This window comes from Accumulibacter sp. (assembly GCF_036625275.1).
Taxonomy (GTDB): domain Bacteria; phylum Pseudomonadota; class Gammaproteobacteria; order Burkholderiales; family Rhodocyclaceae; genus Accumulibacter.
The window spans coordinates 1-45,201 of the sequence record NZ_JAZKUD010000030.1; the positions used below are offsets into that span (position 1 = coordinate 1).

Annotated in this window: 40 protein-coding genes and 1 tRNA gene; 15 read left to right on the top strand and 26 right to left on the bottom strand. The window is 60.4% G+C overall.

All coding sequences use genetic code 11. The features are described 5' to 3' along the window. Together V5B39_RS11285 and V5B39_RS11290 are read left to right on the top strand one after the other, a co-directional pair. Positions 1-1,210, top strand: a 1,210-nt coding sequence (locus tag V5B39_RS11285; RefSeq protein ID WP_332342992.1) for a TAXI family TRAP transporter solute-binding subunit, incomplete at its 5' end; no start/stop codon positions are given. A gap of 270 nt (positions 1,211-1,480) precedes the next feature. Then, the gene (locus tag V5B39_RS11290) at positions 1,481-2,338 is read left to right on the top strand and encodes a DUF3313 domain-containing protein (RefSeq protein ID WP_332342993.1); all 858 of its coding nucleotides are present in this window, start codon (positions 1,481-1,483) and stop codon (positions 2,336-2,338) included. An 11-nt stretch (positions 2,339-2,349) separates the two neighbouring features. On the opposite strand, the gene chrA is transcribed toward V5B39_RS11290, so the two are convergent. The 7 genes from chrA to queA form a co-directional block, all read right to left on the bottom strand. After that, positions 2,350-3,714: a chromate efflux transporter gene (gene chrA / locus V5B39_RS11295; protein ID WP_332342994.1), complete on the bottom strand. Its 1,365-nt coding sequence runs from the start codon at positions 3,712-3,714 to the stop codon at positions 2,350-2,352. A 53-nt stretch (positions 3,715-3,767) separates the two neighbouring features. Beyond that, positions 3,768-5,360: a methyl-accepting chemotaxis protein gene (locus V5B39_RS11300; protein WP_332342995.1), complete on the bottom strand. Its 1,593-nt coding sequence runs from the start codon at positions 5,358-5,360 to the stop codon at positions 3,768-3,770. A gap of 59 nt (positions 5,361-5,419) precedes the next feature. Then, positions 5,420-5,869 (bottom strand): rhodanese-like domain-containing protein, encoded by a 450-nt coding sequence (locus tag V5B39_RS11305; RefSeq protein WP_332342996.1) that lies wholly within the window; start codon positions 5,867-5,869, stop codon positions 5,420-5,422. Beyond that, positions 5,866-6,120, bottom strand: a complete 255-nt coding sequence (locus tag V5B39_RS11310) for a hypothetical protein (protein ID WP_332342997.1) — start codon at positions 6,118-6,120, stop codon at positions 5,866-5,868. The genes V5B39_RS11305 and V5B39_RS11310 overlap by 4 nt, the downstream gene beginning before the upstream one ends. A 14-nt stretch (positions 6,121-6,134) precedes the next feature. Continuing rightward, positions 6,135-7,085 (bottom strand): DNA-methyltransferase, encoded by a 951-nt coding sequence (locus tag V5B39_RS11315; RefSeq protein ID WP_332342998.1) that lies wholly within the window; start codon positions 7,083-7,085, stop codon positions 6,135-6,137. Between the two features lie 202 nt (positions 7,086-7,287). Beyond that, a complete protein-coding gene (locus V5B39_RS11320) occupies positions 7,288-11,493 on the bottom strand; it encodes a DEAD/DEAH box helicase (protein ID WP_332342999.1) in 4,206 nt (1,401 codons plus the stop codon). A gap of 41 nt (positions 11,494-11,534) precedes the next feature. After that, positions 11,535-12,575, bottom strand: coding sequence for a tRNA preQ1(34) S-adenosylmethionine ribosyltransferase-isomerase QueA (gene queA, locus V5B39_RS11325; protein WP_332343000.1), 1,041 nt, complete (start codon positions 12,573-12,575; stop codon positions 11,535-11,537). Positions 12,576-12,702: 127 nt separating this feature from the next. On the opposite strand from queA, the gene V5B39_RS11330 reads away from it, so the two are divergent. From V5B39_RS11330 to V5B39_RS11340, 3 genes are all read left to right on the top strand, one after another. Continuing rightward, positions 12,703-12,789: transfer RNA gene (locus V5B39_RS11330), tRNA-Leu, on the top strand. Positions 12,790-13,038: 249 nt separating this feature from the next. Next, complete coding sequence (hemC, locus tag V5B39_RS11335) at positions 13,039-13,986, top strand: hydroxymethylbilane synthase (RefSeq protein ID WP_332343001.1); 948 nt, start codon at positions 13,039-13,041, stop codon at positions 13,984-13,986. After that, the gene (locus tag V5B39_RS11340) at positions 13,983-14,759 is read left to right on the top strand and encodes a uroporphyrinogen-III synthase (protein WP_332343002.1); all 777 of its coding nucleotides are present in this window, start codon (positions 13,983-13,985) and stop codon (positions 14,757-14,759) included. The genes hemC and V5B39_RS11340 overlap by 4 nt, the downstream gene beginning before the upstream one ends. Here the strand turns inward: V5B39_RS11340 and hemF are convergent. The 5 genes from hemF to dusB all read right to left on the bottom strand — a co-directional run bounded on the left by hemF (position 14,754) and on the right by dusB (position 20,066). Further along, on the bottom strand, positions 14,754-15,704 hold the full coding sequence (hemF, locus tag V5B39_RS11345; protein WP_332343030.1) for an oxygen-dependent coproporphyrinogen oxidase: 951 nt from the start codon (positions 15,702-15,704) through the stop codon (positions 14,754-14,756). The two genes, V5B39_RS11340 and hemF, sit on opposite strands and share 6 nt — an antisense overlap. 52 nt (positions 15,705-15,756) lie before the next feature. Then, positions 15,757-17,037 carry a phosphoribosylamine--glycine ligase gene (gene purD, locus V5B39_RS11350; protein WP_332343003.1) on the bottom strand — a complete coding sequence of 427 codons (1,281 nt, stop codon included), beginning with the start codon at positions 17,035-17,037 and terminating at the stop codon, positions 15,757-15,759. 138 nt (positions 17,038-17,175) lie between these two features. Then, complete coding sequence (purH, locus tag V5B39_RS11355) at positions 17,176-18,741, bottom strand: bifunctional phosphoribosylaminoimidazolecarboxamide formyltransferase/IMP cyclohydrolase (RefSeq protein WP_332343004.1); 1,566 nt, start codon at positions 18,739-18,741, stop codon at positions 17,176-17,178. 42 nt (positions 18,742-18,783) lie between these two features. Continuing rightward, a complete protein-coding gene (locus V5B39_RS11360; RefSeq protein WP_332343005.1) occupies positions 18,784-19,029 on the bottom strand; it encodes a helix-turn-helix domain-containing protein in 246 nt (81 codons plus the stop codon). Continuing rightward, the gene (gene dusB / locus V5B39_RS11365) at positions 19,026-20,066 is read right to left on the bottom strand and encodes a tRNA dihydrouridine synthase DusB (RefSeq protein ID WP_332343006.1); all 1,041 of its coding nucleotides are present in this window, start codon (positions 20,064-20,066) and stop codon (positions 19,026-19,028) included. Before dusB ends, V5B39_RS11360 begins: the two co-directional genes overlap by 4 nt. Positions 20,067-20,354: 288 nt before the next feature. Between dusB and V5B39_RS11370 the strand changes: the two genes are divergently transcribed. Continuing rightward, positions 20,355-20,579: a hypothetical protein gene (locus tag V5B39_RS11370; RefSeq protein ID WP_332343007.1), complete on the top strand. Its 225-nt coding sequence runs from the start codon at positions 20,355-20,357 to the stop codon at positions 20,577-20,579. Positions 20,580-21,165: 586 nt separating this feature from the next. On the opposite strand, the gene dnaQ is transcribed toward V5B39_RS11370, so the two are convergent. Genes dnaQ through V5B39_RS11385 form a run of 3 tightly spaced genes read right to left on the bottom strand, consistent with a single transcriptional unit; the run spans position 21,166 to position 23,075 of the window. Further along, a complete protein-coding gene (gene dnaQ / locus V5B39_RS11375; protein ID WP_332343008.1) occupies positions 21,166-21,885 on the bottom strand; it encodes a DNA polymerase III subunit epsilon in 720 nt (239 codons plus the stop codon). A gap of 18 nt (positions 21,886-21,903) precedes the next feature. After that, complete coding sequence (gene rnhA / locus V5B39_RS11380) at positions 21,904-22,365, bottom strand: ribonuclease HI (protein WP_332343009.1); 462 nt, start codon at positions 22,363-22,365, stop codon at positions 21,904-21,906. Further along, positions 22,362-23,075 (bottom strand): class I SAM-dependent methyltransferase, encoded by a 714-nt coding sequence (locus tag V5B39_RS11385; RefSeq protein WP_332343010.1) that lies wholly within the window; start codon positions 23,073-23,075, stop codon positions 22,362-22,364. The genes rnhA and V5B39_RS11385 overlap by 4 nt, the downstream gene beginning before the upstream one ends. A gap of 27 nt (positions 23,076-23,102) precedes the next feature. On the opposite strand from V5B39_RS11385, the gene gloB reads away from it, so the two are divergent. Next, the gene (gloB, locus tag V5B39_RS11390) at positions 23,103-23,864 is read left to right on the top strand and encodes a hydroxyacylglutathione hydrolase (RefSeq protein ID WP_332343011.1); all 762 of its coding nucleotides are present in this window, start codon (positions 23,103-23,105) and stop codon (positions 23,862-23,864) included. Positions 23,865-23,872: 8 nt separating this feature from the next. Here gloB and V5B39_RS11395 read toward each other — a convergent pair whose 3' ends face one another. Next, positions 23,873-24,280, bottom strand: a complete 408-nt coding sequence (locus V5B39_RS11395; RefSeq protein ID WP_332343012.1) for a response regulator — start codon at positions 24,278-24,280, stop codon at positions 23,873-23,875. A gap of 198 nt (positions 24,281-24,478) precedes the next feature. Between V5B39_RS11395 and V5B39_RS11400 the strand changes: the two genes are divergently transcribed. The 3 genes from V5B39_RS11400 (at position 24,479) to V5B39_RS11410 (ending at position 31,009) form a co-directional block, all read left to right on the top strand. Further along, entirely contained in the window at positions 24,479-27,802 is a 3,324-nt protein-coding gene (locus V5B39_RS11400) for a DUF748 domain-containing protein (protein ID WP_332343013.1), read from the top strand. Positions 27,803-28,079: 277 nt separating this feature from the next. After that, positions 28,080-28,532: a DUF3293 domain-containing protein gene (locus tag V5B39_RS11405; RefSeq protein WP_332343014.1), complete on the top strand. Its 453-nt coding sequence runs from the start codon at positions 28,080-28,082 to the stop codon at positions 28,530-28,532. Positions 28,533-28,597: 65 nt separating this feature from the next. Continuing rightward, on the top strand, positions 28,598-31,009 hold the full coding sequence (locus V5B39_RS11410; RefSeq protein ID WP_332343015.1) for a protein kinase domain-containing protein: 2,412 nt from the start codon (positions 28,598-28,600) through the stop codon (positions 31,007-31,009). Positions 31,010-31,090: 81 nt separating this feature from the next. Here the strand turns inward: V5B39_RS11410 and V5B39_RS11415 are convergent, their stop codons facing one another. Continuing rightward, on the bottom strand, positions 31,091-31,885 hold the full coding sequence (locus V5B39_RS11415; RefSeq protein WP_332343016.1) for an outer membrane protein assembly factor BamD: 795 nt from the start codon (positions 31,883-31,885) through the stop codon (positions 31,091-31,093). Between the two features lies 1 nt (position 31,886). Between V5B39_RS11415 and rluD the strand changes: the two genes are divergently transcribed. Both rluD and pgeF read left to right on the top strand, forming a co-directional pair. After that, positions 31,887-33,002, top strand: a complete 1,116-nt coding sequence (gene rluD, locus V5B39_RS11420; RefSeq protein WP_332343031.1) for a 23S rRNA pseudouridine(1911/1915/1917) synthase RluD — start codon at positions 31,887-31,889, stop codon at positions 33,000-33,002. A gap of 46 nt (positions 33,003-33,048) precedes the next feature. Beyond that, on the top strand, positions 33,049-33,798 hold the full coding sequence (gene pgeF / locus V5B39_RS11425; RefSeq protein WP_332343017.1) for a peptidoglycan editing factor PgeF: 750 nt from the start codon (positions 33,049-33,051) through the stop codon (positions 33,796-33,798). Here the strand turns inward: pgeF and V5B39_RS11430 are convergent, their stop codons facing one another. Further along, positions 33,799-34,101, bottom strand: a complete 303-nt coding sequence (locus tag V5B39_RS11430) for a hypothetical protein (protein ID WP_332343018.1) — start codon at positions 34,099-34,101, stop codon at positions 33,799-33,801. Between the two features lie 107 nt (positions 34,102-34,208). On the opposite strand from V5B39_RS11430, the gene phbB reads away from it, so the two are divergent. Together phbB and phaR are read left to right on the top strand one after the other, a co-directional pair. Beyond that, a complete protein-coding gene (gene phbB / locus V5B39_RS11435; RefSeq protein WP_332343019.1) occupies positions 34,209-34,952 on the top strand; it encodes an acetoacetyl-CoA reductase in 744 nt (247 codons plus the stop codon). Positions 34,953-35,097: 145 nt separating this feature from the next. Continuing rightward, positions 35,098-35,673, top strand: a complete 576-nt coding sequence (phaR, locus tag V5B39_RS11440; RefSeq protein WP_332343020.1) for a polyhydroxyalkanoate synthesis repressor PhaR — start codon at positions 35,098-35,100, stop codon at positions 35,671-35,673. A 155-nt stretch (positions 35,674-35,828) separates the two neighbouring features. On the opposite strand, the gene V5B39_RS11445 is transcribed toward phaR, so the two are convergent. The 7 genes from V5B39_RS11445 to V5B39_RS11475 all read right to left on the bottom strand — a co-directional run bounded on the left by V5B39_RS11445 (position 35,829) and on the right by V5B39_RS11475 (position 43,777). Continuing rightward, positions 35,829-37,034 (bottom strand): sodium ion-translocating decarboxylase subunit beta, encoded by a 1,206-nt coding sequence (locus V5B39_RS11445; protein WP_332343021.1) that lies wholly within the window; start codon positions 37,032-37,034, stop codon positions 35,829-35,831. A gap of 91 nt (positions 37,035-37,125) precedes the next feature. Further along, on the bottom strand, positions 37,126-37,521 hold the full coding sequence (locus tag V5B39_RS11450) for a biotin/lipoyl-containing protein (RefSeq protein ID WP_332343022.1): 396 nt from the start codon (positions 37,519-37,521) through the stop codon (positions 37,126-37,128). A gap of 13 nt (positions 37,522-37,534) precedes the next feature. Next, on the bottom strand, positions 37,535-37,864 hold the full coding sequence (locus V5B39_RS11455; protein WP_332343023.1) for a hypothetical protein: 330 nt from the start codon (positions 37,862-37,864) through the stop codon (positions 37,535-37,537). Positions 37,865-37,888: 24 nt separating this feature from the next. Further along, positions 37,889-39,442 carry an acyl-CoA carboxylase subunit beta gene (locus V5B39_RS11460; RefSeq protein ID WP_332343024.1) on the bottom strand — a complete coding sequence of 518 codons (1,554 nt, stop codon included), beginning with the start codon at positions 39,440-39,442 and terminating at the stop codon, positions 37,889-37,891. Positions 39,443-39,961: 519 nt separating this feature from the next. Next, positions 39,962-40,906, bottom strand: coding sequence for an alpha/beta fold hydrolase (locus V5B39_RS11465; RefSeq protein ID WP_332343025.1), 945 nt, complete (start codon positions 40,904-40,906; stop codon positions 39,962-39,964). Between the two features lie 101 nt (positions 40,907-41,007). After that, positions 41,008-41,943 (bottom strand): NADP-dependent oxidoreductase, encoded by a 936-nt coding sequence (locus V5B39_RS11470; RefSeq protein WP_332343026.1) that lies wholly within the window; start codon positions 41,941-41,943, stop codon positions 41,008-41,010. A 391-nt stretch (positions 41,944-42,334) separates the two neighbouring features. Continuing rightward, positions 42,335-43,777: a sensor domain-containing protein gene (locus tag V5B39_RS11475; RefSeq protein ID WP_332343027.1), complete on the bottom strand. Its 1,443-nt coding sequence runs from the start codon at positions 43,775-43,777 to the stop codon at positions 42,335-42,337. Positions 43,778-44,167: 390 nt separating this feature from the next. Here V5B39_RS11475 and V5B39_RS11480 point away from each other — a divergent pair, with 390 nt between their 5' ends. Further along, a complete protein-coding gene (locus V5B39_RS11480) occupies positions 44,168-44,302 on the top strand; it encodes a hypothetical protein (RefSeq protein WP_332343028.1) in 135 nt (44 codons plus the stop codon). Positions 44,303-44,390: 88 nt separating this feature from the next. Here V5B39_RS11480 and V5B39_RS11485 read toward each other — a convergent pair whose 3' ends face one another. Then, on the bottom strand, positions 44,391-44,741 hold the full coding sequence (locus tag V5B39_RS11485) for a toxin-antitoxin system HicB family antitoxin (RefSeq protein WP_332343029.1): 351 nt from the start codon (positions 44,739-44,741) through the stop codon (positions 44,391-44,393). Positions 44,742-45,201: the final 460 nt, after the last annotated feature.

Genomic DNA, 45,201 nt, shown 5'->3' on the forward strand with positions numbered 1-45,201 from the left:
GCCCATGGCCATTGCTCTGCCGCCGACGAACGCGCCGGCCTGTGCCGCACAAACCCTTGACCCTGTTTTCCATTTCCCGGCATTCGACATGAAAAAATCACCTGACTCACGGCTCGCTGGCATCAGGACCCTGCTCGTCGGAATTTCGGCGGCCGTGCTGTCGATGGCCGCCTCTGCCGAAAGCATCGTCACCGGTGGCAGGACAGGCACCTATTACGCCATCGGCAGCAATTTGCGGGATTTTGTCAATCCGACCCTGGAAGTGAAGGATTCCAAAGGTTCCTGGGCCAATGTGGAAGACATGAGCCAGACCCGCGGCGTCACCCTGGCGATCGTCCAGTCGGATGTGTACTCCGCCTTCGTGCGGATGCGTGACGCCAGCGATGTCCCGCAGGCGACGCGCCGTGAATACGCACAATTGCTGGCCAACTTGCGGGTGTTCATGCCCTTGTACCAGGAAGAAATCCATTTCCTGGTCCGCAAGGACGAGCCCATCGAATTCATCCATCAGATCAGGGGGAAACCCATCTGGATGGACATGGAGAAAAGCGGTACCTACCTCACCGCCCTGAACGTGTACAGCAAACTGTTCCAGGAGCGGCCCAATGTCGTGCAGCCCTTCATCAACACCACTGCCACGGGCGATGACGAAGGTACCAAACGACGCCGCTCAGCCCTGATGGCCTTGAGCGATCCGGTTTATTACCAGGCCTATCCGAAGATTGACGTGATGGTGCTGGTGGGCGGGCAGCCACTCGGCCTGCTGGAGAAAAATGTTCCGGCCAACCTCAAGCTGCTGAAATTCGACCCGACACAGGCCAATTCGGACAAAATCCTGCAGGAATACCGGAAAGCGGATATCAGGAAATCCAGCTACCCCCTGCTGAACATGGCCGGCAACGATTCCCCCTCGCTGGCGGTCGATTCCTATCTGATCACGGCCAATTTCGCAGACCCCCAGAGGAATCAGTTCATCCAGGATTTCGCTGGCCAGTTCTGCGAGAAATTCGCGGTTTTACGGGACCGCGGACACGCCAAGTGGCGGTCACTGACCTGGCAACCCGGCTCCGCACTGCCGCCCCTGGCCGCAGGCTGGCAATACTCCGACAAAGTCAAGGAGCGCCTGGCCCATTGCCAGTCCGGCTCCGCCGCCAAACCCGGCCCCAGCGCTTGTAGTCCGCAGGACCGGTTTTCCGGCCTTTGCAAGTAAGGCGATTCCTGCGCAAGCGGGAATCCACCGTGGCAGGGAATCGCGAGGAAAGAAGGGATTCCCGCTGGCGCAGGAATGACGAAAACGGTGCTGGCCGGAGTGCCCGTCTGGCCCGAATCGTATCGTGGAACCCCCGTATCCGCATAGCCGGTGCCGCTTTGCGCGATTGCTGCTTGCCCGCGCGGGCCCACACTCGATCGAGGCGCCATCGACAACCGGTGCAGCGGCATCACCGGGGTACAATCACCACTTTGAACCATGAGAGAAGCGATGATGAATGCGACAAAGGGATTTTCCGGTCCGACCACCGGCCAATCGGCAGTATCCACCAGAGCCCGTCGGTTGACCTACCCGGTTGCGCTCATTGGCGGCCTTGCCGGCACCCTGCTGCTCGGCGGCTGTGCCGAATTGGCGGGCCAATTGACGGGCCCATCGGGCGACGTGACGGTCAGCGATCCGGTTCGGATCACGCGCAGCGGCTTCCTCAGTGACTACCAACGTCTGACGAAAGCGCCCGGTGGCGACGGCGCGTTGTGCTGGCGGAACCCTGAAGTCGACCTCAAACGCTACGACAAGGTACTGATCACCCGCATTCTGGTCAGCCTCAAGGCGGATCAGCAGGAGGCGGTCGATCCGACCGACCTCAAGGCATTGGTCGATTATTTCCACAATGCCCTGAGCAAATCCCTGAAGCCGCAGATGCAGATCGTCACGCAACCCGGACCGGGGGTCCTGGTGTTGCGGATCGAGCTCACCAACCTGGTGCCGACGCAAGTCAGCCGGAGTCTGGCAGGTACCGCGATCCCCTACGGTTTCGTCGCCGAGGCGGCTTCCGGTCCGGCATCGGGGAGACCCGCGGGTTCGACGCCTTATCTCGGCGAGACCGGCATCGAAATGCAGTTTCTCGACGGCGCCAGCAACGTCGTTCTTGGCGAGTGCGCCGATACGCAGATCGGCCGCAAGTACGCCGCCGACATCGATGCCGGCGCGGCCGCGGCCACCAACACCTGGATCAAGGGTTACATGAGCTCGTTCCAGAGCTGGTCGTACGCGCGCGACGCTTTCGACAAATGGTCGCTGCAGATCGCCGATCGATTGGCCGTGCTGCGCGGGGTGAAGCCCCGCTAGCCCGTTCGGGGTCAGGACGGCATGAGCATTTCAACCAGCAGGCCGACGACGGCGCAGGCCGCGATGACGACAATCACATTCTGCCGGTAACGGAACAGGGCGACCGCGGCACCGAGAGCGATCAGCGCGGAGATCCCGTCGAAGCGGCCGGTGAAACCTCCGGGCCAGAGGACGTGGTAGCCGAAAAACAGGGCCAGATTGAGAATCACGCCGACCACCGCCGCGGTGATCGCGGTCAGCGGTGCGGTGAATTTCAACTGGTTATGGGTGGTCTCGACCAGCGGCCCGCCGAGCAGGATAAAAACGAATGACGGCAGAAAGGTGAACCAGGTCACCAGCGAGGCGGCAACTGCGCCGGCAAGGAACAGGCTGTCCGGGCCGAAAACGGCCTTGAGGTAGCCACCGACGAAGCCGACAAAAGCGACCACCATGATCAGCGGCCCGGGCGTGGTTTCGCCGAGTGCGAGGCCGTCGATCATCTGGGTTGCAGTCAGCCAGCCGTAGTGTCCGACGGCCCCCTGGTAGACGTAGGGAAGAACGGCATAGGCGCCGCCGAAGGTCAGCAGCGCGGCCTTGGTGAAAAACCAGCTCATCTGCGTCAGCGTGTGCGCCCAACCATGGGTCGCGGTCAGCAGGCCCATCGGGATGGCCCACAGGAGAGCTGCGACGATGACCACCTTGATCAGTCTGTACCATCCGAAGCGGGCATGCTCCGGAGTCGGCGTGTCGTCGTCGATCAAGGCCGGGCCGAACGTGGCGTCGGCCGGGCCGTGGCCGCCGCCAGGCTGGAATCTATCGGGGGCGACACGTCCGCCGAGGTAGCCGAGCAGCGCGGACACGGCGACGATGACGGGGAACGGTGTCGCGAACGCAAAGATGGCGACGAAGGAAGCTGCTGCGATCGCCCAGAGGATCGAATTCTTCAAGGCGCGCACGCCGATCCGGTGCGCCGCCTGGACGACAATGGCAGTGACCGCCGGCTTGATCCCGTAAAACAGACCCGCCACCAATGGCGTCTCGCCGAAGGCGATATAGACCCAGGACAGACCAATCAGAAGCAGCAGCGAGGGCAGCACGAACAAGGTTCCGGCAGCTATGCCGCCACGCGTGCGATGCATCAGCCAGCCGATGTAGGTGGCCAGTTGCTGGGCTTCGGGACCGGGAAGCAGCATGCAGTAGTTGAGTGCGTGCAGAAAGCGGCGCTCGGAAATCCAGCGACGACGCTCCACCAGTTCCGCGTGCATCATCGAAATCTGCCCTGCCGGGCCGCCGAAACTGAGGCATCCCAGTTTGAGCCAGAAGACGAACGCCTGCCAGAAGCTGACTGAAGAGGGGGCTGCGGGGTTCGCGGGGGTCTGCGCTGCGCTGCGTCTCATCGGGTGGGCTCTCCTTTGCCGAAACCGTTCAACCAGTCATCCCGATACGCCCCTCAAATCTTGAATACACCGATCATTTGCTGAAATCCGCTGGCGAGTTTTTCCATATCCTGGACGGAACGGGTGGTCTCCTCGACGCTCTGCATGCTTGCATCGGCCAGCCGCGAGATATCGGCGACCGCGAGGCTGATCTTCTGGTTGGCGCTGGTCTGCTGTTCGGATGCCTGGGAGATGCCGCCGACGACCTCGACGGTTTCCCGGATGCCGGCGTTGATGTCGGCGATCGCGCTGTCGGCATCGTCGGCCAGTGCCGCCGCCTTGCTGACCTGGTCGACGCTGTGCGTCATGCTGTTGACGGTGATGTTGATGTCACTCTGCGTGGCCTCCACCAGTTGGGAGATCATGTCCGTGGCCTTGGCGGTACGTTCAGCCAGTTTGCGCACTTCATCGGCCACCACCGCGAAACCGCGCCCTTGCTCACCAGCGCGGGCGGCTTCGATGGCGGCATTCAAGGCCAGCAGGTTGGTCTGGTCGGCGATTTCGCGGATCGTGCCGACGATGTCGCCGATCTTGCTGGATAGGGTGCTCAAATGGGAGACCTGATCGGCGGCGGCGCGCACGCTGCCAGCCATCTGTTTCATGTTGGCGCTGGCATTCTGCACGACCTGACCGCCATGTTCGGCGAGGCCGCTCGATCGCCGGGCGATCGTGATCGCTTCGGCGACACGATGATGGATTTCTCCTACGCCTTGGCGAATCGATTCCACCGCGCTTGCGGCATGAGACACCGCATCCTGCTGCTGTTCGGCGAACTGCCGAGCGTGCTGCGACGCCAGGGCGACCTGGGCGGAGGCATTGCCTAAGCGGTCAACGCTGCTGCTGACGTTGTTCAGAACCTGCTGAAACGATTCCACCATGGCATTGAAAGCCTCTGACGCCTGGCCAATTTCGTTGTGTCCGGTCACCTGCACGCGCTGGCGCATATCCTTGTCGCGCTCGATGGCGCTCATCGTTGCCTGCATGTCCTGGATCGGCGCCGTGATCTGCCGGTACAGCCAGAAGAAGGTCGCGACGAGCAGGAGGCTCAGCACCAACAGGAGCAAGGCGACCATGCCCAGTGTCTGTTGCAGCGTCGCCTGGGTGTGGGCCTTGACGGCCTGTTGCAAGGCAGGCATGGCTTTGTCGATGGCTTCGGACTTTTTCACCAGCTTGCCGAAGGCGATCATCGTGTCGTCGTCGCTGGCGCTGATCTGGTTTGTCGGCCGGTTGGCGAATTGCAGGGCTTCGGCCTCGAATACCTTCCATTGCTCCTTGATCGGCCCGAGAATTGCGGCGATTTCGCTGGTGGAGACATGGCTCTCGAATAAGGTCAGCGTGGAAGCAAAATCGGCGACGCCACGCTTGATGAGCTCCCGCGAGGCCGGGGATGCGCCTTCGGCGACCAACAGCTCGTTCATGCCGCGCAGCACGTACTGCAGACTGATCGCCTGCCTGTCGAACTGTGCATTGAGCTCCCCGGCAGCCTGCTGGTGCGAGAACATGCTCCAGCCGGCGCCGAGCATGACGATGCACAGCAGAAAGGCGATCAGGGCGGCGATGATGATCCGGGTCCGGACGCTGAGATCTGCAAGCCAGGCCAGCAGCATGATGGTATTTCCTTAAATCGTGCAAGGGGGCGGCTGTACCGCCCGTGGGTTCGACGGAATTACTCGACGGGGTAGCTCTTGGCCGTCCAGCCGGCAAAGCCGTCGCGCATCCACAGCACGTTCTTGTAGCCGGCCTTGATCGCCAGAACGGCAGCCTTGTAAGACTTCCAGCCAGCGGGGCCATCGCTGTAGATGACGATCTTGGCGGCCTTGTCTGCTGGCAGCTTGTCGACTTCGAAACTGTCCACGGAAACGTCGAAATCCGCTTTGAAATCGCTCTTTTCCTTGTAGCTCACGGCCTTGGCACCCGGTACATGGCCCTTGCCGAAGTTCACGAGGTTACGGGTATCGAAGAACTGTGCGCTCTTGTCGTCGGCAAGTTTCTTTCCCTCATCGACCGAAATCACCTTGCCACCGGCGAGGCTGGTTGGAGTATTCGGTTTGTCGGTGGCGATCGCGGGAAGTGCAGTGAACAGGACGCTGGCAACGAGGACGATAAACTTGTTCATGAGGGATTCTCCTTGGGGTTAAAGCGGGTGTAGCGAAAGTAACGGCATGTTACGGGATTTCTTGATGGAGGAAGATCGGATTTCAGTTGCTCCTCATCGATGATCGTCCTGGAACGGTGACGGGTCTGGGCTGCCTGCATGATGCGGATACGCTTGCCCCGAAGCGCCCCCACCACCAGGGAATCCGCCTGAGTGGGTTCTGGTTTTCGCAATGCCGCGGTGCATGTTTTTTCTCCCTGAATCAGTGCCATCCTTGTCGTCCCTCTCATAGCAAAACGCCTTGCACAGGCTGACACTGCCAGACTTGCCCCAGTTTGGGCATATCAGCGGCAGTCATTTCCAGTGCCGCACCTTTGAAGTCAGGGTACAGCGCCGAAAGCGCCAGGATATTGGATTCCTGCGACTTAAAGTACTCCTCGTCGATCTCAAGTCCTACCGAGTCGTAGCCGACAGCTTGACAGGCTGCAATCGTCGATCCAGACCCGGCGAATGGATCCAGAATCCGTCCATTGCCCAGCGGAAGCAAGCAGCGAACGAGAATCCGCAAAAGATGCTGAGGTTTCAGCGTCGGATGGTTGGACACGGTTTCTTCGATCTGCGGCGTCTTGCCACTTTGGATGACGTCGGGTAAGGGTTGATCGGTTCCAATCCTGCGGAGCGCCCCCGTTCCCCATTTTCTCAGGTTGTCGGCGACGGTCCTTTCCGATATTGGCTTGCGAAAAAGCATCCACGGCTCGTAGCATCCTCGCGGTGTCACACACACATCGGGAAACTCGGTCTCGGCATTTTTGGGCCTGTCTCCACCGCGGAACCCACGATACAGACGAAGAATGGCGCCACGAACTTCGTAGCCTGCTTCGGCAAAACCTGATTGAACCAAGTGCTGTAGCATGGGCGTGCCCGCGATGATGATGTGGGCTCCGGGAACGAGAACCGTTAGCAGCGCTTCTCCAAGTTCGCGAAAGTAGCACCTGACATGTTCTCGCTCTTGGGCAGAAAGCGTCGTGAATCGCGGCAGCGGATCGCGTTGACTGCCGCCAATTGTCGGCGGAAGTCTCCAGACGCCACCCCTGCCGCTTCGCAACTTCGCCATTTCATGCGGTAGAAATTCGACAATCCCGAAAGGTGGGTCTGTGCACACCCCGTGGAAGCTGTTCGGCGGCTGATCTTTCAGCCACTCGAAGCAATTGTCGTGATGTAGTTCATGTCTGGCCATGCGCCGATTTTCGCTTATAGCTGAAAGGCTGTCCAAGTCGCACTGACAGATCGGTAGATGTCGATACTGATGTCGTCAATTGCTCGCGATGGCGTCAGGACCGTTCCGGGCTAGTCCCTCACTGGTCGATATTTGCTCTCCGTTCGGCCGCAGGCCGCGCATAGACGGTGGCCGCCTCGCTGTCGAACGGCAGTCAGCGACTTCATTCCCCCCGAATCAGCGCCACCAGATCCTCGGTCGATGGCAGCGCACTGGCTCCGCCTTCGGCGAGAATGCTTTCAGCGAGCGTGCGTTTTTCCTGGTGCAGGTCGACGATGCGTTCCTCGACGGTGCCCCTGGTGACCAGTCGGTAAACGGTGACGGGTCTGATCTGCCCGATGCGGTGCGCACGTCCCATCGCCTGATCCTCTGCCGCAGGATTCCACCACGGGTCGGTGATCACCACGTAGTCGGCGGCGGTGAGGTTGAGGCCGAAACCGCCGGCCTTGAGACTGATCAGGAAGAGCTCGCCTTCGCCGGCCTGGAATGCGGCGACCCGGCGCGTTCGCTCGGCGGCGGGGGTGGCACCGTCGAGGTACTGATAGCGGATTCCGGCTGCGTCGAGCGGTTCGCGGAGGATAGCCAGAAAATCGACAAACTGGCTGAAGACCAGCGCCTTGTGACCGTTGGCGATGAGCTCGCCGGCCAGTTCGCCAAAGGCCTGCACCTTGGCGCCGCTGATCCCGAACTCCGGGCTGCACAGGCGCGGGTCGCAGGCGGCACGCCGCAGGCGCGTCAGTTGCGCCAGGATGTTGAAGCGGGACTGCGTCTCCGGCGTGCTGTCGAGCGTGCTGTTGAGCTCGTTCACGGCTTCACGGCGCAGGGCTTCGTAATGTGCGGCTTCGGCACTCTCCGGGCTGACCGTCAGGATCAGCTCGATGCGTGGCGGCAGTTCCTGCAGCACTTCTGCCTTGCTTCGTCGCAGCACGAAGGGACCGATCAGGCGCTTGAGGACATGTTGGGCGTCGCGGTCGCGGTTGCGTTCGATCGGACCCGCGAAGCGCTCGTTGAAGCGGTGGACGGTGCCGAGCAGGCCGGGGTTGGCAAAACGCATGATCGACCACAGGTCGGCGAGGCGATTCTCCACCGGCGTTCCGGTCAGCGCCAGGCGAAAATCGGCCTGGAGCTCGAACACCGCCTGCGAGCGCTTGGCGGCGGCATTCTTGATCGCCTGGGCTTCGTCGGTGATCAGCGTATGCCAGTGACGTCCGGCGAAGCGTTCCTGCGCAAGTTGCAGCAGCGTGTAGGAGACGATCAACAGATCCTGCGGCCCGGCCTGGCTGACCAGTTCCTCACGTTCGCTGTCACCGGCGTCGCTGTAGATGCGGGCGTTGAGTGTCGGTGCGAAGCGACCTGCTTCGGTAAACCAGTTGCCGCATACCGAGGTCGGCGCGATGACCAGCGCCGGCCCGCCGGCGGCGCGCTCGAGCAGCACGGCGAGTGCCTGCAACGTCTTGCCCAGGCCCATGTCGTCGGCCAGACAACCGCCCATGCCGGCGGTCGCCAGACGCATCGCCCACTGGTAGCCGTCTTCCTGATAGGGCCGCAGCCTGGCCTGCAGCAGGCTCGGCAGTTTGGGTTCGGCGGACTGGGCGCTGCGCAGACGCTCGATGGCCTCGCGAAAATCCTTGCCGGCGTCGAGCCGGGTGCCGTCGAGAATCTCGTCGAGCCAGGCGGCGGCGATCGTTGGTGCCTTTCCTCCCTGCCTGTCGGTTTCGAGAACGGCAGCCAGTTCGCTGAGTTTTTGTTTGAGTGAGCGCGTCAGCGCAGCATACACACCGTCACCCATCGGGACGAAGCGGGATTTTTCGCGTGCCGCCGTCAGCAGGGTTTCGAGCTGCAGCACCAGGCCCTCGTCGAGCGTCGCCTGCCCGGAGAGTCGGAACCAGTCGTGCTCGCGGCTGACGCTGACGCCGAGCTGCCGCGTATCGACGCTGACGACGCGAACTGCCTTGCCCTTGGGCCATTCAACCGCGGCAATCGCGGCCAGCGTCGGCAGCGTTTCGACCGCTCCGAGCGCCTGCTCGGGGTCTTCGATCAGCCACTCGCTGACGCCGTCGCTACCGTCGAGGAAGGGCAGGGCGTCAAGGACTGCTTCGAGATGCTGGCGCTCGCTCTGAAGGTCGCGTTCGGTGCCAACACTTTCGCCTCCGAGCACGCTCATCAGGCGGAGTCGGCCGCTGCCCGCCGGCAGGCGCGGGCCGTCGGGACCCAGCGGTGTCACCACCAAGCGCAGCGCCAGGTACTCGCCGATCGGCGAGAGTTCGGCACGCAGGCGTGAATCGCTGGCGACCTGCCGGGAGGCCTGTGCCGAGTCGGCGTGTACCTGGAAACGTCCGGCCAGCGCACGCAAGGTCTTTTCGACTTCTGCCTGCGCCCCCGGTGCATGGGCGGGAATGGCAACACGCCTCGAGATGATCTGCGCGGCCTGCTGTTGCGCCGCCGAAAAACGCACCAGCCGGAGACGCTGCGGGCCGTCCTGGACGAGCGTGAGCAGGCGCAGCGCTTCGTTCTCGCGACGCGCGTCGGCGTCTTCGACATAGGGGTACGCGCTTTCGACGACTGGTCGCAACGGTGGCTCGATGCGCATCACGAAGTGTTCGCCCTGACGGACCAGTTCCAGCTCCGGCTGCGATTCGCTGAGTTCGACGAACTGCTCCGGCGCGTTTGCCAGGACGATGCACGGATGACCGACCAGGGCGACGATTGCCGTGGGCAGGTCGATGCGATAGCGGTTGCTGTAGCCGCGCTCGGGGCGCAAGGCGCGCGCCACCTTGGCATCCCATGCCGGCAGATGTTCGTTGCCGAAGATTTTCACGAGGCTCAGCGCGCGGGGTCGGCCCCAGCCGTGCAGACCACGCTTCTGTTCGAGCGGTTTGATGTCGAGTAACTGACCCTCGTTGCCGATCTCGATGGCCCAGAGCAGGCGCGTCGTTTCGCTGCCGGCTTCGGCAGCAGTCTGCTCGCTGCCGAGCGATTGCAGGGCATCGAGAATCGCGCGCCATTGCTCGCCAGCAGCGGCGACAAAATAACCGGTCGGTGGATCGCGTCCGGAAAGTAGCTCTTCGGCGCCACGCAGCATGCGGCTCAGCAACTTCAGATGACAGTTCAGCAGCTTTCGCCGCAGGGCCATGATCGTCTCATGCCAGCCGCTGGCCGTATGCGATGCATTCTGCGTACCTGGCGCAGCGATCGTCTCGCTACCCAGCCAGGCCGAAAGCAGAATGGCCCACAACGAACCCAGTCCCCAGCGTTGTTCCTGGTCGCGGACTGGCTGGAAAGCGGCATGGATGATCGGCGTCTTGCCGAGACGAACGTCGATCGCATGGACCCAGCGCCCCCATACGGAGAATGCACTCGGATCACGCTGGCCGGCTTCGCCAATGCAGAACTTGCGGGCCAGTTCCAGATGCTTCGGGGTCGACTGGGCGAGCAATGCGAGTGGGTAGAGCCAGCCGATACTCACGGGCAGGAGGTTTTTGCTGCCGCCGATTTCGCCCTTGCGCTGCTTCAGGGCTGCCTCGAAAGCGGCCTGTCCGGCTGCCCACTGGCTATCGCTCACCAGGGCTGCGGCCCGGATGGCGGCAGCGAGGCCGTTGTCGAGCCCCTGCAGGGCTTCCTGCAACAGGGCGGGGTCACTGCGTTGCAACGCCAGATCAGCAAGCACCGAACGCAGATCGTCGGACACCTGGTCGGGTTGCCGCCTGATCTGGTCAAAAGCCCACTCCGCGATCGGGTTGAAATCCTCCGCCCAGTTCAAGCCTATCGATGCCACGCCCCGGCGGGCGAGCCGCGAGCGTTCGACCGGATCGATGTACTCGAAACTGGGGCCATCGAAGCCGAGCAGGAGGGCCTGAGTGAGGACGATGTCCCAGTCCATCGAACGTCCGACCAGTTGCCTGGTCACCGATAGCTCTTCGCTCGCTGCGCCGGAAAAAAACTGGGCGCGCACATAGGCAATGGTCGTCGGAAGACTGCTGCTGGGCCAGTAGTAACCGGATCGTGTGGGATCGAAACGATCGAGTTCGGCGACCAGCCCCTGCAGGTGCTTCCCTGGCCGGGTCTCGAGCAACTGCCGGTAGAGCGGCGCACGCAAAGCGTCCACGAGTTGCAAGGAGGTGGGGCGCGCTCCGCCGAGCAGCAGTTTCTTGTCCCTGAGTTCCTCGACTGCGTTCTTCACGTCGTTCGAGGTGAACGCTCTGCCGGTACTGTTGCTCAGACCACTCAAGCCGAGCAGGCGGTGTATATCGGTCGGTGTACGGGCGGTCCACAACAGCGCACAGGCCAGTGCCACCTTGTGCGTATCAGGAGTCAGTCCGTGCTTGTCGAATTGCTCGATGGCGGCGTTGTTCAAGGCGTTCTTGAGCATGGCGGCGGTTTCGGGAAGGGGAGGGTAGACTTGTGAATGAATCAGTCGCGGTGCAGCAGCATGGCGTCACCGTAACTGAAGAAGCGATAGCGTTGGTTGATCGCGTGCCGGTACGCGCCACGGATGGCGTCCAGGCCGGCGAAAGCCGAAATGAGCATCAGCAGCGTCGATTTTGGGAGGTGAAAGTTGGTGATCAGCCGGTCGACGACACGAAAGCGGTAGCCCGGAGTGATGAAGATGTCGGTTTCGGCTGCGCCAGCGTGCAGCTCGCCGTGCTGCGCAGCCGCTTCGAGCGCACGCAGGCTGGTCGTCCCGACAGCGATGACCTGGCCGCCGCGAGCCCGCGTGCGGGCAATCGCAGCGACCGTCGCCGGCGGAATCTCGAAACGTTCGGCGTGCATGCGGTGATCCAGGATGCGCTGTACTCGTACCGGCTGGAAGGTGCCGGCACCGACGTGCAGCGTCAGCCAGGCCATCTCGGCACCGCGCTTGGCGAGTGCGGTCAATAGCGCCTCGTCGAAGTGCAGGCCGGCAGTGGGTGCAGCGACGGCGCCGGGGTGACGGGCGAAGACCGTCTGATAGCGCGCTTCGTCGGCAGCGCTGGCCGCGTGCGTGATGTAGGGCGGCAAGGGCAGGCGGCCGTGGCGATCGAGCAGGCTCCAGAGATCACTTTCGTCAGCCGGTTCCAGCAATTCCAGGTCGAAGAACTCGTGCTGTTCACCGCGACGACCGCGTACGCTCAGCAGGATGGCATTTTCGAGAAGGATGCGGCTGCCGGCCTTCGGCGCTTTGCTGGCGCGGATTTGTGCCACGGCATGGCGAGCATCGACGATGCGCTCGATCAGAACCTCGACTTGGCCGCCGCTTTCCTTCCGGCCAAAAAGGCGCGCGCGGAGCACGCGCGTATCGTTGAACACCAGCAGATCCCCGGCATCGACGATTTCCGGCAGATCGCTGAAGCGGCGATCGTGGAGGGTGCCGTTGGCCAGTTGCAACAGACGACTGGCAGTGCGTTCTGCGGTCGGGTGCTGGGCGATCAGTTCGCCGGGAAGATCGAAATCGAAATCGTCGAGTGTCAGCATGCGTGGGGGGTCTTGCAGAGGGTTGTCGAGCAAGCATCGGCGCGGAGCGGAATGTGGTTCTGCTTGTTCCTTGCCGGAGAATCGGCGATAATCAGGGCCTCTTCCGGCTCGCGAGTAACGAGCCAAAGCCGAGATGGCGGAATCGGTAGACGCAGCGGACTCAAAATCCGCCGGTGGAAACATCGTGGGGGTTCGATTCCCCCTCTCGGCACCATCCAGAACAGCACATGCTTGCAAAGCATTGGAGTATACACGCTTCGGGTAGGCGGGCGTTGCCTGCCCGATCCATGAGGCAATTGACGCCGACAAGCGGGGTGCGCAGGCATGTGGATGGATGACTTTCATGGTCGGGAGTGTCTGGAAAAGTCATGATCGTCAGAATCGCTGACCAATGTTCGGCAGCAAAATGGTCTGCGCGTCGGGGTTACGGCGTGCATGCGGGTACTCCCGGCGGAACCCGGCCTTGAACTCGGCAGAGCCAGTTCAGCCGCGTATCGTCATCGCCTCGCGTGAGTCGCGTCTTGCTCTGTGGCAAGCCGAGCATGTCCGTGGATGCCTGATCGAATTATATCCACGGAGTTGTATCGAGATCCTCGGCATGACCACTCGCGGTGACCAGATCCTCGACCGTCCGCTATCGGCGATCGGCGGTAAAGGGCTGTTTATCAAGGAACTCGAAGTGGCGATACAGGAAGGCCGCGCTGACCTCGCCGTGCATTCGATGAAGGACCTGCCGATGGAAATGCCCGCCGGCTTCGTCCTGGCAGCCATCTCGGCGCGTGAAAATCCTTGCGATGCCTTTGTTTCGAATCGTTTTGCCGGACTCGACGAGTTGCCGGCCAAGGCCGTGGTCGGGACTTCCAGCCTTCGTCGCGAAGCGATCCTGCGCGCCGGATATCCGCAACTGGTGATCCGTAGCCTGCGCGGCAACCTCGATACGCGGCTCAGGAAGCTCGATGCTGGTGAGTACGATGCGATCGTCCTCGCTGCCGCAGGCCTGATACGTCTGGGCCTGGCAGCACGGATCAGGTCGATCCTGACGCCCGAGCAGTCACTGCCCGCACCAGGGCAAGGAGTCCTCGGGATTGAGACCGCATCAGCGCGTACCGACATCATGGCGCTGCTGGAACCGCTCAACGACCGCAAGAGCGCGTACTGCGTGCGCGCCGAACGGGCCTTCTCGCGTGCTTTGGGGGGGAACTGCCAAGTCCCGCTCGCTGCCTACGCGTTGCTTGATGGCGGTCAACTCTGGCTGCGTGGCTTCGTCGCGACGCCGGACGGCAGGCAGATGATCGCCGGGGAACGGTACGGTGCGCCCGAGGACAGCGAGTCGATCGGTTATCTGCTCGCACAGAGGCTGCGTGAACAGGGGGCCGGGGCCATCCTGGAGAAGCTCGCCAGCGGCCAATGACACAGCCCTTGCGCGGCCTGACGATCGTCGTGACGCGCCCGCGCGCGCAGGCGTCGCGTCTGGCTGGCTGGATTGCCGAGCAGGGTGGCGAGCCGCTGATCTTTCCACTGCTCGAGATTTCTCCGGTCATTGACCCTGCCCCCTTGCAGGCGGTAATCACGCGCCTCGGAAACTACTCGCTGGCGGTTTTCATCAGCCCGAATGCTGTCGATTTCAGCGTCCCGGCGATTCTTGCCAAGCAGGCGTGGCCATCGGGTCTGCAGGCGGCGGCGATTGGCCAGAGCAGCGTCGCGTTGCTTGCCCGTTATGGTATCGACCATGCGCTGGCGCCTGTCGAGCGCTTCGATTCGGAGGCGCTGCTCGAACTGCCGGAAATGCAGCGTGCGCGCGTCGCCGGTAAGCGGGTGCTGATCCTTCGTGGTAACGGTGGCCGCGAACTGCTGGCCGATACCCTGCGCGAACGGGGCGCTGAAGTCGATGCCGTGAGTTGCTACCAGCGCTCGGCACCGGCTGACGCGGCGCCGCTGCAAGCACTATGGCGCAGTGGCCGACTCGACGCACTGACGATTTCATCGAGCGAGGGTCTGCGCAATCTCGTCGGCCTGCTCGATGCACCGGCGCGCGCCTGTCTGTGCGGCACGCCGGTGTTCGTGCCGCATCAGCGCATCGCCGAACTGGCGCAGGCGCTTGCCATGCGGCGGGTGATCCTGACCGGAGCAGCCGATGCCGGGATCATTGCGGCGCTATGCAGCCATGATTGGCAGCGATCATGAACCAAGAACCGGGACTGCAGCCGGAGCTTCCGTCCAGTCGCGTGGTGCCAGCATGTCGTAGAGCGCGGCTTCGGCGCTGCCGGCTTCGGGATGCCAGTCGTAGCGCCATTTGACGACCGGAGGGAGAGACATCAGGATCGATTCGGTGCGCCCGCCCGACTGCAGGCCGAACAGCGTGCCGCGATCCCAGACCAGGTTGAATTCGACATAACGTCCGCGTCGGTACGCCTGAAAGTCTCGTTCGCGTTCGCCATAGGGCAGAGTCTGCCGTTTTGCAATGATGGGCAGGTAGGCTTCGCTAAACGCATCACCGACCGCCCGGGTGAGCGCGAAGCAGCGCTCGAAGCCGCCCTCGCTGAGGTCGTCGAAGAAGATGCCACCGACCCCGCGCGGTTCGTTGCGGTGCTTGAGGAAAAAGTACTCGTCGCACCATTGCTTGTAGCGCGCGTGCGTGTCTGCTCCGAAGGGCTGCAAGGCTTGCTTGCAGGTGATGTGGAAATGCCGGATGTCTTCGGCAAAGGGGTAGTAGGGGGTCAGGTCCATGCCGCCGCCAAACCACCAGGCAGGGTCGGCATCGGCCCGGGTCGCGATCAGGGCGCGTACGTTCATGTGCGCGGTTGGGCAGTAGGGGTTTTCTGGATGCAGGACCAGCGAAACGCCCATCGCGGCGAAGGCGCAGCCCGCCAGTTCGGGCCGTCTGGCGGTTGCCGAGGCTGGCAACGCCGCGCCGCTGACCTGCGAGAAAGCGACACCGCCGCGTTCAAAAACACGACCTCCCTCAAGGATGCAGGTGCAGCCGCTGCCCGCGAGTGGCGAGCCGGCTCCCCTTGCCCAGGGGTCGGCGCGGAAGCTCGTGCCGGCACGACCTTCGAGCGTTTCGATGGCCGTGACGATACGCGTTTGCAGGTCGGTGAAGTACGCCTTGAGACGGGTCGGGTCGATCATCCCTGGTCCCCGACCGCCAGTGTCGTGGCGGTTGGTGACTGCCTGACTGCGCTCACCGGCTGACGGCGCGGTGGCCGATGTCACGACGATACTGCATGCCGTCGAAGTGGATCCCAATAATCATGTCATAGGCGCGCTTCTGGGCCTGCCTGACGTTGTCGGCAAGTGTCGTGACACACAGCACCCGCCCCCCGGCGGTGACGATCCGGCCATCGCGCTCGGCGGTGCCGGCGTGGAAGACATGACTGTCCTCGCTGCCTTGCGGTAGTCCGCTGATCAGATCGCCGGTGCGCGGGGTGCCGGGGTAGTTGGCTGCGGCCAGCACGACGCCCAGCGCGACACGACGGTCCCAGCTCGCCTCAACCAGGTTGAGCCGGCCGGCGACAGCATGGTCGAGGAGGGTCAGCAGGTCGGATTTCAGACGCATCATGATTGGCTGTGTTTCCGGGTCGCCAAGGCGGCAATTGAACTCGACGGTCTTGACCGATCCGTCCTTGCCAATCATCAGGCCAGCGTAGAGGAATCCGGTGTAAGGGATGCCGTCGGCAGCCATTCCCCGAACCGTCGGCAGGATGATCTCGCGCATGGCGCGGGCGTGAACTTCCGGAGTGACCACGGGTGCCGGTGAGTAAGCACCCATGCCGCCGGTGTTAGGGCCGGTATCGCCGTCGCCGATGCGTTTGTGATCCTGGGTCGACGCCAACGGCAGTACATTCTTGCCGTCGACCATGACGATGAAACTGGCTTCTTCGCCTTCGAGAAATTCTTCGATCAGCACGCGTGCCGGGGTCGAGTCTTTCGCCGGGCTGTCACCGCTGGCGGGAAGCATCCGGTCAATCGCGTCGTGGGCCTCAGACAAGTGCATGGCCACCACCACCCCCTTGCCAGCGGCCAGTCCATCGGCCTTGATGACGATTGGCGCGCCCTGCTGGTCCACATAAGCGTGCGCCGCGTGGTTGTCGGAGAAGGTCGCAAAGCGGGCGGTCGGAATATGGTGTCTGGCCATGAAGCGTTTGGCGAAGTCCTTCGAGCTTTCGAGTTGGGCGGCTTCCCTGGTCGGACCGAAGATCTTCAGACCGCGGTCGCGAAAAAGATTGACGATGCCGGCAGCGAGCGGCGCTTCGGGACCGACTACCGTGAGATGGACCCCGTGCTTTGCGGCGAAGTCAGCGAGCGCTTCGGGGTCGGTGAGGTTAACGTTTTCGAGTTCACGCTCGCGTGCCGTGCCAGCGTTGCCAGGGGTGACGAAGACCTTCTGCAAACCGGGGGATTTTGCCAGCCGCCAGGCGAGTGCGTGCTCGCGACCGCCGGAGCCGATGACCATTAACTTCATGACAGTCCTTTCACCACCAGAACTTGAACTGCTGTGTGTATCCGCTGGCGTGCGCCCGTCGAGCTGCGCCGTACTCCGGCACTGACGACCCTGACCCTAATCTTCTGCACCGTGTCCTCCCAGGCATCACTCAAAGAATCAATGTCGGAAGTGCCGGGCACCGGTGAACACCATCGCCAGGCCATGCTCGTCGGCGGCAGCGATCACTTCCTCGTCACGCATTGAGCCCCCAGGCTGGATGACGGCCTTGGCACCGGCAGCCGCCAGGACGTCAAGACCATCGCGGAAGGGGAAGAATGCATCGGAGGCGACACAGGAACCTGCCAGGTCGAGGCCGGCATTCTGGGCTTTATTGGCCGCGATGCGGGTTGAATCGACGCGACTCATCTGGCCGGCGCCAACGCCGAGGGTCATGCCGCGACCGCAAAAGACGATGGCGTTGGACTTGACGAACTTGGCCACGCGATAGGCGAAGAGCAGATCCTCGACCTGTGCGTCGGTCGGTGCGAGCTTGCTCACCACCCTCAGATCGGAGGCCTGGACGTTGAACCGGTCGGGCGTCTGCAGCAGTAGCCCGCCACCAACGCGCTTCATTTCGAAAGCATGCTGGCCCCTGGCCAGCGGCAGTTCGAGGACGCGCAGGTTCTGTTTGGTGGACAGCATCGCTCGGGCGGTATCGCTGAAAGCCGGCGCCAACAGGACTTCGACGAAATGCTTGCGGGCATTCATGGCGGTCACGACATCGGCGTCGACCGTGCCGTTGAAAGCGATGATGCCGCCAAAGGCCGAGGTCGAATCGGTCTGGAAGGCTTTTTCGTAGGCGGACAGCAGGCTGACATCGATGGCCACACCGCAGGGATTGGCGTGTTTGATGATCACGCAGGCGGGGTTGTCGAAAGTCTTGACACACTCCCAGGCGGCGTCGGCATCGGCAATGTTGTTGTACGAGAGTTCCTTGCCCTGCAACTGCCGATAGTTGGCGATCGACCCCGCCAATGGTGTGGGATCGCGGTAGAAGGCTGCCTGCTGATGCGGATTCTCGCCGTAACGCAGTGTCTCGACGCGATCGAAAGCGAGTTGCAGAGAATCGGGAAACGGCCCGGCTTGGTTCGATTCGTCCAGTGAAGTCAGCCAGTTGGCAATCGCCGCGTCGTAGCGCGCAGTGTGCGCAAAGGCCTTTTTGGCCAGCGCGAAGCGTGTACCGAGACTCAGCGCACCATCGCTAGTCGTCATTTCGGCCAGTAACGCGGGGTAGTCATCGGGGTCGGTGACCACGGCCACTCCGTGGTAGTTCTTGGCTGACGAACGCAGCATGGCCGGACCACCGATGTCGATGTTCTCGATCGCCTCGGCGAGGGTGACACCGGCCTGGGCAATGGTTTCACGGAAGGGGTAGAGGTTCACACATACCAGATCGATGGTCGGGATGCCGTGCCGTTCAAGCGTGGCCATGTGCTCGGGAAGATCGCGACGCGCCAGAATGCCGCCATGTACTTTCGGATGCAGGGTCTTGACGCGGCCGTCGAGCATTTCCGGGAAGCCTGTGTAATCGCCCATCTCGGTCACTGGCAGACCCGCGTCGCGGAGCATTCGGGCGGTGCCACCAGTCGATAACAGTTGGACATCATGAGCGATCAGGCCCTGCGCGAATTCGAGGGCGCCATTCTTGTTGGAGAGGCTGATCAGGGCTTGGCGGATTTTCATGGTGGGCAGGTGGCAGATCTTAGAAAAGGGTAAAAGGAGTGTTCAGTCGATCAGTTTGTGGTCAACCAGTTTCTTACGCAGTGTGTTGCGGTTGATCCCAAGGATTTCGGCCGCCAGGGTCTGGTTGCCGCCGGTCTGTTTGAGTACGACTTCAAGCATTGGGCGTTCGACGCTCTTGATCACCATCGCGTAAACTGCAGCCGGCTTCTCGCCTTCAAGCTGTTGAAAGTAGTTTTCCAGCGCCTTGCCGACGCAAGTTGCGATATGGTCATCGTCGTTGCGCTTCATGCTGCAAGTTCCTCGAAATGGGCATGCGGTGAAGGGGCCATGCTGACGTAGCTCAAATGCTCTTGGTATTCCGCAAGGGCAGAGAAAAAGTCATTGACTGCCTGCCTTTGCAGTTCGATGGTCGGCAATTGGTTCATTCTGTGACGGAAAGCTGCCGAGCCGACCAGACCTCTGGTGTACCAGGAAATATGCTTGCGCGCGATACCGACCCCGGTTTCGATACCGTAAAAGAGATAGAGATCCTCAAGGTGCTCGAGCAGTATTTCGTGAATTTCACTGACCCGTGGAGGAGGCAGACAGGTTCCGGTATTCAGGAAATACTCGATCTCGCGGAACAACCATGGGCGCCCCTGTGCGGCGCGTCCGATCATCAGCGCGTCGGCATGGGTGGTGTCAAGGACATGCTTGGCCTGTTCAGGAGAGCTGATGTCGCCATTGGCGATGATGGGGATGGTCGCCACGGCTTTTGCTGCTTGGATCGTCTCGTATTCGGCCTGGCCGCTGTAGCCGCAGGCGCGCGTACGGCCGTGCATGGCCAGGGCCCTGATTCCTGACTGCTCTGCGATCTTGAGGATGTTCAAGGCGTTGCGACTGTTCTTGTCCCAGCCGGTGCGGATCTTCAAGGTTACCGGGGTGCCCGGTACGGCATTGACGACGGCCTCGAGAATTTGCCGGACCAGCGGCTCGTCCCTGAGCAGGGCGGAACCAGCCATGACGTTGCAGATTTTCTTCGCCGGGCAGCCCATGTTGATGTCGATGATCTGGGCCCCTCGCTCAACGTTGTAACGCGCCGCAGCAGCCATCATCGAAGGACTGGCGCCGGCAATCTGTACCGAAATCGGCGCGACTTCGCCCGCGTGGTCGGCGCGGCGACGGGTCTTCAGGCTGCCATAGAGCAGGGAGTTCGAAGTGACCATCTCGGATACGGCCAGACCAGCCCCCAGGCGCTTGCAGAGCTGCCTAAAGGGGCGATCGGTGACGCCCGCCATCGGCGCGACGAACAACTGATTGCGTAGCGAAAAACCGAGAAATTCCATGCTGGTAAGGTGCCGAAGGGCGGGGCAAGGTCTGGATTCTACCGCGATTGCCAGCGCGAAAACAGACACTTCTTGCCTCTGGAAGAAACGCGAAAGGGTTTCTAGGTTCTCCTCAGACCGGATCGCGACTCTGACGCGGTTTTCTTGATGCGGGTTGTCAACCGTTGCTTGCAGAGGGCGTTACTCCCAACACGGTTGGCACGACAATACTTCGACAGGAGAATAAAAATGGGTAGCCTAAGCAGCGAGTCTTTTGACCAGTTTCTCGAATCACTCAAGCAGGCGGGCGTGGAAATCAGCAATGAATGCGAGTTGCGTGAGCGGCTGGCCGAAGCTCAGCGTTGGCGCTTTGCTTTTGCTACGCTGGCAGCCAACGGCCGCCCATTGGGAATTCGTTTTCAGGATAGTAATCGTGGCGTGAACGAGGCGGATATCCACCGGACTTTTGCCCGCTTCCAGTTCCCTGAAATTTTGCAGACCACCTTTGCGGCCAGCCTGCGGGTTGAGCACTGACATGTCTTTCTAATGGCTGCTGTGCCCTGGCCTGTTGGCTCGACAGGCCGTTCCCTTTCGACAGACCGGCGTTCCCACAACGTTGATGCTTGTTGAACGACGGTGGCCAGGTGAGTCATAATGTCGGTATGAATGACTTACCTCCCCAGGATCCGCGCCGACGGCTCCGAGAACTTCTCGCCATTCCTGAGCGCGATCGAACCGACGAGCAATGGGATGAACTCATTGAGATCGAGATCACCCTGGCTCCGGGAAACCGTGAGTCCGAGCGTCCTTCGGATCGGCAGCCGGAGAAGCGCCAAAGTACCTCAGGTCAGGTCCGACGTCCGGAGCAACGGAAGACCGGAACCCGGCCCGCTCCCCAGAGGTCTGACCCGCGCCCATCCGCTACCAGATCTGACCCCACGGCGGATGCTCAGCCTGATGTGCGCCCGCCTGACGCGCGACCACCCAAGCGACATGTGCGGCGGCCAAGGCGCCCGCCCGAAACTCCAAACGAAGGCTGATTGGGCTGCGTTCGCAGCGCTTGGCCGAGTACGCTGCGACACCGTGTCGACAACCAGTGTGTCCCGGCGGCGGGGTTGAATCAGCCGCTGTTCTCGGTTTGCAGCCACAAGCACTTGCCTTTGCTTGCCTGGTCTATGGCTACCAGGAGCTGCTCGTGCAGAATGAGTTCTTCCGGGCTGGCGCGCCTGATCTGCTGTGCCCGACGTTGGCTGCCTGCGGGGGGGATTCCGGCAGCGTCGTTTCCGTTCGCTTTGTCATCGCCAAGATCCATGATCAGACTTTCCTGACCGCGGGTCATTGCCAGATAGACCTCGGCAAGAATCTCGGCATCGAGCAAAGCACCATGTAGGGTACGGTGCGAGTTGTCTACCCCGTAGCGATCGCAAAGTGCGTTGAGGTTGTTCTTTTTCCCTGGGTGCAGATCCTTGGCCATGCGCAGGGTGTCGCATATTCCGATGCAGACTTCTTCCACCGGCGCCATATTGATCCGCGTCAATTCGGCGTTCAGGAAACCGATGTCAAAAACTGCATTGTGAATGACGAGTTCAGCATCCCGTACAAAGTCGAGAAATTCCGCCGCAATATCTGCAAAGTGCGGTTTGTCGAGCAGAAACTCGCGGCTGATCCCGTGCACCGAGAGGGCGCCAGCATCGATATCTCTTTCCGGATTCAAATAGCAGTGGAAGTGCCGATTGGTTAGACGCCGATTGCGCATCTCGACGCCGGCGATTTCGATGATGCGATGCCCGAGCTTGTGCTCCAGTCCAGTCGTTTCAGTGTCCAGGAAAATCTGGCGCATGCTTGCTTTCCTTACCGTTCATTTGGTTGTGCGGGTACGAGCCAGCTCATCCATGGCGCGATTGGCCAGGGCGTCGGCGCGTTCATTGCCGCTGTGCCCGGCATGCCCCTTGACCCATGACCATCGGATCTGGTGCTGGCCAGTCAGCTCGTCAAGGCGTTGCCAGAGGTCGGCGTTCTTGACAGGGTTCTTGTCGGCGGTACGCCAGCCATTGCGCTTCCAGTTATGAATCCACTCGCTGATACCCTTTTGCAGATACTGCGAATCAGTATGCAGATCGACTGTCGCCGGTCTCTTCAGTGCTTCAAGGGCACGTATCGCGGCTGTGAGTTCCATCCGGTTGTTGGTCGTGGCCACTTCGCTTCCCCAGAGTTCCTTCTCCCGATCACCGGTCTGCAGGAGCACGCCCCAGCCGCCAGGTCCAGGGTTGCCGCGACAGCCACCGTCGGCGTAGATGGTGACGATTTGTTCATCGCTCATGAAATTTCCTTTTTGCTGACTACGGATAAGGCCTTACGAGGAGAACGTTGCTGCTTCCAGCTTGGCAGTATCAAGCGCATGCCATGCACGCGCTTGATCGCACGCAGCAGATAGACGCCGCCGGCAAAAGCCCACCAGCGAGCGCCGGCGGTTTCCATGAAGTGCCAACGCTTCAGCCAGCGCTCATGCGTGCATGGCGGTGAATAACAGCCAAAGGTACCCCGTTCGATCTCGAAACCGAGCAGTTGGAGCCAGTCCTTGAGACGCCGCACCGAGAGGTAATGGCCGTTCCACGGAAAATGACCGGGGCAGTTCGGCAGACTACGGCGCAATCCCCAGATGGAAATCGGGTTGAAGCCGGTAATCAGGACTTCGCCTTCCGGGATCAGGACGCGCTCAACTTCGCGCAGAATCTGGTGCGGGTCCGCATGGAACTCAAGGACATGCGGCATGACCACCAGATCGATGCTGTGCGCTGCGAAGGGGAGTTGCCGTAAATCGCAGAAGACATCGACCTGGCCTGAATCGTCCGCCACCTGTCGGAGAGGGATACGGTTCTCGGCAAGCAGATCGCGTTGTGGGAGACCCAACTGAATGGCGTTGTAGCCAAAAAGGTCGGCGACGACGGCGTCGATCGTGGCTTGCTCCCAAGCCATGACATAGCGCCCTTGCGGGCTTTCCAGCCAGGTGTCGAGGCCGGGGATTGACATTTTCAGCAGTTCTTCCAGAATGGATCAATGTTCGACATTATTCGGATCCCGGCCTTCAAGGATAACTACATCTGGTTGTTGCGCAAGGGCGCGGCAGCGGCTGTGGTTGACCCGGGCGATGCACGCCCCGTACTCGATGTGCTTGAGCAAGAGGGGTTGTCGCTGAGCGCCATTCTCATCACCCATCACCATGCTGACCATCAGGGCGGGGTGACTGAACTGTTGGCGCATCATTCTGCCGAGGTCTTTGGTCCAGCGGCGGAGTCGATTGCCGGCATCAGCAAACCCTTGCGTGGCGGCGATACGATCAGCATTGCGCCTTGCGACATCCAGTTTCAGGTGATCGCGGTGCCCGGACATACGCTTGGGCACATTGCGTATTATGGCTCAGGCTGCCTGTTTTGTGGCGATACCTTGTTTGCCGGCGGCTGTGGTCGTCTGTTCGAGGGAACCGCTGTACAGATGGCTGATTCGCTGGCGCGCCTGGCCGCGCTGCCGGATGACACCGCGGTGTATTGCGCTCATGAGTACACGCAGGCGAATCTGCACTTTGCTCTGGCGGTTGAGCCTTTGAATCGTCGGCTGCAAAGCCGTATCGAAGAGGTTGCGGTAACTCGTGCCAGGGGTAGGGCGACGCTGCCGTCGACGATTGCGATCGAGAAGGCAACCAATCCCTTCCTGCGCTGTGGCCAACCGGACGTGGCGGCTTCAGCTCGTAGCAGAGTGCCTGCGGCGCGCGATGAGGTGGCGGTGTTTGCTGCGCTGCGTGAGTGGAAGAACAGTTTTTGAGCGTTCTTTCAGAGGTTCTCCTGGAGTATCGGGAGTTTCCTGGCTGATTGCCACGCCCGATTGACCGTGTCGAGTACTTTGCCTGCGTTGAACGGCTTGATGATGAAGCCACTGGCACCTCCCTGAATGGCTTCCCGGACATTGTCCACGCTGGGGCTGCCGGTGACCATCACGACGACGATCTGCGGGTACAGGGTTTTGATCGTCTCCAGGGCTTCGAGGCCACCGATTTCGGGCATCAAGATATCCAGGCAGATGATGTCAGGCCGCAGGCGCTCTGCCAGTTCGAGCGCATCGACACCATTCCCCGCTTCGCCAATCACTTCGTATTGTTTGCTGCGCAGGATGGTGCGCAACAGTGTCCGCATCAGATCGTTGTCATCAACGATGAGGACTCGTGGTGGCAATCGGCTCATCCTGCTGGACTGCAGAAGACTGCCGGAAGCCGCGGCTGAAGGCCTCCAGCGGCACGCCGGCGGCCAGTCGCTGGCTCGACGTTTGCTGTATGGCAAGTGCGGGAAACGCCTCGTCGTGCTAAATTGGGGGCTTCCTCAGCCAGCCTTTGGCCTGCTGTCGTGTCTGAAAAACCCCGTACCGCCATGACGACTACCTCCATGAACCTCAAAAAATATGGGCTGCGCGTTTTGCTGACCGTGCTGGTTCTCAGTGCGCTGGGTTTTTTTGCGCTGCCTCCGCTCATCAAATCGACGCTCGTCGAAAAACTCTCCGAAGCCTTGCACCGACCCGTGACCGTCGACAGCATCAGCATAAACCCCTACACGCTCTCCTTGCAAGTTGTCGGACTGGTAATTCAGGAAAAGGGAGGGGGTGAGAAGATCCTGGGTTTTGAACGCCTTTATTTGAACCTCGAGTCCAGTTCGCTGGTGCGTGGTGGTCCGGTCATTGGCGAGCTGAGATTGGATGGACCGACCGTGAAGGTCGTGCGTCTGCCTGATGGGCGTTTCAATTTCTCTGACCTGATCGACGAATGGATGGCCAAGCCAGAGTCCGATGGCCCTGCCCCGCTTTTTTCAATCAACAATATCCAGCTCACTGGCGGAAAGATCGAATTCGACGATCGGGCACTTGGGGAAAAGCACGCTATCAGTGGAATCAACATCGCGCTGCCATTTATTTCGAACTTGCCCCAGGCCACCGAGATTTTCGTCGAGCCAGCTTTCTCGGCATCCATCGATGGCTCGCCTCTGCTCATCCAGGGCAAGAGCAAACCTTTCGCGAAATCGATCGACAGCGAGCTGGCGTTTGATTTTTGTGATGTGCAACTCGGCAGGTATGTCAATTATGTGCCGGTTCGCTTGCCGTTCCAGGTCGTCTCCGGTGCCCTTGACAGTGACCTGAAGCTCATCTTTCGCCAGCAGGACGATCATCGTTTGACACTCAGTCTCTCAGGCCATGTCGCCATCAGGGATGTCGACATCAAGGATTCCTCCGGTTCCCCACTGTTGTCCCTAAAACGCTTCGACGTTCAGCTTGGGGAGCTTGATCCGATCAATCGACGCTGGATGATCGATCGGGTGACCGTCGATTCGCCCGAGATTCATGCGCAGGTCAGCCGGCAGGGGACGATCAACTGGATGGATTTTTTTAGCAGTGAACTTGCAGCCCATGAGAGTGCCGCACCGGAAGCGCCGCCGGCAACGTTCGCATGGTCCTTGGACGAAGCGAAGGTCACCGGTGGGGTGTTGCGCTGGCTCGACGAGTCGCATGGCAGGCCATTCAACGCGAGCGTCGAAGGAATTGATCTTGTCTTGAAGAAACTTGACTCCAGGGGGAACGCTGCAGCCGAGTTCGATGCCGCCTTTCGGCGTCTGCAGGCTGCCCAGTGGATCAAGATCGAGACTTTCTCGGTCAAGGGAGGTCGGCTGGATCTGGCCAGGCGTGAAGTGATGATCGATGAAGTCGCAGCGCGCGGTACCAGCCTGCTGATGCGGCGCTCTGTTGACGGCCGCATCGAGTTTGTCGAGCCTCCTAGCTTGCGCGTCGTCCAGGCTTCGCAGAAGGATTCTTCGCAGCCGTGGAAAGTGAGTCTCACCAAGTACCGCGGTGAAGACCTCGGGCTTCGCTTCGAAGATGCTGCTGTCTCGCCACTGGCGACGCACACCATTGAAGGAATGACCCTTGATGTCGACAACCTGTCAACCGAAGCAGGCAGGACCGCAAGGGTGTCGACGCGTTTCCGGCTCAATCGCAAGGGAGAATTCGAGGCTGGTGGCAGCCTGAAGATTTTCCCGTTCGATCTGGACCTCAAAGTGGCTGTCAAGACGCTCGAACTGTTGCCACTGCAACCTTACTTTACCGACCGGCTGAACATCGATGTCACTCGTGGCCAGGTGACGTTGAGTGGAATCGTCCAATTGCGACAGCCTGGTACCGGCACCATCGAAGCCAGCAAGCTGGCCGGGGGGATCTCCGGGCAGGTGACGGTGGGCGATTTCTACGCGGTTGACAAGATCAATTCTGCCGACTTCCTGAAATGGAAGTCACTCTACCTCGGCAAGATCGATGTGCGCCTGAACCCGGATTCGCTGTCGATTGGCGAAGTAGCGCTCGCCGATTTTTTCGCGCGCGTGATCATCAGCCGGGCAGGCCAGCTAAATCTGCTGCAGATCGTTCGCCAGACCGATGCGGCGCCGTCCGTCATGGCGCCCAGGTCGGTGCAACCGGTGGTCGTGGCCGGTGCAGGAACGGCGGTGGCTCCTGTGGCCGCCAGCGTCAAGCCATCGCTGCCGATCAAGATCGGCAAGGTCACGCTGCAGGGCGGCGACATCAGGTTCAGTGACAATTTCATCAAGCCGAACTACTCGGCCAATCTCAAGAAGATCGGCGGAACCATCAGCGGGCTGTCATCGGCGACTGACAGCGTCGCGAGCCTCGATCTACGCGGTAGTTACGACAACATCGCCCCTCTCAACGTATCGGGGCAGATCAACCCGTTGTCGGCCAAGCCCTATCTCGACCTGCAGGCCGACATTAAGGGCCTCGAGATGAGCTCACTGTCGCCATACTCAGGCAAGTATGCCGGTTATGCGATCGAAAAAGGCAAGCTGTCGCTGTTCGTCAAGTACAAGATCCAGGATGATCAGCTCACCGCCGAGAATCGGGTGTTTCTCGATCAACTGACCTTTGGCAGCGCGGTGGACAGCCCGGATGCGACCAAGCTGCCGGTGAATCTCGCGCTTGCCCTGCTCAAGAACCGCAACGGCGAGATCGACATCAACTTGCCGATCGCCGGTTCACTCAGTGATCCCGAATTCAGTGTTGGTAGCCTGATTGTCAAGGTGATCGTGAACCTGCTGGTCAAGGCAGTGACTTCGCCCTTTGCCTTGCTGGGATCGATTTTTGGTGGTGGCGAGGAGTTGTCGAACGTCGAATTCGATTTCGGACAGGCATTGATCACACTGCCGGCACAGCAGCGGCTGGAAAATCTGGCCAAGGCCCTGATCGACCGGCCAGCGCTCAAGCTCGAAATCGAAGGGCGTGCAGACCCAAAGAATGATTCCGAGGGATTGAAACGTGATCGCCTGAGTTACAAGGTACGGGCGCTGAAACGGGATGAGTTGACCAGGAAGGGGGTTGAGAGCGGCTCGACGGACGCCGTCGAGGTCAGCGCCAACGAGTATCCGGCATTTCTTGAGCGTGTTTACCGTGCCGAGAAGTTTCCCAAGCCACGTAATCTGGTAGGCATGGTGAAGGGACTTCCGGTTGAGGAAATGGAGAAACTGATTCTGGCCAATACCGTTGTGGATGAGGAAGATTTGCGCGATCTCGCTGTTCGCAGGGCGAAAACGGTGCTGGACTGGCTGGCCGCACGTGAGGTTGCCGCAGAGCGTCTGTTCCTGTTGCCAGTCAAGCTGGTGGAGGCGGAAGGCAAGTCAGAAGCAAGCCGGGAAAGCCGCGTTGCCTTGTCCTTGAAATAGAGCTGCGGTGCGGGTCTGGTCTTCCTCTGATCAAGGCAAAGCAGCGGATGATTGCGGGTCTAACGGTCATGATTTTTCCAGCGACCCCCGATCATGAAAGGTTTCCCTCTCCACCGACCCCCCCACGGCCCGCGCTGCATCGCGGGCCGGCTACGGCGGCGCGGAGCAGTGCTCCGCGAAACCCCGCCTTCGCCCCTCGCGAGGAGGGAGGGGAGATTCGTGAGTCGCTGACGCAACTTTCACATTAAAATCTTTGGGGGCAACACTCAGGGAAGAGATGAGCCGGGCCGAACTCGAAGCCGCGTTTTGTGCGACGACCTATCGGGTGATCGTGCCCGGGGAGGATTTTGCCCTGCGGATTGGCGTGGCTGCTCCCGCTTTCGATGCTTTTCTGCTTCGCCTGGCCGCCCAACAGCCGGCCAGTGATGACGAACCTGGGGAGACGACTGAAGTGTGCTGGGGAATCGTGACGGCATACAACCCGGCAGCGCTGCTTTCGGAACAGGACAACCGTCTTGCCCAGGAGCGTTTGCTGAAACGAATCAAGGCATTGGGCTGGTTTTTCCTGCCCGCCAGCAACCTTGCCGACGGCGGGGTATGGCCTGTTGAGCCGAGTTATCTGGTATTGCGGGCAGACGAGCAGCGAATGCGAGTGCTGGCAAGCGAGTTCGGCCAGCTTGCCGTGGTTTGTGGGCGGACGGGGTCGGTACCGAAACTGCTCTGGCTTTGATGGTTGCCGGCGGGCATTACTATTGCCGTGCCTGGAATATCGTTTTTGCGAGGTGATCGAGCACTGTGAGCAAGTATGTTGGGCGTTTCGAGATCATTCGTGAACTGGGTCGAGGTGCTCAAAGCATCGTTTATCTCGCCCGTGATCCACATTTGCAACGGCAAGTGGCGATCAAGACGCTCCACTTTGCACGCTCTGACCCGCAGCAAAATCGTCAGTTGCTGGACGAGGCACGGATGGTCAGTCAGTTGCGCCATCCGAACATCGTCCCGATCTTCGAGGCTGCCGAGGAAAGAGGGGATCTTTATCTGGTTTTCCAGTATGTACCGGGCAAGAACCTGGCCGAGTACCTGGCGCTGAGCGGTGCCCTGAAACCGGCCAGGGCGATCGCGATCATGCAGGCGATCCTGGATGCGATTGCTCACGCCCATGCTGCGGGAATCATTCACCGTGACCTCAAGCCAAGCAACATCCTGATTGACGATGACGAACTGCCGCGCGTGATGGATTTCGGCATCGCTGCTCGCAATGGGGCACTGGCGGGCGATGGCGGACAATTGACTGGCACGCCGGCCTACATGGCGCCAGAGTACATCCTGCAACGCACGAGCAGCGAACGATCCGATGTTTTTTCGGCCGGCCTGGTTTTCTATGAGTTGCTGACCGGCAAGCGGGCATTTCCCGGGAACGACATCCTGCTGGTGATGAAGCAGATCGCTGGCGAGGACATCCGGTTGCCGCAAGACAGTAGCGGCCAGCTTGAGGAGCGACTGGCACATCTTCTCTACCGGGCACTTGCGCGTGATCCGCAGAGTCGCTATGAATCGGCCAGACAGATGCGCGAGGCTCTGGACGACTATCTGGCACCGGAAACCTTGGTGCCATCGGCCGATCCGAGGCAGAGTACGATTGACTTCCTGCTGCGACGCATGCGCCACAAAAGCGATTTCCCGGCCCTCTCGGAGTCGGTCGGGGCGATCAACAGGATCACGGCTTCGGAGAATCAGAGTATTTCCGAAGTCTCCAACACCATCCTCAAGGACTTCTCGCTGACCAACAAGCTTCTGCGCATGGTCAATTCGGTTTATTACCAGCAGGCGGGTGGCGGCAACATCAGTACGGTCTCGCGCGCAGTCGTGGTGCTCGGTCTGGATGCGGTGCGCAGTATTGCCATCACCGTGCTGCTTCTCGATCACCTGCAGAACAAGGACAATGCCAGCCAACTCAAGGAGGAGTTCCTGCGGGCCAATCTGGCCGGGGTGCTGGCCAGGAACATTGCCGGCAAGAGTGCCGTTCGTCTGGACATCGAGCAGGCTTTTATCTGCTCGATGTTCCACAATCTGGGTCGTTTGCTGAGCCAGTATTACTTCCCCGAAGAAAGCGCGGAAATGAAGCGCATGCTGTTGCAGAAGAACTGCTCCGAGGAGGCGGCAGCGCTGCAGGTGCTGGGAATATCGCTCGAGGATCTCGGTATTGGCATTGCTCAGGTCTGGGGATTTCCAAGGCTGATCATCAATAGCATGCGCCGGCTGCCAGCAGGCAATATTCGCCGTCCGCTCAACCCCGAGGATCGCTTACGGGTATTCTCTTCGCTGTCGAACGAGCTATGCGCGGTGCTTGCGGAAACGGCCAACGAACAACAGGCCAAAGAACTGCGCAAGATTGCGACGCGCTTTGGCGAGGCTGTCGCACTCGACGAACAGGAACTGCACAGTACCCTCGAAAAGTCGCTTGAGCAGGTGACGCAGTTTGCTGCCACCATTCACCTGAATCTGCAGCAGACGCGTTTCGGCCGGCAGCTCAAGGCCTGGGGAACTGCGCCGACCGGCCCCTCTACGGTTGAATTGACAGCAGGCGCTGACGATGGCCTGGCGGGAACCGTTCTCGCCGATGTGATTACGGAGGGGGGGGTAGTGGATACTGTGGCCGAACGCGACGAATTCGCGGCAGAGGCCGAACCTCTGGTCAGTGAAGCCATTCTGCTGGCCGGCATTCAGGATTTGAGCAACGTACTGGTCAGCAACTTCAAGCTGAATGACGTGCTGCGCATCACGCTGGAAACCATCTACCGTGCGAAAGGCTTCATGCGCGTCATCCTGTGCATTCGTGAAGCGCGCAGCAATTCGATGCTCGGTCGCTTCGGTTTCGGACCCGATGCCCTGGATATTGCCAGGAGCTTCCGGTTTTCACTGGTTTTTACGCCCGACATCTTTCATGCAGCACTGGCCAAAGGCGTCGATATCCTGATCAGTGACACCAATGATCCGAAAATTGCGGCACGTATCCCGGGCTGGTTTCGCAAGGCGGTGGCTGCCGAAACCTTTGTCATCTTTCCGCTTTGCATCAACGGCAATGGCGTGGCCATGATCTATGCCGACCGCGCACAGGCAGGCGAGATCGTGATTTCCGAGAAGGAATTGGCCTTGCTGAGAACCTTGCGGAACATGGCCGTACTGGCCATCAAGCAGTCGATCTGAGATGGCTCGGCAGAATAGTGCCGCCCATCTCAAGCAAGGAGGGGCGGCCAGTGTCCATATTTTCTCGTGGCCTGGGCCGATCTACCAGAGTTTCCACCACGGCTCCTGGCGATCCAGGCCGCGGATGTAGTATTCGCTGTTTGGAAAGTTCTTGCGCATGACGCGTTCGGCGTCGTCGCGCAGATCGGTCAGACCGAGCGCGTCATAGGCCTTGACCATAATGAAAAGGGCCTCCTCGGTCGCCGGTGTGTCAGGATAGTTCAATACTGCGTACTGAGCACGGTTCGCTGCTGCCAGATAGGCCCCTCGTTTCATGTAATAGCGGGCGACATGCAGCTCAAGCGAAGCCAGGGCATTGACCAGGTACTTCATGCGCAAGATCGCATCGGGTGTGTACTTGCTGTCCGGAAAGCGTGTGATCAGTTCGCGGAAGGCGTCAAACGACTCACGTGCGCCTTTCGGGTCGCGCTCGGTCATGTCCTGGTTGCTGATCGCCCCCAGGATACCGAGGTTTTCGTTGAAGTTGATCAGTCCACGCAGATAGTAGACGTAGTCGACATTCGGGTGATTCGGATGCAGCTTGATGAAGCGATCGCAGGCGGCAATCGCTGAAGCGGGCTCCTGGTCTTTCCAGTAGGCGTAGGCGATGTCGATCTGCGCTTGTTGTGCGTAGCGACCATAAGGATAGCGTGATTCGAGCTTTTCGAAGTACTTGATCGACTTGGCATAGGAGCCGTCATTGAGCGCATCCCTGGCCTCGGCATAGAGCTTGTTTGCTGACCAGCCGATGGTTTCATCCTTTTCTTCGGGAAGAATCCCGCAGCCGGAGATCAGAGAAACGACGATGAGCGCTGCGATAACCGCTACACTACGCATGATGGAAAACCCAAAGAAAAGAAAGGCATTAGCCGATGTGCCGGAGCAGGACATCGGGTGCGCCGATTATAGCTCAAACCCCAGCATTGCCCTGAGCGTGCCTGGCGAGTTCAGCGGCCAACGCCTGGACCAGATTCTTGCGCGCCTGCTGGCGCAGCATTCACGCAGCCGCTTGCAGGGCTGGATACGTGCGGGAAGAGTGGCCGTGAACGGTGCGCCGATCGTCGAAGCTCGATACAAGCTCTGGGGCGGTGAGATCATTGAAGTCGCCGAAGCACCCGATGAACGCGCCGAATCTTCTTCTCCGGAGAACATTCCCTTGCAGGTGGTCTACGAAGACGAGGCGCTGATGATCATCGACAAGCCGGCTGGCCTGGTCGTTCATCCGGGCAATGGTCACTGGCACGGTACCTTGCTGAATGCCTTGTTGTACCATGTCCCACAACTCGACAAGGTACCGCGGGCAGGCATTGTGCATCGACTCGACAAGGATACCAGTGGCCTGATGGTCGTCGCCAAGACGCTGGAGGCGCAGACCGATCTGGTACGGCAACTTCAGGCGCGTACCGTCAAACGCCATTATCAGGCGTTGGCGAGGGGACTCGTCGAGTGCTCTGGGACGGTGAACGCGCCGATCGGCCGGCATCCGACCCTGCGTACCCGCATGGCCGTGGTGCGAACCGGCAAACCGGCCCGGACACACTACCGGGTGCTGGAACCTTTCGCGACCTGTACGCTGATCGAATGCGCGCTGGAAACCGGGCGAACGCACCAGATCCGCGTGCACATGACGTCGCTTGGGCATCCCTTGGTGGGCGACCCGGCGTATGGCGGGGTGCCCAGTCGTGTGCCGCAAGGACCGCTGTTTCCTCGCCAGGCGCTGCACGCGACCCGTCTGGCGCTGACTCACCCTCAGACGGGTCGCGCACTGTTCTGGAAATCAAGCTTGCCAGCAGACATGGCTACGCTGGTCGAAACACTCCGGCAGGAATTGCGGTCAGTGCGCGGCAGCCGAGCAGCAGACGATACCGACGATGAAGACGCTTGGGATGAAGATTCGGAGGGCGGCCCGGAAGTCATCTACATCGATGACGATGAGGTGCTCGATGAGCAATAAGGGTCCGGTCATGCGCGTCCACCCCTATTTCCCCGGTACTTGAACCTTGAATCTTCAACCCTGGATCGTTCCCGACTGGCCGGCGCCGACGAGAGTGCGCAGTCTCATCACGACTCGTCATGGCGGGGTAAGCATGGCTCCATACGCTAGCCTCAACCTCGGCGATCACGTGGGTGATGATCCTCCGGCAGTGGCGGCCAACCGTCAGCGGCTTGGCCGGACTCTGCCGGCGGCACCCTGCTGGTTGCATCAGGTGCACGGCACGACGGTGCTTGAGGCGGGTACGAGTACCCAGGTCCGGGTAGCCGACGGCGCATTTACGCGCAATGTCGCTGTCGTCTGCGTGGTGATGACTGCGGATTGTCTGCCGGTGCTGCTCTGTGACCGCGCCGGGACGGTGGTGGCCGCAGCGCATGCCGGTTGGCGCGGCCTGCAGGCCGGCATTCTGGAAAGAACGGTGGCCGCCATGGCGGTGCCTGGAATCGATCTGATCGCTTACCTGGGGCCGGCCATCGGTCCACAGGCCTTCGAGGTAGGCGGCGAGGTGAGGGCAGCGTTTGTCGACGCCTATGCAGAGGCGGCAGCCGCTTTCAAGCCGCTTCCGCAGCCGGTTAACAAGTCTGGTGGCTGGCTGACCGACATCTACCTGTTGGCCCGTCAGCGTCTTGCGCGCCTGGGTGTCGAAGGCATCTACGGCGGAGAATACTGCACGGTCAACCAAGAAAGCCGCTTTTTCTCGTATCGGCGCGACGGCGTGACCGGACGTATGGCGTCGCTGATCTGGCTGTCCGAGTAGTCAGTGCTCGGGTTTTTCGTGGTCTGCGTCGCTATTCGCGGGAGTCTCTTCCCTGGGCACGCGGAGCGCACGCCGCCGCGCGGAGCCGCCGAAAAGCCATAGCAGCAGCATCGTCGGAAGCAGACCGTAGAAAACCAGCGTCATTATTCCGGCGACGATACTGGTTTCGGTCAGTGCCATCAACACGGTTACGTACAACCAGGCGATCACGACGATATGCATGAGCGCATTATAGGTGGCTGAGGTGCTTTGCTGTGGGCAGCGATACGGCAGGCATGGCAGGCATTGCGCAGGAGAACTCATGCCGCAAAGTGCCGAAATTCTGGCATTGGCATTGACAGCGCAGATGCTGCAATGCAGAATCGTTGGCTCAAGTGTTGTTTCAATCGTCCACAAGAAAGGAAAGAGCTATGACGCAACGTGTTGCTTTGGTTACAGGGGCTATGGGTGGAATCGGAACGGCTGTTTGCCAGGAGCTGGCCAAGGCCGGCCACAAAGTGGTGGCCGCCTACCATCCGGAGTTTGACAAGCCGGAAGAGTGGACAAAGGCCATGGCCGAAGCCGGTTTCAACGACTTCATCTGTGTTGCCGGCGATGTTTCCGACTACGACTCCTGCGTCGCTCTTACTGCAGAAGCGGAAGCCAAGGCAGGTCCGATCGACATTCTGGTCAACAACGCCGGCATCACCCGTGACAAAATGTTCGGGCGGATGGAGCCGGCGCAATGGAATGCCGTGATTTCAACCAACCTGAATAGCCTCTTCAACATGACCAAGCAGGTCTCGTCGAAGATGGCCGAGCGCGGCTGGGGCAGGATCATCAACATCTCATCGGTCAATGGCCTTCGGGGTCAGGCTGGTCAGACCAATTACTCGGCCGCCAAAGCGGGCGTGATCGGCTTTACCAAAGCGCTGGCCGCCGAACTGGCGGCTAAAAACGTGACGGTCAACGCCATTTGCCCTGGCTATGTCGCCACCCCGATGGTGATGGCGATCAAGCCGGAGATCCTGCAGAGCATCATCGATACGGTGCCGATGAAGCGTTTGGCGAAGCCGGAAGAGATCGGTGGCGCGTGTGCCTACCTCGCTTCGGACATTGCCGGCTTCATGACGGGTTCGACGATGAACATCTGTGGTGGTTTGTACTACCAGTAAAAACAGCTTCCCGTATCAGGAAGGTCAGGACAGGCTCCAATAGGGGCCTGTTTTTTTTTGTAAGCGTTATAATTGTGCTGCATCGCACCAAAGGACGCAAAAGAGCGCCTGTCTCGAGTCATCTGCAAATGGAGGAAGGGTCGTCATGCCCGAACAGCTGCGACTGATCAAGAAATACCCCAACCGTCGTCTTTACGATACCAAGACGAGCGCTTACATCACCTTGAGTGATGTGAAGGATCTCGTGCTATCGAAGGAAAACTTCAATGTGCTCGATGCCAAGACCGGCGAGGACATTACACGCAGCATCCTGCTGCAGATCATCCTCGAGGAGGAAGCGGCCGGCATCCCTTTGTTTACAACGGACCTGCTGGCACAGATGATTCGCTTTTACGGTCACGCCATGCAGGGAATGCTCGGCAAGTACCTGGAAACGAACATCAAGTCCTTCGTCGATTTTCAGAAGAAACTGCAGGACCAGTCGCAACAGTTCTACGGCGAAAGCAACAGCCAGATGCAGAACGACCTGTGGTCGCAGTTCATGAACTTCCAGGGGCCGGCCATGCAGACCATGATGGCCACCTACATGGAGCAGAGCAAGAAGATGCTGCACCAGATGCAGGACCAGTTGAAGACCCAGACACGCACTCTTTTCACCAGCATACCGCTGCCCGGCTTTCCGTCGGATGCGGGGAAGCAGTCCACTGACGCCGAGAAGTAATTCGTTGCCCGGGAGTTCCCGGTGTGTCTCAGTTGCTGCCTTTCAGCTGTGGATTCTTGTGCGCGCCACCTTGCCACGCCCATTCGACAAAACGGCCCGCCGACGCGTGCGCCGAACAGGCCGTGCCGAAGTAGCGCGGTGTGCTGCCTAGGTGGCTAGCGCAAGAGCGCTATAAACGTTGCCGCAATGATCGCTGAGGTGATTACACCGCTGATGTTGGCCCCAAGAGCCTGTGGCATGACGATCGCTCCTGCGTTTGCCGAGCTGGCAACCTTCTGAACGATCTTTGCCGTCGTCGGAACACAACTGACCCCGGCAATGCCGATGATCGGGTTGAACTTGCCGCCAGTCCAGAAATACAGGAGGTAACCGCCCAATAGGCCGCCCAGAGCGGAGATCGTCAGCGCCAGCATTCCCAGCAGGAGCAGCTTCAGGACCGTCGGTTCGAGCAGGGTATTGGCTTCACAGAGCACGCCCAACGTCAGCCCGAGGAAGAAGGTTGCGGCGTAGAGGAAAACCTCGCTCAGCAGCTTGGTGAAGGGCTCGATCCCACTTTCTCGTACCGCAACGCCAAGGAACAGCGAGAAGAACAAGGGGGCTGCGACCGGAAACAGCAGGCACAGGAGCGTACAGGCGACCACCGCGAAGGTAAGCTTCTGCGCGCGGCTGATCTTCGGTCCGCGATCGGCGGCCATGCTGATCCCACGGATGTGTTCGGGTACCAGCCACTTGATCAGATAGGGGTAAGCGCCGTAGGTCAGGCCGAGATAAAGATAGCCGACGACGGTGATCGGTACGAACAGGTCCTTGGCCAGCACCAGCGAGGTGAACAGCACCATCGGACCGTCGGCGCCGCCGATCGTGGCGACCGCTGCAGCCTGGCCTGGATTGAGGCCCAGCGCGACGGCGATCGGGAAGACGGCGATGGTTCCCAACTCGGCGAACAGCGCGATGAAGATGCTCTGGAAGGGTCGCGCCATTACATAACCGACATCGAGCAGGACGCCGATCCCCATGAATACCAGACAGGCGATCAGGCCGTTGCTGAAGGTCAAGGTGTAAATCGGTTGCAGCCAGTCGATCTGCATGATGTTCATCAGATCGATCGGATCGGACATCAAGGGATCGACGAACAGCGTCCCCATCTTGCTGCCTTCGAGGAACATGACTCCGGCGTTGACCGACGACATGCCCAGTCCCATCGGGATCATCAGAAGGGGTTCGAGGACGTTCTTGGAACCCAGATAGATCAGAAGAAAGCCGAGCAGCATCAGGAAGATGCGCCCGAACATGATTTTCGGTTCCGAAGCCGCCAGCGTGGCGATGCCCTGGAACAGATCGAGAAAATGGATGCTTTCCATACGCTTCAGTCCTCGCGCCAGACGACCGGATTTCTTCGTCCGCGCATCGAATAGCAGGCGACAGGAGCGCGCTCCTGTCTGTTGGCCGAGATCAAGCGATGGTCACCAGTGGCTGACCGCCTTCGACCGCATCCCCGGGAGCGACCAGTACGCGCGTTACCTGGCCAGCACGAGTGGCGACGACCGGGGTCTTCATTTTCATGGCTTCGAGGACCAGCAGTCGATCCCCGGCGGCAACCGCCTGGCCGACCTTGACGTTGACTTCGACCACCACGCCGCCCATTCCGGCCACCTCGTCGCCGGCTCCAGCCGCTGCTGCGGTGGATCGCGGTGCCGCCGCCGGCGCGGCTACGCTGCCACCGGTTGCAGCCATCGGTTGGGCAGCAGCGATCGGAGCGGGGGGTTGCGCCGCCTGGCCGGCGGTGAGCTCCAGGACGCTGACTTCGTACTCACGTCCGTTAACGGTAACCTTGAATTGTCTGAGCATGTCTTGTTCCTTCTTATCTGGGGCCTCGGCCCGTGGGCCCCGGCGTATGAGTATGCTGGGCGGCGCGGGCGCCGGCTGCCCAGCCATGGCTGGTGGGTGTGATGTGCAGGATGCGGTGTGGTCCCATGGCGGCGAAGATTGCCGCCGATAGTGCAGCGACATCCTCGTCGGGAACGCCGAATCCGATCGGGCAGACCGTTCCGGTCGGTATGTCGACCGGTTTGGTCTTTTCCATCCGGCCAGTCAAAGAAACCATTACCTTGATCAGCACGGCAACCAGCACCGAGATGACGATGGAAATGCCGTAGACCTGCAGCGCCTTGAAAATGGCGTCAGTCACCATGGGATATCTTCCTTCCGTTGCCGATTACATGGGAATGTTGCCGTGCTTCTTGGCCGGCCTGAGTTCACGCTTGTCGAGGATCTTGCGCAACGCTAGCGCGACCATCCAGCGCGTGTCCTGTGGTTCGATGACGTCGGTGATATAGAAATTGCTCGCCGAGACGTACGGTGAAGCGAACTCGTCGCGGTATTCCTGCGCCAGTTCCGCGGCCTTTGCCTGGCGATCCTCGGCCTGCTCGAGTTCCTTGCGATAGAGGATTTTCACAGCCGCTTCGGCGCCCATCACGGCAATTTCGGCGGTCGGCCAGGCGTAAACCATGTCCGCTCCCATTTCCTGGCTGCACATGGCAAGGTATGAGCCGCCGTAGGCCTTGCGCAGGATGACCGTGATCTTCGGCGCGGTGCATGAACCGTAAGCGGAGAGCATTTTTGCGCCGTGCCGGATGATGCCGCCGCGTTCCTGCTCGACTCCCGGCAGGAAACCCGGCACATCGACCAGGGTCACCACCGGGACGTTGAAAATGTTGCAGGTCCGCACGAAACGGGCCACCTTGTCCGCGGCATTGAGATCCAGGGCGCCAGCCATCACCATTGGCTGGTTGGCGACGATGCCGACCACCACGCCGCTGATCCGGGCGAAGCCGACGATCACGTTGCGAGCAAAACCCGCATGCACCTCAAGCAGTTCGCCACGGTCCACGACACGGCGGATCACCGAATACATGTCAAGCGGTTCGGACGGGCTGTCCGGGATGCAGTCGTTGATCGCCGGGTCTTCCATCTCTTCGATCGGGACTTCGAGATGGTGTGGTGGATCTTCGGTGTTGTTGGCCGGCAGGTAGGAAAGCAGTTGCTTGACCAGCGCGATTGCGTGCTGGTCGTCCTCGGCAACGAAGTGAGCGTTGCCGCTGACCGTGGAATGCATCTCGGCGCCGCCGACCTCCGCCATCGTCGTCGCCCGTCCGGTCACCGCCTTGATCACCTCCGGGCCGGTCAGGAACATGTGCGCGTTGTTGCGCGTCATGATCACGAAATCCATCAGTGCTGGCGAGTAGGCGGCACCCCCCGCGCACGGACCGCAGATCACGGCGATCTGCGGTACAACGCCGGAGAGCAAAACATTGGCGTAAAAGACGTCGCCGTAGCCGGAGAGCGCATCGACGCCTTCCTGAATGCGCGCGCCACCGGAATCCTTGAAAGCCACCACCGGTACGCCGATCTTCAGGGCATGGCGCATGATGCGGGTGATCTTTCGCGCCTGCATCTTGCCCAGCGTGCCGGCGACGACGCTGAAGTCCTGACTGAAAGCAGCAACCTGGGTGTTACCCACGTAGCCGTTGCCGGCAATCACTCCGTCAGCGGGCAGGGACCGCCCGGCCATGCCGAACGAAGTCGCGGCATGCGTGGCGTAAAGGCCGAGTTCCTGGAAAGTGCCTTCTTCAAATAATGCGTCGAGTCGCTCGCGTGCGGACAGGAGACCCTTTGCATGCAGCGCCGCCAGTTTCTCGGGACTGACATTTTCGGTCAGGTTTGTACGCTTCGTGCGCAGTTTCTCTATCAACTCCGGTCGTATCGTCATCTGGATTCCTAACAGGTGGCTAATATTGGATTAATTCTCATTCTTGTCGCAACGAGCTGCTGGCGACCTTCCGGCAGCATAGTATCCATACTTTTGCGGGTGTTGGCTAGTGCCGGAAAAAAATTTCCGGAAAAAATTCCGGAGCGAGCCGGCCAGCGAAACCCGGCATGTGGCCTGCGATGGTTAATGTGGAAGTCGCGTCAGCGACTCACGAATCTCTCCTCTCCTTTGCGGGAACGAAGGCGGGGTTTCGCGGAGCACTGCTCCGCGCCGCCGCAGCCGGCCCGCGCTGCCGCGCGGGCCGTGGGAGGAGTCGGGGGGTGAGATGGGGAATTCGCAGAGCCTGCTCTGCGCCCATCGAACGATTCCGGCGTGCAGGCCGGAATGCGCCCTGCAGGAGAGGGAAACAATGGTCATGACTTTCGTGATCGGGGGTGCCATGAAAAGTCATGACCGTGAGTTACCAGAAGGGCAGCAACCAGCAATCTCTCCAGGTGGGGCGACGGCGGGCCGTGGGAACTACGGCACAAGGTTACTGAAGACCCGGTGAGAGAAGTTCCGGACCAGCGTGTTGAAATCATCCGCAGCATCGAAGAAAAGCGCATGACCGGCGTCTTCGTAGACTTTGATTTCTGCGAGATCAGGTCCGCGCTTCCGACTCAGGGCAGCGGCCTGATCGCGCAGACGGGGGGTGACCGCATAGAGGACCGGAACCTCTTGCCGGTTGACGATATCTCGCCAGTAGGTACGCGGATAGGGCTGAGCGATCAATTCCATGGCAGCCTTGGGCGGGACTCCTAGGGCCGAAGACAGTACCGCCTGGCGTAAGGCTGGCGGTAGTGGCCGGCGGAAGAGGGAATCGCAGAAACCGGTGAGATAAGGGACTCGTCGCTGCGGATCGGCCAGATTTTCTTGGCGTCGGGAGGGTCGAGACGGTGGAGGAGGGTTGCCTTCGCCTATCGAGTTGTCAATCAGGATCAGACCCCGCAACCGGGACGGGCGGTGCTGCTCGATGAAATCCAGGGTTTCCAGGACACCCAGTGACCAGCCCGCCAGGATGAAATCCCCTACACTGGCTGCCGTTAGCAACTCATTCATATCCCGGAGGCGAATCTCGGGGCGATGGGATCCTGGGGACACCTGGGAAAGCCCCTGCGAGCGAGGGTCGAAGGCGATCACGCGGAACTCCCTGGACAAACCAGCCAGTTGCGCTTCGAAAACGGCCGCAGGCATCAGCCAACCGGGAACAAACAGGAGCGTGCGTTCACCTGAACCGGCCTCCAGGTAGTGGAGCTGCAATCCATCGGAAGTTTCAAAGTATCTGTCCATGGTGGCTGCCATACCCATAGCGCTGAAAATTCCTAGCAATACAAATACCCATGCCTGCCTCAGGGCCGATCCGGGGGGTCTCCTGCCAAGGCGATGGCCAAAGTTTCTCATGATGCCCTTGCGTGCTGTTTTCAATGTGAAAGTCGTGTCAGCGACTCACGAATCGCACCTGCCCACTCGTGGGGGAGGGGGCAAGTATTGCTCATGGCCGTTAGCCAGTCTGCTGGAACGAATTGCTAGGGCTGCCCCACATACAAGACAATCTTGCCTATCGTACGTCCGGTTTCACTGAGAGCGTGTGCTTTTGCGATATCGTGAAGGGCGAATTCAGCGCCGATAATTGGACGCAATTTTCCATGGTCAACCCTTTCCGCTAATTGTTCAAGAATGGGAGCATTCGGTTCGATGAACACAAAGGCGCTTCGAACGCCCCGCTCCCTGGCCTTTGTCACGGACGGGGGGGTGACGATCGAAACCAGGATGCCGCCTTGTTTCAAGACAGACCACGATGATTCCTGAATGTCGCCACCCATGGTGTCGAAGACCACGTCAAGATCCTGCAAGATTTCCGTAAACTGCTGGGTCTGATAGTCGATCACTTGATCGGCTCCGAAAGATTCCACCAGTGCCCGGTTTTTGCCTGATGTGGTTGCGATGACATACGCCCCGCGTGATTTTGCAAGCTGCGTCGCCAGAGATCCGACACCGCCAGATCCAGCATGAATCAACACCCTTTGCCCGGCGGTCAGTTGTGCTGAGGTGATGAGCGCTTCCCAGGCCGTAATGCCTGCTAAAGGCAAGGAGGCGGCTTCTATATGCGATACGGTGCGTGGCTTGAGTGCGACTTCACTTTCCCGGATAGCCACGTATTCGGCATAGGTGCCATTACGTTTGATGTCCGGGCGAGAGTAAACGGCGTCCCCTACCCGAAAGCGAGTGACCTCAGCACCAACCGCTACAACAACTCCCGAGACATCCCAACCCAAGGTAAGCGGCATGGGATGGGGAATCATCTGCTTCAAATAGCCTTCTCTGATTTTCCAATCCACCGGATTGACCGATGCGGCCACCACCCGAACGAGAACTTCATTGGATGTGATGCCCGGTGTTGGCGCCTCTTCAAACGCCAGAACGTTTGAGTTGCCATATGCGTGAATTCTGACTGCTTTCATGTCACTCTCCTATTGATCTTGAGACATCCATCGTCGAAGTTCCGGGGCGTGCGCGGCTTTTCTGCGCGTCCGTGGCGCGCCTTGTTGGATGACGACATTCAAGGATGAGCTCACCGTTCGCGCCAAGATGGAGTTGCAGGAATTGGGTCGTACGCTGCTGTCGCCAGCGCGAGCAGTGGATAGCAGTGGATTCTTGTGGTGTCCAGAAACGCATTGCCATCGTGCAGTTTCGTGGTACCCGCACCTGTCGTGTTGTAGTCCAGGTTTGCCGGGAACCTGTATCCTCGTTGACGCGGCTACCGACATATTCCCAATCTGGGTCGCGCTCATGGTGGCCCTTAAGTCCCGCAAACATGACGTGTATAAATTCAATTCCGGCGTCGTCCAAGGTTCACGGTGCCGGAGGGTGATCCGGTAGAGGTGGCACGTCTGCCGACTGGGAATGAATATGGTAGCCATTGCGCCCCGCAGCCTTGGCGATGTACATGGCGGTATCGGCATCGCGCAGCAGACCGGCTTGATCCGTGCCGTGATCCGGATACAGTGCGATGCCGACGCTGCAACCCACCTGCACCTCACGTCCGGCGATGGCAACCGGGCGGCCGACTGCGTCGATGATCCGACGGATCACGCTCTCGACGGCCTCTGCCGACTCGGGTGCGGAGAGCACAACCACAAACTCGTCGCCGCCAACCCGCGCCACCGTATCCACTTCGCGCACCATGGACGTGAGACGCGTGGCAAGTTCACGCAGCAAGGCGTCACCCGCCGCATGACCCATCTCGTCGTTGATTGGCTTGAAGTGATCGAGGTCGATGAAGGCGACCGCGACCACGCGTTCGTCGCGCGCGGCCTGCGCCAGAGCCTGTTTCAGGCGCTCTTCGAGGACCCGGCGGTTGGCCAGTCCGGTCAGCAGATCCTGTCGTGCCTGGTCTTCCAACTGGATTTCGTAGCGTTTCTGCTCGCTGATGTCCTGCAGCGTTTCGACGGCGCCGATCACCCCGCCGTCGGCGCCATGTAGGGGCGCGGCCGTGAAATACAACCAGCGCCCGCCACCTGGGAACTGCGGAAAGTGATCCTTGGCTTCCCAGGCGCCCGCGATCAACGGGGAGGGTTGGTACTTTCCCGCATACAACTTCTCCACTTCGCCGATCGCCGCGTCGAGAACGAGGTCGGCCATCACCGGTCGCGGCTCCGGATAGAACGGCCACCAGTGCTGCCGGGAGCCGATCATCTGCTCCGAGGACACGCCAGCCACCGACTCGCAAGCGCGATTCCAGTGCGTTACCCGGTGCTCGGCGTCGATCACGAACATCGGCACCGGGCAGCCCTGGACGATTTCCGACAGGAGGACTGCCCCATCGCGCACTGCTTGCTCCGCTTCGCGCTGTGCGGTGATGTCGCGGAAAGTTTCAACGGCCCCGATGATGTGGCCCTCGCCGTCGCGCAGCGGCGCCGCAGTGAAGGCCAGCCACTTGCCGCCAGCCGGCAGTTGCGGAAAGAAATCCTCACACTCCCAGCCACCGTCCACCAATGCCGAGGGCCGGTACTTGCCCGCGTAATAGCGCTCGAGGTCCTCGGAGCGACAGCCCGTCAGAACCAGATCGGCCATGACTGGCCGCCGGCTCGGATAAAAGGCGGACCAAGCGCCGGCTTTGCGCAGCATGAACTTGCCTGGAATGCCGGTGATGCGCTCGCAGGAAGTATTCCAGAAGACAACCCGGTGCTCGTCGTCGATGGCGAACATCGGAATCGGCAGAGCGTCGACAACGTATTTTGCCAATCTCTCCGCTACCGCTTCGCTGGAGTGGCCTTCGCTGTGGACGTCGCTCATGGTGTCAGGCTCCGTGTTGGTTGACAGGAGTCGGGGCAATGCCAGGCACCCCGCAAGGCTGGAATTATCGCCTTTCTCCGCCGACTGCGCCAAGGTTCGGGCGGTCGGGTGCGAATGAAAGTGTTGGTCGAAGTGCATTATTCGATATGGAAGATTTCGATGTCGAAGGATGTCTTCTCGTCGCGGTAATGCGTTTCCACGGCCTACCGTCGAAAGTAAGCCCTATGACCGGCGCAAGCACTGGCTGACCGATGGCCGCCTCTCGTTGGTGGACCAGCCTCGTTGCGGTACGCCCTTGAAACTGACGGAAGTCCACCGGGGAAAGCTTCGGACTTGGGCGTGCGACTGGATGGCTTCGGCACGGATTGACTGTCTGTTAAGGACTGACCAATGAAGCCGCACCACTCAACCGACCTCTTTGCCGGAATGGTGCGGGTTAATACCGGCCTTGGCGCCTATCTGACCTTCCGGACCCTGGGAGAATGGCAATCCGGCAAATGGCTGGTCGGATCGAAACCAGGGTAGTACATCGCCAGACGGCTGGCAACCGACCTCCAGCCAGACGTGGTCAGGATGGTCGAACAGACGGTTGTCGAGTAGCGCTGCGGGAGGCTCACGCCCGGCGTTCGTGACGTCCCAATCCTTCCGCGATGAAGGTCAGTACCAGCGTATTGAGTAAAACTCCTTCGGTCTTCGCGCGGGTGGCCAACTGGGCATGGATCGTCTTCGGCATATGGGCGACGAATTTGCCCGAAGCAAGAGGGGCCTCGGCATCCTCGTGGCAAAAGCTGGGCGAGGGGATCTTCCTGCCCATGTCGACCAGCGCGGAAACCACGGCGATGAACGCCTCACGCCCATTGGTGTCAGCAACGGGAGTAAATTGATACAGTGCAACGATTGAAAGTTGATACCCCGAACGGGGAAGATCGGCGATTTTCTCAGAAAATGTAACGATTTGAGTCATAAGAGATTAATGTGAAAGCCACGTCAGCGACTCACGAATCTCCCCTCGCCACTCACGAGAGAGGGGTCGAGAGAGAGGGAAACGGTCATGACTTTCATGATCGGGGGTGTCTGGAAAGGTCATGACCGTTAGTATTGAGAAAACTCGTCATCCCCGCCGCGTAGCAGGCACCCGGCAACGTGCCCGTAATCACTATCTGGTCATAGCAAGAGAGCACTCCCGCAAGCCGCTCTTCATAGCGATCAGTCAGCATCTCGGTCACGGTCATCGTCTCTGCTTACTCTCGTCTGCTACGATAACCGCTTCGACCTGTTTGGTTCCGGCTTCGCCAGTTTAGTCTCTTATGACTCATTTCTTCACACTTTTTGAGCAGACTTTGTCATGCGGTTGCGCCTGCGAGAGCAGGGATGAGGGTTTGCTCGGTGATACGTCAGGCGGCGGCAATGGTGCTTCGGCCGAG

Coding starts and splice junctions, on each gene's coding strand:
- V5B39_RS11290 (WP_332342993.1), top strand. CDS start 1,481: ATGATGAATGCGACAAAGGGATTTTCCGGTCCGACCACCGGCCAATCG.
- chrA (WP_332342994.1), bottom strand. CDS start 3,714: ATGAGACGCAGCGCAGCGCAGACCCCCGCGAACCCCGCAGCCCCCTCT.
- V5B39_RS11300 (WP_332342995.1), bottom strand. CDS start 5,360: ATGCTGCTGGCCTGGCTTGCAGATCTCAGCGTCCGGACCCGGATCATC.
- V5B39_RS11305 (WP_332342996.1), bottom strand. CDS start 5,869: ATGAACAAGTTTATCGTCCTCGTTGCCAGCGTCCTGTTCACTGCACTT.
- V5B39_RS11310 (WP_332342997.1), bottom strand. CDS start 6,120: ATGGCACTGATTCAGGGAGAAAAAACATGCACCGCGGCATTGCGAAAA.
- V5B39_RS11315 (WP_332342998.1), bottom strand. CDS start 7,085: ATGGCCAGACATGAACTACATCACGACAATTGCTTCGAGTGGCTGAAA.
- V5B39_RS11320 (WP_332342999.1), bottom strand. CDS start 11,493: ATGCTCAAGAACGCCTTGAACAACGCCGCCATCGAGCAATTCGACAAG.
- queA (WP_332343000.1), bottom strand. CDS start 12,575: ATGCTGACACTCGACGATTTCGATTTCGATCTTCCCGGCGAACTGATC.
- V5B39_RS11340 (WP_332343002.1), top strand. CDS start 13,983: ATGACACAGCCCTTGCGCGGCCTGACGATCGTCGTGACGCGCCCGCGC.
- hemF (WP_332343030.1), bottom strand. CDS start 15,704: ATGATCGACCCGACCCGTCTCAAGGCGTACTTCACCGACCTGCAAACG.
- purD (WP_332343003.1), bottom strand. CDS start 17,037: ATGAAGTTAATGGTCATCGGCTCCGGCGGTCGCGAGCACGCACTCGCC.
- purH (WP_332343004.1), bottom strand. CDS start 18,741: ATGAAAATCCGCCAAGCCCTGATCAGCCTCTCCAACAAGAATGGCGCC.
- V5B39_RS11360 (WP_332343005.1), bottom strand. CDS start 19,029: ATGAAGCGCAACGACGATGACCATATCGCAACTTGCGTCGGCAAGGCG.
- dusB (WP_332343006.1), bottom strand. CDS start 20,066: ATGGAATTTCTCGGTTTTTCGCTACGCAATCAGTTGTTCGTCGCGCCG.
- dnaQ (WP_332343008.1), bottom strand. CDS start 21,885: ATGCGCCAGATTTTCCTGGACACTGAAACGACTGGACTGGAGCACAAG.
- rnhA (WP_332343009.1), bottom strand. CDS start 22,365: ATGAGCGATGAACAAATCGTCACCATCTACGCCGACGGTGGCTGTCGC.
- V5B39_RS11385 (WP_332343010.1), bottom strand. CDS start 23,075: ATGTCAATCCCCGGCCTCGACACCTGGCTGGAAAGCCCGCAAGGGCGC.
- gloB (WP_332343011.1), top strand. CDS start 23,103: ATGTTCGACATTATTCGGATCCCGGCCTTCAAGGATAACTACATCTGG.
- V5B39_RS11395 (WP_332343012.1), bottom strand. CDS start 24,280: ATGAGCCGATTGCCACCACGAGTCCTCATCGTTGATGACAACGATCTG.
- V5B39_RS11400 (WP_332343013.1), top strand. CDS start 24,479: ATGAACCTCAAAAAATATGGGCTGCGCGTTTTGCTGACCGTGCTGGTT.
- V5B39_RS11405 (WP_332343014.1), top strand. CDS start 28,080: ATGAGCCGGGCCGAACTCGAAGCCGCGTTTTGTGCGACGACCTATCGG.
- V5B39_RS11415 (WP_332343016.1), bottom strand. CDS start 31,885: ATGCGTAGTGTAGCGGTTATCGCAGCGCTCATCGTCGTTTCTCTGATC.
- rluD (WP_332343031.1), top strand. CDS start 31,887: ATGGAAAACCCAAAGAAAAGAAAGGCATTAGCCGATGTGCCGGAGCAG.
- V5B39_RS11430 (WP_332343018.1), bottom strand. CDS start 34,101: ATGAGTTCTCCTGCGCAATGCCTGCCATGCCTGCCGTATCGCTGCCCA.
- phbB (WP_332343019.1), top strand. CDS start 34,209: ATGACGCAACGTGTTGCTTTGGTTACAGGGGCTATGGGTGGAATCGGA.
- phaR (WP_332343020.1), top strand. CDS start 35,098: ATGCCCGAACAGCTGCGACTGATCAAGAAATACCCCAACCGTCGTCTT.
- V5B39_RS11445 (WP_332343021.1), bottom strand. CDS start 37,034: ATGGAAAGCATCCATTTTCTCGATCTGTTCCAGGGCATCGCCACGCTG.
- V5B39_RS11450 (WP_332343022.1), bottom strand. CDS start 37,521: ATGCTCAGACAATTCAAGGTTACCGTTAACGGACGTGAGTACGAAGTC.
- V5B39_RS11455 (WP_332343023.1), bottom strand. CDS start 37,864: ATGGTGACTGACGCCATTTTCAAGGCGCTGCAGGTCTACGGCATTTCC.
- V5B39_RS11460 (WP_332343024.1), bottom strand. CDS start 39,442: ATGACGATACGACCGGAGTTGATAGAGAAACTGCGCACGAAGCGTACA.
- V5B39_RS11470 (WP_332343026.1), bottom strand. CDS start 41,943: ATGAAAGCAGTCAGAATTCACGCATATGGCAACTCAAACGTTCTGGCG.
- V5B39_RS11475 (WP_332343027.1), bottom strand. CDS start 43,777: ATGAGCGACGTCCACAGCGAAGGCCACTCCAGCGAAGCGGTAGCGGAG.
- V5B39_RS11480 (WP_332343028.1), top strand. CDS start 44,168: ATGAAGCCGCACCACTCAACCGACCTCTTTGCCGGAATGGTGCGGGTT.
- V5B39_RS11485 (WP_332343029.1), bottom strand. CDS start 44,741: ATGACTCAAATCGTTACATTTTCTGAGAAAATCGCCGATCTTCCCCGT.